This is a genomic window from Streptomyces sp. NPDC031474, assembly GCF_055581185.1.
This window is the reverse complement of sequence record NZ_JBVIJX010000002.1, coordinates 254,145-310,026: the sequence shown is the minus strand read 5'-3', so window position 1 is coordinate 310,026 and position 55,882 is coordinate 254,145. Positions and strand designations below refer to the sequence as shown.

General features: G+C 72.7%; 48 protein-coding genes and 1 pseudogene (2 of these 49 only partly in view). 30 read left to right on the top strand and 19 right to left on the bottom strand.

The window, feature by feature from the left end; all coding sequences use genetic code 11:
- The 6 genes in view from ACZ5SK_RS04390 to ACZ5SK_RS04365 are tightly spaced (at most 15 nt apart) and all read left to right on the top strand, a layout consistent with a single transcriptional unit that may run on beyond the window.
- Nucleotides 1–447, top strand: the 3' portion of a protein-coding gene (locus ACZ5SK_RS04390; RefSeq protein ID WP_334583798.1) for a DUF4910 domain-containing protein. The gene continues 807 nt to the left of window position 1, outside the view; only the last 447 of its 1,254 coding nucleotides appear in the window; its start codon lies off the left edge, out of view; it ends in the stop codon at nt 445–447.
- Nucleotides 444–1,751: an MATE family efflux transporter gene (locus ACZ5SK_RS04385; protein WP_334582752.1), complete on the top strand. Its 1,308-nt coding sequence runs from the start codon at nt 444–446 to the stop codon at nt 1,749–1,751. The genes ACZ5SK_RS04390 and ACZ5SK_RS04385 overlap by 4 nt, the downstream gene beginning before the upstream one ends.
- Nucleotides 1,748–2,695, top strand: coding sequence for a glycosyltransferase family 2 protein (locus tag ACZ5SK_RS04380; protein ID WP_334582753.1), 948 nt, complete (start codon nt 1,748–1,750; stop codon nt 2,693–2,695). The genes ACZ5SK_RS04385 and ACZ5SK_RS04380 overlap by 4 nt, the downstream gene beginning before the upstream one ends.
- Complete coding sequence (locus ACZ5SK_RS04375) at nt 2,692–3,930, top strand: polysaccharide pyruvyl transferase family protein (RefSeq protein ID WP_334582754.1); 1,239 nt, start codon at nt 2,692–2,694, stop codon at nt 3,928–3,930. Before ACZ5SK_RS04380 ends, ACZ5SK_RS04375 begins: the two co-directional genes overlap by 4 nt.
- Nucleotides 3,927–4,472, top strand: coding sequence for a dTDP-4-dehydrorhamnose 3,5-epimerase (gene rfbC / locus ACZ5SK_RS04370; RefSeq protein ID WP_334582755.1), 546 nt, complete (start codon nt 3,927–3,929; stop codon nt 4,470–4,472). Before ACZ5SK_RS04375 ends, rfbC begins: the two co-directional genes overlap by 4 nt.
- A 15-nt stretch (nt 4,473–4,487) precedes the next feature.
- Nucleotides 4,488–5,822: a glutamate-1-semialdehyde 2,1-aminomutase gene (locus tag ACZ5SK_RS04365; RefSeq protein WP_334582756.1), complete on the top strand. Its 1,335-nt coding sequence runs from the start codon at nt 4,488–4,490 to the stop codon at nt 5,820–5,822.
- 37 nt (nt 5,823–5,859) lie between these two features.
- Here ACZ5SK_RS04365 and ACZ5SK_RS04360 read toward each other — a convergent pair whose 3' ends face one another.
- Nucleotides 5,860–6,588 carry a phosphatase PAP2 family protein gene (locus ACZ5SK_RS04360; RefSeq protein WP_334582757.1) on the bottom strand — a complete coding sequence of 243 codons (729 nt, stop codon included), beginning with the start codon at nt 6,586–6,588 and terminating at the stop codon, nt 5,860–5,862.
- Nucleotides 6,589–6,844: 256 nt separating this feature from the next.
- Here ACZ5SK_RS04360 and ACZ5SK_RS04355 point away from each other — a divergent pair, with 256 nt between their 5' ends.
- On the top strand, nt 6,845–7,636 hold the full coding sequence (locus ACZ5SK_RS04355) for a COG4705 family protein (RefSeq protein ID WP_457493768.1): 792 nt from the start codon (nt 6,845–6,847) through the stop codon (nt 7,634–7,636).
- Nucleotides 7,637–7,656: 20 nt separating this feature from the next.
- On the opposite strand, the gene ACZ5SK_RS04350 is transcribed toward ACZ5SK_RS04355, so the two are convergent.
- The 5 genes and pseudogenes from ACZ5SK_RS04350 to ACZ5SK_RS04330 all read right to left on the bottom strand — a co-directional run bounded on the left by ACZ5SK_RS04350 (nt 7,657) and on the right by ACZ5SK_RS04330 (nt 11,657).
- Nucleotides 7,657–9,036: a HAMP domain-containing sensor histidine kinase gene (locus tag ACZ5SK_RS04350; RefSeq protein WP_361704067.1), complete on the bottom strand. Its 1,380-nt coding sequence runs from the start codon at nt 9,034–9,036 to the stop codon at nt 7,657–7,659.
- Nucleotides 9,033–9,696, bottom strand: a pseudogene (locus ACZ5SK_RS04345) (response regulator transcription factor). Before ACZ5SK_RS04345 ends, ACZ5SK_RS04350 begins: the two are co-directional and overlap by 4 nt.
- Entirely contained in the window at nt 9,650–10,381 is a 732-nt protein-coding gene (locus ACZ5SK_RS04340; protein WP_334582761.1) for a phosphatase PAP2 family protein, read from the bottom strand. Before ACZ5SK_RS04340 ends, ACZ5SK_RS04345 begins: the two are co-directional and overlap by 47 nt.
- Complete coding sequence (locus tag ACZ5SK_RS04335) at nt 10,378–10,986, bottom strand: phosphatase PAP2 family protein (RefSeq protein WP_334582762.1); 609 nt, start codon at nt 10,984–10,986, stop codon at nt 10,378–10,380. The genes ACZ5SK_RS04340 and ACZ5SK_RS04335 overlap by 4 nt, the downstream gene beginning before the upstream one ends.
- Complete coding sequence (locus tag ACZ5SK_RS04330) at nt 10,983–11,657, bottom strand: DedA family protein (protein WP_334582763.1); 675 nt, start codon at nt 11,655–11,657, stop codon at nt 10,983–10,985. The genes ACZ5SK_RS04335 and ACZ5SK_RS04330 overlap by 4 nt, the downstream gene beginning before the upstream one ends.
- A 169-nt stretch (nt 11,658–11,826) precedes the next feature.
- Between ACZ5SK_RS04330 and ACZ5SK_RS04325 the strand changes: the two genes are divergently transcribed.
- From ACZ5SK_RS04325 to ACZ5SK_RS04300, 6 genes are all read left to right on the top strand, one after another.
- A complete protein-coding gene (locus ACZ5SK_RS04325; protein ID WP_079663999.1) occupies nt 11,827–12,198 on the top strand; it encodes a BlaI/MecI/CopY family transcriptional regulator in 372 nt (123 codons plus the stop codon).
- Nucleotides 12,195–13,124: a M48 family metalloprotease gene (locus ACZ5SK_RS04320; protein WP_468156175.1), complete on the top strand. Its 930-nt coding sequence runs from the start codon at nt 12,195–12,197 to the stop codon at nt 13,122–13,124. The genes ACZ5SK_RS04325 and ACZ5SK_RS04320 overlap by 4 nt, the downstream gene beginning before the upstream one ends.
- 183 nt (nt 13,125–13,307) lie before the next feature.
- Nucleotides 13,308–14,246 (top strand): ABC transporter ATP-binding protein, encoded by a 939-nt coding sequence (locus tag ACZ5SK_RS04315; RefSeq protein WP_334582765.1) that lies wholly within the window; start codon nt 13,308–13,310, stop codon nt 14,244–14,246.
- Nucleotides 14,243–15,082: an ABC transporter permease gene (locus tag ACZ5SK_RS04310; RefSeq protein WP_361704076.1), complete on the top strand. Its 840-nt coding sequence runs from the start codon at nt 14,243–14,245 to the stop codon at nt 15,080–15,082. The genes ACZ5SK_RS04315 and ACZ5SK_RS04310 overlap by 4 nt, the downstream gene beginning before the upstream one ends.
- A 58-nt stretch (nt 15,083–15,140) precedes the next feature.
- A complete protein-coding gene (locus ACZ5SK_RS04305) occupies nt 15,141–16,397 on the top strand; it encodes a sensor histidine kinase (protein ID WP_334583799.1) in 1,257 nt (418 codons plus the stop codon).
- The gene (locus ACZ5SK_RS04300; protein ID WP_334582767.1) at nt 16,394–17,062 is read left to right on the top strand and encodes a response regulator transcription factor; all 669 of its coding nucleotides are present in this window, start codon (nt 16,394–16,396) and stop codon (nt 17,060–17,062) included. The genes ACZ5SK_RS04305 and ACZ5SK_RS04300 overlap by 4 nt, the downstream gene beginning before the upstream one ends.
- Before the next feature lie 190 nt (nt 17,063–17,252).
- On the opposite strand, the gene ACZ5SK_RS04295 is transcribed toward ACZ5SK_RS04300, so the two are convergent.
- A complete protein-coding gene (locus ACZ5SK_RS04295; RefSeq protein WP_334583800.1) occupies nt 17,253–18,365 on the bottom strand; it encodes a sensor histidine kinase in 1,113 nt (370 codons plus the stop codon).
- A 73-nt stretch (nt 18,366–18,438) separates the two neighbouring features.
- Nucleotides 18,439–19,125, bottom strand: a complete 687-nt coding sequence (locus tag ACZ5SK_RS04290; protein ID WP_334582768.1) for a response regulator transcription factor — start codon at nt 19,123–19,125, stop codon at nt 18,439–18,441.
- A 272-nt stretch (nt 19,126–19,397) separates the two neighbouring features.
- Between ACZ5SK_RS04290 and ACZ5SK_RS04285 the strand changes: the two genes are divergently transcribed.
- Nucleotides 19,398–20,501: an endonuclease/exonuclease/phosphatase family protein gene (locus tag ACZ5SK_RS04285; protein WP_361704079.1), complete on the top strand. Its 1,104-nt coding sequence runs from the start codon at nt 19,398–19,400 to the stop codon at nt 20,499–20,501.
- 117 nt (nt 20,502–20,618) lie between these two features.
- Nucleotides 20,619–21,701: a YihY/virulence factor BrkB family protein gene (locus ACZ5SK_RS04280; RefSeq protein ID WP_468575304.1), complete on the top strand. Its 1,083-nt coding sequence runs from the start codon at nt 20,619–20,621 to the stop codon at nt 21,699–21,701.
- A 268-nt stretch (nt 21,702–21,969) separates the two neighbouring features.
- Here the strand turns inward: ACZ5SK_RS04280 and ACZ5SK_RS04275 are convergent, their stop codons facing one another.
- A complete protein-coding gene (locus ACZ5SK_RS04275; protein ID WP_468575303.1) occupies nt 21,970–23,625 on the bottom strand; it encodes an NAD-dependent malic enzyme in 1,656 nt (551 codons plus the stop codon).
- Nucleotides 23,626–23,940: 315 nt separating this feature from the next.
- On the opposite strand from ACZ5SK_RS04275, the gene paaK reads away from it, so the two are divergent.
- From paaK to ACZ5SK_RS04250, 5 genes are all read left to right on the top strand, one after another.
- A complete protein-coding gene (paaK, locus tag ACZ5SK_RS04270; RefSeq protein WP_334582772.1) occupies nt 23,941–25,311 on the top strand; it encodes a phenylacetate--CoA ligase PaaK in 1,371 nt (456 codons plus the stop codon).
- A 102-nt stretch (nt 25,312–25,413) separates the two neighbouring features.
- On the top strand, nt 25,414–25,899 hold the full coding sequence (locus tag ACZ5SK_RS04265) for a MarR family winged helix-turn-helix transcriptional regulator (protein ID WP_334582773.1): 486 nt from the start codon (nt 25,414–25,416) through the stop codon (nt 25,897–25,899).
- Entirely contained in the window at nt 25,899–26,342 is a 444-nt protein-coding gene (locus tag ACZ5SK_RS04260) for a MarR family winged helix-turn-helix transcriptional regulator (protein ID WP_334582774.1), read from the top strand. The genes ACZ5SK_RS04265 and ACZ5SK_RS04260 overlap by 1 nt, the downstream gene beginning before the upstream one ends.
- A 105-nt stretch (nt 26,343–26,447) precedes the next feature.
- Nucleotides 26,448–26,813 carry a tetratricopeptide repeat protein gene (locus ACZ5SK_RS04255; RefSeq protein ID WP_334582775.1) on the top strand — a complete coding sequence of 122 codons (366 nt, stop codon included), beginning with the start codon at nt 26,448–26,450 and terminating at the stop codon, nt 26,811–26,813.
- A gap of 117 nt (nt 26,814–26,930) precedes the next feature.
- Nucleotides 26,931–27,266 (top strand): hypothetical protein, encoded by a 336-nt coding sequence (locus ACZ5SK_RS04250; protein WP_334582776.1) that lies wholly within the window; start codon nt 26,931–26,933, stop codon nt 27,264–27,266.
- 19 nt (nt 27,267–27,285) lie between these two features.
- Here ACZ5SK_RS04250 and ACZ5SK_RS04245 read toward each other — a convergent pair whose 3' ends face one another.
- Entirely contained in the window at nt 27,286–28,683 is a 1,398-nt protein-coding gene (locus ACZ5SK_RS04245; protein ID WP_334582777.1) for a PepSY-associated TM helix domain-containing protein, read from the bottom strand.
- Between the two features lie 161 nt (nt 28,684–28,844).
- Between ACZ5SK_RS04245 and ACZ5SK_RS04240 the strand changes: the two genes are divergently transcribed.
- The gene (locus ACZ5SK_RS04240) at nt 28,845–29,489 is read left to right on the top strand and encodes a peptide deformylase (protein WP_457493763.1); all 645 of its coding nucleotides are present in this window, start codon (nt 28,845–28,847) and stop codon (nt 29,487–29,489) included.
- A gap of 1 nt (nt 29,490) precedes the next feature.
- On the opposite strand, the gene ACZ5SK_RS04235 is transcribed toward ACZ5SK_RS04240, so the two are convergent.
- A complete protein-coding gene (locus ACZ5SK_RS04235) occupies nt 29,491–30,912 on the bottom strand; it encodes a dihydrolipoyl dehydrogenase family protein (RefSeq protein WP_457493762.1) in 1,422 nt (473 codons plus the stop codon).
- A gap of 119 nt (nt 30,913–31,031) precedes the next feature.
- Here ACZ5SK_RS04235 and trxA point away from each other — a divergent pair, with 119 nt between their 5' ends.
- On the top strand, nt 31,032–31,412 hold the full coding sequence (gene trxA, locus ACZ5SK_RS04230; RefSeq protein ID WP_079663981.1) for a thioredoxin: 381 nt from the start codon (nt 31,032–31,034) through the stop codon (nt 31,410–31,412).
- 38 nt (nt 31,413–31,450) lie between these two features.
- On the opposite strand, the gene ACZ5SK_RS04225 is transcribed toward trxA, so the two are convergent.
- From ACZ5SK_RS04225 to ACZ5SK_RS04215, 3 genes are all read right to left on the bottom strand, one after another.
- Nucleotides 31,451–32,887 (bottom strand): aldehyde dehydrogenase family protein, encoded by a 1,437-nt coding sequence (locus tag ACZ5SK_RS04225; protein WP_334582781.1) that lies wholly within the window; start codon nt 32,885–32,887, stop codon nt 31,451–31,453.
- 189 nt (nt 32,888–33,076) lie between these two features.
- Nucleotides 33,077–34,126, bottom strand: coding sequence for a LacI family DNA-binding transcriptional regulator (locus ACZ5SK_RS04220; RefSeq protein WP_457493761.1), 1,050 nt, complete (start codon nt 34,124–34,126; stop codon nt 33,077–33,079).
- A 93-nt stretch (nt 34,127–34,219) separates the two neighbouring features.
- Nucleotides 34,220–34,876: a TetR/AcrR family transcriptional regulator gene (locus ACZ5SK_RS04215; RefSeq protein WP_334582783.1), complete on the bottom strand. Its 657-nt coding sequence runs from the start codon at nt 34,874–34,876 to the stop codon at nt 34,220–34,222.
- A gap of 118 nt (nt 34,877–34,994) precedes the next feature.
- Here ACZ5SK_RS04215 and ACZ5SK_RS04210 point away from each other — a divergent pair, with 118 nt between their 5' ends.
- Nucleotides 34,995–35,558, top strand: coding sequence for an NADPH-dependent FMN reductase (locus ACZ5SK_RS04210; protein ID WP_334582784.1), 564 nt, complete (start codon nt 34,995–34,997; stop codon nt 35,556–35,558).
- Between the two features lie 187 nt (nt 35,559–35,745).
- A complete protein-coding gene (locus tag ACZ5SK_RS04205; protein ID WP_334582785.1) occupies nt 35,746–36,693 on the top strand; it encodes an FkbM family methyltransferase in 948 nt (315 codons plus the stop codon).
- Here the strand turns inward: ACZ5SK_RS04205 and ACZ5SK_RS04200 are convergent.
- Entirely contained in the window at nt 36,683–37,687 is a 1,005-nt protein-coding gene (locus ACZ5SK_RS04200; protein ID WP_334582786.1) for a TerC family protein, read from the bottom strand. The two genes, ACZ5SK_RS04205 and ACZ5SK_RS04200, sit on opposite strands and share 11 nt — an antisense overlap.
- Nucleotides 37,688–37,927: 240 nt before the next feature.
- Between ACZ5SK_RS04200 and ACZ5SK_RS04195 the strand changes: the two genes are divergently transcribed.
- From ACZ5SK_RS04195 to ACZ5SK_RS04175, 5 genes are all read left to right on the top strand, one after another.
- Nucleotides 37,928–38,902, top strand: coding sequence for an alpha/beta hydrolase (locus tag ACZ5SK_RS04195; RefSeq protein ID WP_334582787.1), 975 nt, complete (start codon nt 37,928–37,930; stop codon nt 38,900–38,902).
- Between the two features lie 88 nt (nt 38,903–38,990).
- Nucleotides 38,991–39,980, top strand: coding sequence for a helix-turn-helix domain-containing protein (locus ACZ5SK_RS04190; protein WP_334582788.1), 990 nt, complete (start codon nt 38,991–38,993; stop codon nt 39,978–39,980).
- 155 nt (nt 39,981–40,135) lie between these two features.
- Entirely contained in the window at nt 40,136–41,287 is a 1,152-nt protein-coding gene (locus ACZ5SK_RS04185; RefSeq protein ID WP_334582789.1) for an ABC transporter substrate-binding protein, read from the top strand.
- A gap of 164 nt (nt 41,288–41,451) precedes the next feature.
- A complete protein-coding gene (locus tag ACZ5SK_RS04180) occupies nt 41,452–42,654 on the top strand; it encodes a sensor histidine kinase (protein ID WP_361704102.1) in 1,203 nt (400 codons plus the stop codon).
- The gene (locus tag ACZ5SK_RS04175; RefSeq protein ID WP_457494908.1) at nt 42,651–43,301 is read left to right on the top strand and encodes a response regulator transcription factor; all 651 of its coding nucleotides are present in this window, start codon (nt 42,651–42,653) and stop codon (nt 43,299–43,301) included. Before ACZ5SK_RS04180 ends, ACZ5SK_RS04175 begins: the two co-directional genes overlap by 4 nt.
- 57 nt (nt 43,302–43,358) lie before the next feature.
- Here the strand turns inward: ACZ5SK_RS04175 and ACZ5SK_RS04170 are convergent, their stop codons facing one another.
- On the bottom strand, nt 43,359–44,819 hold the full coding sequence (locus ACZ5SK_RS04170) for an MFS transporter (RefSeq protein ID WP_334582792.1): 1,461 nt from the start codon (nt 44,817–44,819) through the stop codon (nt 43,359–43,361).
- A gap of 114 nt (nt 44,820–44,933) precedes the next feature.
- Between ACZ5SK_RS04170 and ACZ5SK_RS04165 the strand changes: the two genes are divergently transcribed.
- Complete coding sequence (locus ACZ5SK_RS04165; protein ID WP_334582793.1) at nt 44,934–45,389, top strand: MarR family winged helix-turn-helix transcriptional regulator; 456 nt, start codon at nt 44,934–44,936, stop codon at nt 45,387–45,389.
- Between the two features lie 43 nt (nt 45,390–45,432).
- Here the strand turns inward: ACZ5SK_RS04165 and ACZ5SK_RS04160 are convergent, their stop codons facing one another.
- The 3 genes from ACZ5SK_RS04160 to ACZ5SK_RS04150 form a co-directional block, all read right to left on the bottom strand.
- Nucleotides 45,433–45,876 (bottom strand): hypothetical protein, encoded by a 444-nt coding sequence (locus tag ACZ5SK_RS04160; RefSeq protein ID WP_334582794.1) that lies wholly within the window; start codon nt 45,874–45,876, stop codon nt 45,433–45,435.
- Nucleotides 45,877–45,960: 84 nt separating this feature from the next.
- Nucleotides 45,961–55,485, bottom strand: a complete 9,525-nt coding sequence (locus ACZ5SK_RS04155) for a hypothetical protein (RefSeq protein WP_457494909.1) — start codon at nt 55,483–55,485, stop codon at nt 45,961–45,963.
- Between the two features lie 139 nt (nt 55,486–55,624).
- Nucleotides 55,625–55,882, bottom strand: the 3' portion of a protein-coding gene (locus ACZ5SK_RS04150; protein ID WP_361704111.1) for a CHAT domain-containing protein. Its footprint extends 2,391 nt past the window's final position; 258 of the gene's 2,649 nt are visible here — the last part of the coding sequence; its start codon lies beyond the right edge, outside the window; its stop codon occupies nt 55,625–55,627.

Genomic DNA, 55,882 nt, shown 5'->3' with positions numbered 1-55,882 from the left:
CAGATCAACGAGTTCACCCCGTACGGCTACGACGAGCGGCAGTACTGCTCGCCCGGGTTCGACCTCGGCGTCGGCTCGCTCACCCGGACCCCGTACGCGGGCTACCCCGAGTACCACACCTCGGCGGACAACCTGGACTTCGTCTCCCCGGAGGCGATGGCCGACACCCTCGCGGTCTGCCGCGAGGCGTTCGCCGTCCTCGACCGCAACCGGCGCTACGTCAACCTCAGTCCCTACGGCGAACCACAGCTGGGACGGCGCGGGTTGTACGACGCGCTCGGTGGGCGCAGCGACACCAAGCAGGCCCAGATGGCCATGCTCTGGGTGCTCAGCCTCTCCGACGGCGAGCACGGTCTGCTGGACGTCGCCGAGCGGTCCGGGCTGCCGTTCGACGCCGTGGCCGCAGCGGCCGACGCCCTGCACGAGGCAGGGCTGATCAAGACATGACGTCCATGCCCGTCGAGGGGGAGAGTTCCCGGACAACGGCGCCGCCGGCCCGATCCGCCAAGCGGGCCCTGGTCGGCCGGCTGTCCTGGGGACTGGCCGACCAGGCGGCCTCCAGCATCAGCAACTTCGCGGTGGGCATCTACGTGGCCCGCTCGCTGGGGGTCACCGCGTTCGGTGTGTTCAGCCTGGCCTGGGTGACCTACGGCGTGGTGCTGAACGTCTCCCGGGGCCTGGCGACCGACCCGCTCGTGGTGCGCTTCAGCGGCGTGCCGGAGGCGTCCTGGCGCGGGGCGGTGGTCCGGTCGTCGGGTACCGCGTTCGGCGTGGGTACCGCCATCGGTGTGGTGTCTGTGGCGGCCGGGCTGGGTCTCGGCGGCCGGCTGGGGCCCGCGTTCGTCTGCCTGGGCGTCATGCTGCCGGGGCTGCTGCTGCAGGACGCCTGGCGGTTCTCGTTCTTCGCCGCGGGCAACGGGCGCAAGGCTTTCGTCAACGACGTCGTGTGGTGTGTGGCGCTCGTCCCGGCCATGGTGCTGGCGGCCCGCGTGGGCACCGTTGCCGCCTTCGTCCTCGCCTGGGGCGCGTCCGCCGCGGTGGCCGCCGCGTACGGCTGCCTCCAGTCCGGCATCCGGCCCCGGATGACCGAGGCGCGCGGGTGGCTGCGCGAGCAGCGCGATCTCGGCTACCGGTATCTCGTCGAGAACGTCAGCCTCAGCGGTGCGAGCCAACTGCGGGCCTACGGGCTCGGCGCGATCGTCGGGCTCGGCGCGGTGGGCGCGGTGCGGGGTGCCGAGCTCCTGATGGGCCCCTTCCTCGCCGTGCTGATGGGACTGTCCCTGGTCACCGTCCCGGAGGCGGCACGGGTGCTGCGGCAGGCCCCACACCGCCTCGGCAGGTTCTGTCTCCTGCTGGGCGGCGGGCAGGCCACCGCCGCGCTGCTCTGGGGCGGTTCGCTGCTGCTGCTGCCGAACCGGCTCGGTGAGCTGGCGCTCGGCAGCGTCTGGCACTCGGCCTCGCAGCTCCTGCTGCCGATCACCTTCAGCGTCGCGGGCGCCGGCCTCGGCACCGGCGCGGCGGCCGGGCTGCGCGCCCTCGGTGCCGCCAAGCGCAGCCTGCGCTCCCAGCTGTTCGCCTCCGTCTGCTACGTCGGCGGCGGCCTCGGCGGAGCGGCCCTCGCCGGCACGGTCGGCTCGGCCTGGGGCGTAGCCGCGGCCACCGTCGGCGGCTCGGCCGTGTGGTGGCTGCAACTGCGCTTCGCCCTGCGCGAGCGCCACCCCAACTCCGTTCCCGAAGTGAGGACTTCATGACCTCCCAACCCAGGCTGACGATCGGCCTGCCCGTCTACAACGGCGAGGAGTACCTGGCCGAGTCGCTCGACGCCCTGCTCGGCCAGACCTACGAGGACTTCGAGCTGGTCATCTCCGACAACGCCTCCGCCGACGGGACCGAGGACATCTGCCGCAAGTACGCCGCGCAGGACTCCCGCATCCGCTACCTCCGGCTGCCCCGGAACATCGGCGCCACGCCGAACCACAACCGGGTGTTCGCCGAGTGCCGCGGCGAGCTCTTCAAGTGGGCTTCGCACGACGACCTCTACGCCCGCGACCTGCTGCGCCGCTGCATCGAGGCGCTGGACGAGCGGCCGGACGTCATCCTCGCCCACGCCGACCAGGCGGTCATCGACGAGAACGGCCAGGTGAAGGTCCCCTACGAGTACACCCTCGCCACCGGCTCACCGCACGCGCCGGAGCGCTTCCGCAGCATGCTGTTCGAGCCCGGCGGCGACGACTTCTACGGCGTGATCCGGGCCGACGCACTGCGCCGGGTCACGCCGATGGACAGCTACCACCACGCGGACCGCACCTTCGTCGCCGAGATCGCCCTGCACGGGCCCTTCCACCAGGTGCCGGAGCTGCTGTACTTCCGCCGCGACCACCCCACCCGCGCCGAGCGGGCGAACCCGTCCAAGCGCTCCCGGTGCGTCAACCTGGACCCGCGCCGGGCAGGCCCGCTGCACCCGACGCCCCGGCTGCTCGCCGAGTACGTCTGGGGCTTCGTCGCGGCGATCCGGCGGGCGCCGTTGTCCCCGGCCGACCGGCGCGCCTGCTACCGCCACCTGGCCGCATGGATGACCAGCCGGGTCCGGCCGGGCGCCGGCGAGCGGGTCGAGGACCGCGCCCCGGTCGACCCGGCCCTGCTCACCGTCTCCGTCGACGCACTCGTCGCCGGCCGTGAAGGGAGGCAGGCATGACGTCCACGGAGCAGACCCCGGTGCGCGTCGGGGTGTTCGGTCTGCTCGGCTCCGGCAACCTCGGCAACGACGGGTCGCTGGAAGCCGTACTCGGCTACCTCCGCACCGAGCATCCGGACGCGAGCGTGGACGCGCTGTGCGGCGGACCCGAGGCGGTGACCGCCAAGTTCGGGATCCCCGCGACGCGGCTGCACTGGAACCGCGCGGAGTACCGGACCGCGTCCCGTGCGGGCGCGGTCGCGTCGAAGGGACTCGGCAAACTCGTCGACGCTTTCCGCACCGCCGCCTGGGTCCGCCGGCACGACGTGGTCATCGTGCCGGGCATGGGCGTCCTGGAGGCCACCCTGCCGCTGCGGCCGTGGGGCTTCCCCTACTCGCTCTTCCTGCTCAGCGCGAGCGGACGGCTGCTGGGCACCCGGGTCGCCCTGGTCAGCGTCGGCGCCGCCGAGATCCAGAGCCGCCCGACCCGGGCCCTGGTGCGCTGGTCGGCACGGCTCGCCGCGTACCGGTCGTACCGGGACACCCAGTCCCGCGACGCGATGCGCGCGATGGGCGTGGACACCGCCCGCGACGAGGTCTACCCCGACCTCGCGTTCTCCCTGCCGACGCCACCGGCGAGCGCGCCCACCGCCGCGCCGGGTCCCGTCTGCCTCGGCGTCATGGACTTCCACGGCGGCAACGACGACCGCGCCCGTGCCGACGAGATATTCCGGCGCTACCTCGACGGGACGATCACGTTCGTCCGCGCGCTCGTCGAGGAGGGCAGACCGGTCCGGCTCCTCACCGGCGACCAGTGCGATCTGTCGGTGGTCGCCGCGATCCTCGACGCCGTCGACTCACCGCTGGTCACCGCGGCCGAACCGGCCTCACTGGCCGACCTGATGAACGAGATGGCGGCCGCCGACACCGTGGTGGCCGTGCGCTACCACAACCTGATCTGCGCGCTGAAGACCGGAACGCCCGTGCTCGCCCTGTGCTACGCGGCGAAGAGCAACGCGCTCATGGACCGGATGGGCCTCGGCGCGTACTGCCACCCGGCACGCGAGGTCGACGCCGACCGGCTGCTCGAGCAGTTCCGGGACCTGGAGAAACACGCGGCGGAGGTACGGCAGACCCTCACCGAGCGAAACCGGGTCGCCGCACAGCAACTCGCCCAGCAGTTCACCGCCTTGACCACGACCCTGTTCCCGACGACCGACCACGAGCAGGCCCACGCCCGGCAGGAGGCTCCATGAAAGCGATCGAAGTCCCGGAGATCGCCGGCGCGTACCTGTTCGAGCCGACGCCGTACGCCGACGAACGCGGCTTCTTCTGCCGCACCTTCGACGCCGATGTCGTCCGCTCGGTGGGCCTCGACCCGCACGCCTTCGTCCAGGACAGCGTGTCCCGCTCGGTCCGGGGTGTGCTGCGCGGCCTGCACCTGCGCTCCGGCGCCGGCGAGGCCAAGCTGGTGCGGTGCTCGTACGGGCAGATCTTCGACGTCGTCGTGGACCTGCGGCCGCACTCGCCGACGTACCTGGGCCGGGCCTTCTTCGAGCTGTCCGGCGAGACGCAGCAGACCGTGTACATCCCGGCGGGATGCGCGCACGGCTTCCAGGCTCTTACCGAAATCGCGGACACCTCTTACCGTATCGACCGTCAGCACGATCCGTCCGAGGACGTGACGATCGCCTTCGACGACCCGGAGCTCGCCATTCCCTGGCCGCTGCCGGTCACATCGATGTCCCAGCGGGACCGCGAGGCGCCGAGCCTCGCCGAGGTCCTGAAGCAACAGTAGAAAGTTGAGGTCGGTGTGGACACCGTAGACACCGCGGAACTCCTCCTGCCCCGGTCGCGGAGCGCGAACGAGCGGCTGCACGCCATGATCCCCGGGGGCGCGCACACCTACGCCAAGGGCGACGACCAGTACCCCGAGCACGTGGCCCCGGTCATCAGCCACGGCCACGGAGCCCACGTGTGGGACGTCGACGGCAACAGCTACATCGAGTACGGCTCCGGTCTGCGGTCGGTCAGCCTCGGCCACGCCCACCCACGCGTGATCGAGGCGGTGCGCAGGCAACTCGACCGCGGCAGCAACTTCGTCCGGCCGTCCATCGTGGAGGTCGAAGCCGCGGAACTGTTCCTGGCGACGGTGCCCACCGCCGAGATGGTGAAGTTCGCGAAGAACGGCTCCGACGCCACCACCGCCGCGGTGCGCCTCGCCCGCGCCGCCACCGGGCGCCCGCGGGTGGCTCTCTGCGCCGACCATCCCTTCTTCTCCGTCGACGACTGGTTCATCGGCACCACCCCGATGTCCGCCGGCATTCCGGCGGCGACCAACGAGCTCACCGTGTCCTTCCCCTACGGTGACCTGGCCGCCACGGAGGCACTGCTCACCCGGTACCAGGGCGAGGTCGCCTGCCTGATCCTCGAACCCGCCACCCACACCGAGCCGCCGCCCGGGTACCTCGCCGGCCTGCGCGAACTCGCCGACCGGCACGGCTGCGTACTGATCTTCGATGAGATGATCACCGGTCTGCGCTGGTCCGAGGCGGGCGCCCAGGGCCTGTACGGCGTCGTCCCCGACCTCTCCACCTTCGGCAAGGCGCTGGGCAACGGGTTCGCCGTCTCCGCGCTGGCCGGGCGCCGCGAGCTGATGGAGCGGGGCGGGCTGCGTCACTCCGGCGAGCGGGTGTTCCTGCTGTCCACCACGCACGGGGCGGAGACGCACTCCCTGGCAGCCGCGATGGCCGTGCTCACCACCTACGTCGAAGAGGGCGTCACCGCGCGGCTGCACGCCCTCGGCGAGCGGTTGGCGGCCGGTGTCCGCGACGCCGCGGCCGCCATGGGCGTCGGCGACCACCTCGTCGTCCGGGGCCGGGCCAGCAACCTGGTCTTCGCCACCCTCGACGAGAACCTCCAGCCGTCACAGCGGTACCGCACGCTGTTCCTGCGCCGGCTTCTCGCGGGCGGGGTGCTGGCCCCGTCGTTCGTGGTGAGCAGCGCGCTCGACGACGCCGACATCGATCACACCGTCGACGTGGTGGCCCAGGCGTGTGCGGTGTACCGGAAGGCACTTGACTCGGCCGACCCCACCCCCTGGCTGGCCGGGCGGCCTGTGCAACCCGTGTTCCGGCGCTTGGCGTGACATGACGTGCCGTGCCGTGCCGTGACATGACGTGACGTCAGCGGCGTTCTGGCTGACGGGCGTCGGCGGTCCGGTCGATCAGCCACGCGGTCGCCGGGATCACCGCCAGCGCGGTGCACCAGCCGGCGAGGACGTCGGTCGGGTAGTGCGCGCCCAGGGCGACCTGCGCCCAGCCCATGGCGGCGCCGGCGACCAGCGCCGCGGCGAGAACGAGTGACGTGCCGGCCGTCCTGGCGAGGCCGAGCCGGCCGGTCGCGGGCAGGGCCACCACGAGGGCGAGCGAGGTGAGGAAGGCGGTGTGCCCGCTCGGATAGGACAGGTTGTCGTCGCCGTGGATGGTGCGTCCCACCACGTGCTTGAGCAGCGTCGTCGTCCCCACGGTCAGGGCGGGGCCGGCGACGACGAGCACCGCCGCGCGATGACGCCGAAGCAGCAGGCAGCCCGCCACGACGGCCGTGACAAGCATCGCCGATCCGGCGGGCTCCCCCAGGAAGTCCAGGACCAGGGCGACGCGCCTCCAGGGCGGCCGCACACTGTCCGCCGTCGGCTGGACGATCCACCGGTCCACTCTGCCGGGCTCGCCGTGGCCGGCGTACACGATCCCGAGCACGACGACCACCAGCGCGGCGAGCGCCGCGATCGGTCCGAGCCATGCGCGCAGCGACCGGGGCAGCACCGGGGGCGCCGACCGGCCGGTCCCCCGCCCACCGCGTCCGGTCCCCACGGTGCTTCGGTCGCCGGCTGCCGCTGCAACCCTGCGATGCATCTCCCCCTCCTGCACCAACTGAGCCGGACCGGCCGTCACCCTGGCCAAGAACGTCGGAATCAGTCTCTGTTCGCCACCCTAACCAACTGAACTGGGCCCAGTACACCCGTCGCGCGCCCGTGACCAGCTCTTCGGCCATCGTGTTCAGGTTGCTTTCAGGCCTGGACGGGCCTCGGGCAACGAAGGCACCAGAGGCGCCAAAACTCTGGCAAAGGGGTCTGGGGCAAGCGGCGGGCACCGTGCCATCGTGCCTGCCATGACGACTGATCACCTCACTCACGACCGGCATGCGCGCCACGCCCGACACACAGCGAGCAAGGTGCCGGAGGTGACCGTCTACTTCTGGATCATCAAGGTGCTGACGACGGGCATGGGCGAGACGGCCTCCGACTTTCTCGCCCATCTGCTCGGCCCTGTCCCCGCTGTCGGCGTCGGCGGCGTCGCCCTGGCGGCCGCTCTGGTGGTGCAGTTCGCCGTCCGCCGGTACGTGGCCTGGATCTACTGGACGGCGATCGTCATGGTCAGCGTGTTCGGCACGATGGCCGCCGACGTCCTGCACGTCGGCCTCGGTGTGCCGTACACGCTGTCGACGCCGTTCTTCATGGTGGCGCTGGCCGCCGTCTTCGCCCTCTGGTACCGCAGCGAACGCACCCTGTCCATCCACAGCATCCACACCCGGCGCCGCGAGACCTTCTACTGGGCCGCGGTGCTGGCCACCTTCGCGTTGGGCACTGCCGCGGGCGACCTCACCGCCACGATCGGCCTCGGCTACCTGGGTTCCGCGGTGCTGTACGCCGTCGCGATCGCCGTACCGGCCGTCGCTCACCGAGGGGGGAGCCTGAACGCGGTGACCGCCTTCTGGACCGCGTACGTCATCACCCGCCCGCTGGGGGCCTCCGTCGCCGACTGGATGGCCGTCGGCCACGACCGAGGCGGACTCGACCTGGGTCTGGGGCCGGTCACGCTGTCCTGGACGGTGGCCATCCTCGGCTTCGTCGGCTATCTGGCGGCCTCTCACAAGGACGTCCGGCATGACGTCATGCCGTGAGGGGCCGAGCGCGGCCGACGTCACCCGGCGGGCAGGCTGACCACGAACCGCGCCCCGGGTGTATGCCCGGGGTCGTACGCCACCTCGCCGCCGACGGAGCGGGCCAGGCGTCGCGCCAGCGGCAGCCCCAGGCCCGCTCCCCCGTGGCCGTCGCCGGGATCCGCACGTCGACCGGGCTCGAAGAGCTGTCCGACGAACGAGGGCGGTACGCCGGGACCGTCGTCGACGACGTCGACACGCACGCCGTCGGGTGTGCGGCAGGCGCCAACGGTGACGCCGGCGCGGGCGTAGCGGCAGGCGTTGGCGAGGAGCGGGCTGACGATGCGTTCGAGGAGGGCGGGTGGGACCCCGGCCGTCAGAGGTGCGCTGTCGGTGGTGACCGTCAAGTGGGGCGGCACGTCCAGGAGTTCGGCGAGGCGGTGCAGCGTGGGCAGGATGTCGGCGGTGCCCGGAGCGGTGACTGTGCCGCCCCGGGCGTCGTCCAGGAGGGTGTCGCAGATGGTCCGCATGGACTCGGCGGCATCCGCGATGACCTTGTGGGCGGCGCGGGTCTCGTCCGCCGTGCGCGGGCGGGTCTGCCACCAGTCGAGTTCGGCGATGATCCGGCTCAGCGGGGTACGCAGCTCGTGCGAGAGCTCGCCGGTGAGCTGCCGCTCGTAGCGCAGAAGGGTGCGGATGCGGTCCAGCATGGAGTCCAGCGACGTACCGAGGCGGGCGAGTTCGGCCGGGTGGCGCATCTGGCCGAAGCGTTCTTCGGAGGCGACGGCGCTCCACTGGATGGCCTGGTCGGTCATAGTGCGGACGGGCCGCAGCGCGCGGCCGACCGCCAGCCGGGTCAGGGCGTAGGTGCAGGCGAGCATCACGGCGTCCAGGGCGAGCGAGCCCAGGAGCAGCGTGTCGGCCGAACTCCGGTAGGGGGAGAGGTCGAGTGCCGTGACCACCGTGGCCTCGCTCTTCTCCCCGGACACCGGCTGCGAGCACAGCCGGAGGGGGCCGTGGACGTCGGCGGTGACGCAGTGCCGCCCGCCGCGCCCGGCGAGCGCGTCGGCGACGCGGGTCAGGGGGCCGGCGTTCGGCGGCTCTTCCAGCAGGCGTCGGCCGGTGTAGATCCAGACGTTGGTGTCGAGGAGTTCGTCGTGGGACGTTTCCAGGACGCGTACCGTCGTGCCGCTGGTGTCGACGGTCGTCGCGACGGCGGCGGCGCGGGTGCGCAGTTCGTCGTCCGCCTGGTGCTGGAGGCGGTGGCCGGCCACGGCGTTGAAGGCGACGGTGAGGACCAGCATCAGCAGCGTGGCCGTGGTGAGGGCCACCAGGGAGAGCCGGCCGCGCAGTGTGCGGGGCGCCGGCCGGTGGCGCAGGGCGGTCGTGGCGGGCCGCGGCTGGTGGCGGATACCGCTCATGACAGACGGTGGCCGATCCCGCGGGCCGTGCCGATCGTGCGGTCGCTGCCCGCCTCGCGCAGCTTGTGGCGCAGTCGGGTCAGGTACTGGTCGAGGGTGTTGTCGTGGACCTGGGCGCCCTCGGGCCAGCCTGCCCTGACCAGCTCGCGGCGGCGCACGGTGCCGCCGGAGGCCGCCATGAGCACGGCCAGGAGACGGAACTCGGTCGGGGTCAGATCGACCCGGTTTCCTCGGACGCTGACCATGTGCCGGACGGCGTCCAGTACCAGGTCTCCGGTCGTGGCGGCAGGTGGCGGCGCGGCCCGTTTCAGGGCTGCCCGCAGGCGGGCCGCGAGTTCGGTGAGGTGGAACGGCTTGGTGAGGTAGTCGTCGCCGCCGGCCGAGAACCCGGCGAGCCGGTCGGGCAGCCGGTGATGGGCGGTCAGGAAGATGACCGGGGAGAGGAATCCGTTCGCGCGCATCGCCTGGCACACGTCCCGCCCGTCGGCGTCGGGCAGCCCGATGTCGAGCACGGCGGCACAGATGTCGGCGGTGGCCAGCCGCAGGGGCGGTGGCGCCGTCCGGCGCGGGCACGGTGTCGAAGTCCTCCTCGCGCAGCCCGCGCATCAGCACGTCACGCAGGTCGTGATCGTCCTCGACCACCAGGATCGTCCGGCGCATGGCCCTCCTTCTGTGCTCGTGCCGTGTCCGTCGTAGGAGGGGTCGAGCGCTCGGGCAGGCGGCGGGCCACGGCGCACAGGCACACTCCCAGCCAGCCGAGCGCGAACAGCCAGCCGCCGGCGACGTCGGTGAACCAGTGCACCCCGAGGTAGACGCGGGTCAGTCCGACCAGCGCGCCCCAGCCGCCGATGACCAGCGCGAGCAGGGTCGCGCCCCGTGGGGCGCGCACTCGGACGGCGATGATCAGCAGCCCCGCGGTGAGGGCCGCCGTGGTGGTGTGACCGGACGGGAACGCCCATCCCGAGGCATGCGTCTCCCAGTCCGTCAGGGGTGGCCGCGGCCGCGCGACGAGCGTCATCACCGCGTACCGCAGCGCCTGGCCCCCTGCGAGGCAGGCCAGACAGAGCGCGACGGCGAGCGCGCGCTGCCGGAGGGTGCGTCCCGCGATGATTCCGGCCAGCGCGGCCAGCGCGAACGGGATGAGGCCCGTCCCGGTGGCGGTCAGCCCGCGGGCGAACGCCACCGCCACGTCGGGGCGGTGGCCGACGGACCACGACAGCAGGTCGGCGTCCGCGAACAGCGGCCCGCCGTCGTGGCCCGCCACGACCACGGTCAGTACGCCGAACGCCGCCCATGCGCCGAGGCCGCAGCTGCCGGCCAGTTCGGCGACGTCGCCGCGCTTCATGACGCCGCCACCAGCAGCGGACGCAGGCGGGTGGCCGTGAGCCGCAGGGCCGCGGCCTCAGCACGCCTGCGCAGTGCCGACATGACGAGCAGGGCGGTCAGCGCGCCCACCACGACCCCTGCCAGCACGTCGTGGGGGTAGTGTGCGCCGACCCAGACCCGTGAGGCCGCCATCGCGCAGGCGGCCACCGCGGCGAGGGCGCCGAGCCGACGGGAGACGAAGAGCAGGCCGACGGCAGCGGCCGCGGCGATGGCCGCGTGGTTGCTGGGGAAGGACCAGTCGCCCGGCGCGGGACACGCCTCCAGCGTCGCCGCCCGTAGGCTCTGACATGGCCGGTCCTCTCGCACCAGAAGCTTCAGCACCGCATCCGCCGCGTAGGCGACGACCACGGCGAACGGCACGGCGAGCGCCGTCACGGACGCGGTGGCTCCCGCCCGCCGGGCGCGCCACCAGCCGATCGTCATGAGCGCCGCGAACAGGGCGAGTCCGTACGTCGACCACGCCGACGCCGTGTCGTCCAGCCACGCGGGAGCGTGCCGGGCGAGGTTCACCACATCGGTGTAGGCCGAGCCGTCGACCGACGAGCCGTCGAGGGCGAGGATCATCCGCGTGCCTCCTCGGCCTTCGCCCGCGCGTCACGGCGTGAGCGGTACGCCTCGGCGGCGAGCGGAATCAGCGACAGGGCCACGATCACCGCGACGATCGGCAGCAGATACCGGTCCACGTTCGGCACGGAGGAGCCCAGCGCGTATCCCGCCAGCGTGAGACCGAGGCTCCACACCAGCCCGCCCGCCACCTGCCACCCGGTGAACGTCCGCACCGGCACCCGCAGGGCGCCCGCCATCGGGTTCAGGACGGTGCGCACCACCGGGACGAAGCGGGCCAGCACGATCGCCTTCGCGTATCCGTAGCGCTCCAGAAGCTCCTCCGCGCGCTGCGCCCCCTCGTGCAGACGGGCCGAGCGGCTGCGGGCGAGCAGGGCGCCGCCCGCTCTTCGGCCCAGGAGATATCCGCACTGGGCGCCCGCCAGCGCCCCCACCGCCGCGGCGACCAGCAGCGGGGCGAGGGAGAGTCTCAGGCCGCGGTCGGCGGAGCCGGTGCACAGCAGACCGGCCGTGAACAGCAGCGAGTCGCCCGGCAGGAAGAAGCCGATCAACAGGCCGGTCTCGGCGAACAGCACCACACCCACGCCCAGCACGCCGAAGGCGGACAGCAACGACCGGGCGTCCAGCACATTGACGGCGAGCTGCGACGATAGGTGCATGGCTGTGGTCATCGTCGAGAGCCCTTTCGTCGTTCGACCTTCGTCGTTCGTCCTTCGGCGTTCGACCTTCGTCCCGGCCGTCGGACGCTGGGAACGCCCGGCATGGCGGCGCCGACAACTGACTACAATCCTGTAGACGGTCTACTGCACTGTAGACGATGGCGGAGTGAGGAACGTTCCCATGACCGACGCGAGGGACGAGAGACGGCCGGCCGGCGAGCTCGAAGCCGCCGTCATGGCCGCGCTGTGGGCCGCCGGGGTCCCCCTCACGCCCGGGCGGCTGCAGACCGAACTCGGCTTCGGCCTGGCCCGCACGACGGTGGCGACGATACTGACCCGGCTGCACGAGAAGGGCGCCGTCAGCCGCGAGCGGCAGGGGCGCGGCTACGCCTACTCCCCCGTGCAGGACGCTCCCGGCCTGACCGCCCGGCGCATGCACACCGAACTCGACCGCGACACCGACCGGGAGACGGTCCTGGCCCGCTTCGTCGCCCAGCTCAGCCCCGGCGACGAACAGCATCTGCGCCGGCTCCTGGAGAGTGACGAGCGATGACCGCCCTGCTGCTCGTCCCGCTGGTCCTGCCCTTCCTCGCACCCGTGCTGGCCCGCCGGACCCTCGACCGCCTCGCCCCCGCCACCGCGCTGTGGGTGCTCACCGCCTCGGCCCTGGCACTGGCGGGAACCTGCGTCGCCGCCCTCGGCGCCCTGGTGCTCACCGGACTGCTCAAGCTCCCTGCCTTCGCCGCCCTCGGCGAGCTCGTCCACCCCCTGCGGACCCCCTCGGACCATTTCGTCCTCCCCGCGGCCGTGGCGGCCACCGGAGTGCTCACCCTCAGCGTCTGGACCCTGGTGCGCTCCGCGTTCCGGCAGACCCGCGCCTGGCGTACCGCCCGGACTCAGGCCGACCGCCGCCCCACCGCCGGCGACCTGTGCGTCGTCGACTCGCCCCACCCGGACGCGTACGCCCTGCCCGGGCGGCCCCACCGCATCGTCGTCACCACGGCGATGCTGCGCAGCCTCGGCTCCGCCGAGCGCGAGGCCCTCTTCGCCCATGAACGCGCCCACAACCGGGCCTGCCACCACTACTTCCTGGCCGCGGCCGAACTCGCGGCGCACTGCCACCCCGCCCTGCGCACTGCCCGCGAGACCATCCGGCTCGCCGCGGAGCGGGCCGCCGACGAGGCCGCCGCCACCGCCGTCGGCGACCGGCGCCTGATCGCCACGGCCATCGCCCGCGCCGCCCTCGCCGGCCACGCCTCCCCCTCCGACCGCCCGGACTTCGCACCCGCGGCGACGACCGGCCCCGTGCCGCAGCGCGTCGCCGCCCTCCTGCGGCCCGTCGAGGGGCGTTCGCGCGCCCGGCGTTTCACCGCGTTCCTCCTCGTGGCCTGCACGGTCCTGTCCGTCGCCGCCGGAACGGCCGGCGTGGCCGACTTCCACCACGAGGTCGAGATCGCCCAGGGCGAGGACGGCCCGTGACCGGCCCGGCCCGCGGGCGGCTCCGCCGAGAGGGCGCGTAGCGAGAGAGCACGTAGTACCGGGGTACTACGCGCCCGGCGCGGTTCAGCCTCCCGGTACCACCGGATCGGGGTGATTCGCCTCTTAGCGTTGCGGGTGAGGCGTCGGAGGTGAGGACGCCCGAGCCCGACAGGGAGAACGCGAATGATCGACGCACAGCGGTTGACCAAGAGGTACGGGGAGAAGACGGCCGTGGACGGGCTGGACTTCGTCGTGAAGCCCGGCACCGTGACCGGCTTCCTGGGGCCCAACGGCGCGGGCAAGTCCACGACCATGCGCATGATCGTCGGCCTCGACGCTCCCACCAGCGGCTCCGTCACCGTCAACGGCCAGCCCTACGCCCACCACCGGGCGCCGTTGCAGGAGGTCGGCGCGCTGTTGGAGGCGAAGTCGATCCACCCGGGCCGCTCGGCGTACAACCACCTCAGGGCCCTCGCGCTGACCCACGGCATTCCGGGTCGCCGGGTCGACGAGGTCATCGACCTCGCGGGCCTCGGCAGCGTGGCGAAGAAGCGGGCCGGCGCGTTCTCCCTCGGTATGGGGCAGCGGCTGGGCATCGCCGCGGCGCTGCTGGGCGATCCGCAGACGGTGATGCTGGACGAGCCGGTCAACGGGCTGGACCCGGAGGGTGTGCTCTGGATCCGCAACCTGCTCAAGGGGCTCGCCGACGAGGGCCGGACGGTGTTCGTGTCCTCGCACCTGATGAGCGAGATGGCGCTGGTCGCGGACCATTTGATCGTCGTGGGGCGCGGGCGGCTGCTGGCCGACACCACCGTGGCGGACCTGATCCGCGAGGCGGGCGGGGACTCGGTGAGCGTCGTGACACAGGACCCGGCGCGGCTGCGGGACGTACTGGCGGGGCCGGGCGTCGACGTCACCGGCCGGATCGGCTCCGAGGAACTCCAGGTGACCGGGCTGACCGCCCGCGAGATCGGGCTGAAGGCCGCCGAGCACGGGATCGCGCTGTTCGGGCTGAGCGCGCGGACCGTGTCACTGGAGGAGGCGTTCATGGACCTGACCAGGGACGCCGTGGAGTACCACGGCTCCACGACCACGATCGAGACCCTTGAGAGGCCCGCATGAGCACCCTCACCGCAACAGCCGAGGAACCCCGCACCACCCCTGCCCGCCCCGTCTACCGGGTGACCGGACGGCGCGTGCTGACCTCGGAGTGGGCCAAGCTGTGGTCGCTGCGTTCGACGTGGATCACCCTGGGCCTCGGGCTGCTCTTCCTCGTCGCCTTCGGGCTGATCGCGTCGAGCCGCTACAAGTCGGGGATCGACTCGGGCAACATCGACAAGGACTTCGCCGACTCGACGGCCGTCAGCCTGTCCCTGTTCGGTACGAACTTCGCCCAGCTGGCCCTGGGCGTGCTCGGCGTCCTGGTCACGGCGGGCGAGTACTCGACCGGCATGATCCGCTCGACGCTCGCGGCGGTACCCCGGCGGCTGCCCGTGCTGTGGTCCAAGGCAGCGGTGTTCGGACTGGTCGCGCTGGCCGTGGGGACCCTCGGCGCGTTCGTCGCCTTCCTGATCGGGAGCGGAATCGTCTCGGGCACGCCCGCTGCCATGAGCCTCTCGCACGCCGGTGTCCTGCGGAGCCTGCTGGGCGCAGGGCTCTACCTCGGCCTGGTCGGCGTGATCGGCGCCGCCCTGGGCGCGCTGCTGCGGTCGGTGGCCGGGGGGATCTCGGTGCTGGTCGCCGCCCTGATGCTGATCCCGGGGCTCATCTCCCTGCTGCCGAGCTCCTGGCAGGACGACATCAGCCCCTACCTGCCGTCCAACGCGGGTGAGTCGATGTTCGCGCTGACCCACGACTCGACGGCCCTGTCGCCGGGCGCCGGACTGCTGGTCTTCCTGTGCTGGACGGCGCTCGCGCTGGGCGGCGCGGCGTACCGGCTCGTGCGCAGCGACGTCTGATCGCCCTCACCATGGGCAGGTGACCACCTTGACGACCGCCACCGACGACATCGGCGGGATGGGACCGCTGGTCGCCCGGCTCGGCCGGGCCGGCCAGCGGCTGCGGCACGCGGACCGAGCGCATCCGTGGGTGCTGGACACCACGGTGGTGGTGCTGGTCTTCCTGCTGTTCTGCCTGCCGGATCTGCTGCACGGGGGCGCCGGGGACGGCGACGCCCCACGCCGGTTCAGACTCGCCTTCACCCGGCTTTCCCCGCCTGCCATGCTGGCCCTGCAGGCCGGTCTCGTGCTGCCGCTGCTGTGGCGGCGGCGCAGGCCCATGGCGGCCTTCGCCACCGTCGCGGCCGTGTTCGTCCTGCAGTGGTCGCTCGGCGCCGCGCTGCGCGCGGACATCTCCCTGTTCATCGCCCTGTACAGCCTGGCCCTGCACGGGCGGCTGCGGCAGCTGCCGTGGGCCTGCGGGGCCATGGCGGCCGGCATGGTGCTGGTCGCGGTGCGCGCCTCGGCGGCGGTGTCCGTCGGGGACGCGCTGTTCTTCCTGCTGAGCACGGCGACCGCGGCCCTGGCGCTCGGGCTGATGGTGCGGATCCGCCGGGCCCAGCTCGCGGGGCTGCGGGACCGGGCGGCCCGCCTGGAGATCGAACGCGACCAGCGCAGCAGACTCGCGGCCGCCACCGAACGCACCCGTGTCGCACGCGAGATGCACGACATCGTCGGCCACAACCTGGCTGTGATGATCACTCTCGCCGACGCAGGCGCGTACGCCACCGACACCGCGCCCGAACGCGGCAAGGAGGCCCTGCAACTGATCGGCGACACCGGCCGGACGGCCCTCGGTGAACTGCGGCGCGTGCTGGGCGTCCTGCGGGAGACGTCGGACGTCCCGGACAAGGTCCCGGACCTCAGTCCGCAGCCCGGCGTCGGGGACGTCGAGGCGCTGTGCGAGGGTGTGCGCACCGTCGGCCTGGAGGTCGTCTACCGGACCGTCGGCGACGTCGAGGCCCTGGACAGCGGGGTACAGCTGACGGTCTACCGCATCGTCCAGGAAGCCCTCACCAACACCCTGAAGCACGCCGCCGGCGACACCCGGGTGCATCTGGCGATCCTCGTCGAGGACCGTCGGCTGAACATCTGGGTCCACGACACCGGCCCGGCCACCCGGCCCGGGCCTGCGAACGAGGAAGGACACGGCCTGGTGGGCATGCGGGAACGAGCGGCGCTGTACGGAGGCACCGTCAGCGCGGGGCCGACGAGCGGTGGAGGATGGAGCGTCGAGGCCGTCCTCGACCTCACGCCCCAGGGCGGTGACCGATGACCAGCGTGCTCATCGTGGACGACCAGCCGCTGCAACGCTACGGCTTCCACCTGCTCCTGGACTCCGTCGCCGAGACCGACGTCGTTGGGGAGGCCGCGCACGGCGCCGAGGCCGTCCGCAAGGCCGCCGAACTGCGCCCGGACGTCGTCCTGATGGACGTCCGGATGCCGGGCATGGACGGCATCGAGGCCACCCGGCGCATCGTCGCCGCCGGTGGCCGCTCGCGGGTGCTCGTGCTCACCACCTTCGACCTCGACGAATACGTCCACGCCGCTCTCCGCGCCGGCGCCAGCGGCTTCCTCCTCAAGGACGCGCGCCCCGAGGAGCTCCTCGCCGGAATCCGCGCGGTCGCCTCCGGCGACGCCGTCATCGCCCCCGCCCTCACCCGCCGCCTCCTGGAGGAGTACGCCCGCTACGTGCCCACGCACCGCGCGGACTCCGTCGAGAACCCGGGACTCGCCTCACTCACCGACCGCGAGCGCGAGATCCTCGTCGCCGTCGGCAAGGGCTGGACCAACGGTGAGATCGCCGCCCGGTTCGTCCTGTCCGAGTCGACCGTCAAGACCCACGTCGGCCGCGTCCTGGCCAAGATCGGAGCCCGTGACCGCATCCAGGCCGTGATCTTCGCCTACGACCAGGGGCTCGCCCGGCCCAGCGTGGACTGAACCACGCTCTGCGGCGCCGGGTGACGACCCGGCTCGCGGCCGTCCTGTTCGCCGTGGCCACCGCCGCCGTGGCGGTCACGCACGTCGCGCTGGGCCAACGGTGACGCGCAAGGACGTCGCGGACCCGGATGCGCGGAGCAGCTGACCCGCGACGGAGCGTTCGGGCAGCCGCGGTGCCGGGTGCGTTTCTTCATCTGTCGGTGTGCGGGGCTGTCGTGGGCAGTTCCACGGTGATGCGGAGCCCGCCGGCCGGGCGCGGGGTGAGGGTGAGCGTTCCGTCGTGGGCGTGGGTGATGGTCCTGACGATGGCCAGGCCGAGGCCGACGCCTGCGTGGTCGGTGTGTACGCGCTCGGTGCCGCGCCGGAAGGGTTCGGTGAAGGTCGAGGCCAGCTCCGGGGTGACCTTCTCGCCGGTGTTCTCGACAGTGAGCACCACCGTGTCGGGGTGCACGCTCGTGTCGACCCACACGGTGCCCTCTTCGGGCCGGTTGTGGACGATCGCGTTGTGCACGAGGTTCGTGGTCAGCTGCAGCAGGAGCGCCGGCGATCCGATCGTGGGGGCGATGTCGCCGCGGTTGTCGATGGTGACGCCCTGCTTTTCCGCGAGGGGGAGGAGTGTTTCGGTGGCTTCTTCCGCCATGAGGGACAGGTCGACGCGTTCCCGCGTGAAGGACCGCTGATCGGCTCGGCTGAGCAGAAGCAGTGCCTCGGTGAGGTCGATCGCCCGGGTGTTGACGGCGTGGAGGCGGTCGATGACTTCGCGGGTGTCGCACGTCGGGTCGGTGCGGGCCACGTCGATGAGGGTCTTCGAGACGGCCAGCGGGGTGCGCAGCTCGTGCGAGGCGTTGGCTGCGAATCTCCGCTGTTCGGCGACGTGTGCTTCGAGCCGCGCGAGCATCGTGTCGAAGGCGTCGGCGAGTTCGCGGAACTCGTCGTTGCGGCCCGGCAGCCGGATCCGGTGAGAGAGTGATCCGCTCGTCGCCGTGCGTGTGGCGTCGGTGATGCGGGTCAGTGGGGCCAGCATGCGGCCGGCGAGGATCCACCCTCCCACGAGGCCGAACACCAGCAGGAACGCCAACACCGCGGCTGCCCTCGGAGCGAAAACGGCCAGGAGGGCGGACCGGACGGGAAAAACATCGCTCGTGGGTCTGTCAGCGGCGTTGATGAGCATCGCCCGGTTGGGGACGTAACGCAGGAGGAACACCCATACGGCGGCCAGCAGCAGGGCGCCGGCCAGCATGAGGAACCCGGCATAGCTGAGGGTGAGTTTGACGCGAACGCTCACCCCGGACGCCCTGTCCATGCCCGCCTTCCTCGTCTCCTCCGCCTCCTTCGCCTCCTTCGCCTTCCTCTCCTCCCTCGCCTCCTTCATCTCCCTAATCTCCCTCATCTCCGGCCGTCGGCTGGGTGTCGATGCGGTAGCCGACGCCCGGCACGGTGGCGATGATCCAGGGTTCGCCGAGGCGCTTGCGCAGTGCCGAGACGGTGATGCGCACGGCGTTGGTGAACGGGTCGGCGTTCTCGTCCCACGCGCGCTCCAGGAGCTCCTCGGCGCTGATCACCCCTCCCTCGGCGGCGACGAGGACGTCGAGCACGGCGAACTGCTTCCTGGTCAGGGCGACGTAGCGGCCGTCCCGGTAGACCTCTCTGCGGAACGGGTCCAGGCGCAGGCCCGCGATCTCCCGTACGGGCGGTCTGTTGTGGGCACGCCTGCGGTCGAGTGCTCTGAGCCGCAGCACGAGTTCGCGCAGTTCGAAGGGTTTCGTGAGGTAGTCGTCGGCGCCGAGTTCGAACCCGGTGGTCTTGTCGTCGAGACGGTCGGCGGCGGTGAGCATGAGGATCGGCATGCCGCTGCCGGAGGCGACGATGCGTTTGGCGATCTCGTCGCCGGACGGTCCGGGGATGTCGCGGTCGAGGACGGCGATGTCGTAGGCGTTGATGCTCAGCAACCCCAGGGCGGTGCCGCCGTCACCTGCGATGTCGGCCGCGATCGCTTCCAGGCGCAGACCGTCGCGGATGGCTTCTGCCAGATAGGGCTCGTCCTCGACGATCAGCACACGCATGCCGTTCAGGCTACGAGGCTGCGCATATCGTCCGCGTATCGAAATCCGCATACGGGCCGGCAACACGGCGCCGCCTTGACTGGCGGCATGAATCGAACACCACTGTCGGCACGACCAGGGAACCGCCGGATGCGGCGGCCCGTGGCGGTCGGCCCGACAGCCGTCACATCAGTGATCACCGCCGCCGTCAGCCATCAGGCACGGCCCTCGGTCGATCGTGGGGGCCGGTGCGGGCATGCCGACCCCACCCAGGACCCGAGGACGCGGCAGTGATGGGCGGTGAGCGAGCGCAGACGGTGGCGCCGGTGGACACGGCGCAGACGGAGCAGGCCGGCGCCGGCCTCCTGGCCACCGGCGCCGGCGGCCGGCGCGCGGGCATCCGCCGCCTGATCCGTGCCGCCTCCCGGCCGGGGCCCTGGAAGCGCGGCCCGGTCCTCGCGGCGCTGGCGCTGCTGCTCGGGCTGCTCATGCTGCTGCACGCGAAGATCCCGAACCGGATCGGGAACCTCGGCAGCCTGGTGGAGACCTTCCTGCCGTGGTTCGGTCTGTTCGTCCCGGTGCTGCTGGCCGGGGCGCTGTGGCGCCGCTCCGCCTCCGCGGTGACCGCGCTGCTGCTGCCGGTCGTGGTGTGGCTGAACCTCTTCGGCGGACTGCTCGGCGACAAGTCCCACCCGGGCAGCGACCTCACCGTTGTCAGCCACAACGTCGGCGCCGACAATCCCGACCCGGCCGGCACCGCTCGCGACCTGGCCGCCTCCGGCGCCGACGTGCTGGCCCTGGTGGAGCTGACCGAGCAGGCCAGGGGGACGTACGAGAAGGAGCTGGCGACGGCGTACCCGTACCACGCCGTGCAGGGCACGGTCGGGCTGTGGAGCAAGCTGCCGCTGTCGGACACCCGGCCGGTCGACATCGCGCAGGACGTCGGACCGCTGGCGGACACCAAGCCGATCGAGGTCAAGTTGGCCTCCAGCCGGGCGCTGCGCACCACGGTGGTCACGGATCAGGGGCCGCTGGCGGTGTATGTGGCCCACCTGGGGTCGGTACGGGTGAATCCCAGGGTGGGCTTCTGGACGGACTCGCGGGACAGAAACGCGAAGGCGCTCGGCAAGGCCATCGCCGCCGAGCGGAACGAGCGGGTGGTGCTGCTCGGCGACCTCAACGGCACGATGGACGACCGCGCGTTCGACGGCATCACCTCGCGGCTGCGCTCGGCCCAGGACGTGGCCGGGGACGGCTTCGGCTTCAGTTGGCCGGCGAAGTTCCCGGTGGCGCGGATCGACCAGATCCTTGTCAGGGGCGTGGAGCCGGACAGCTCGTGGGTGCTGCCGGCCACCGGCAGCGACCACCTGCCGGTGGCGGCCGGAATCAGCTGGTGAGGCACCGCGAGGCCACCACGGTGACACCTCGGTGACCGCTCCACGAACGCCCGATATAGCACGTATTCATGCCATGTGTTCACGCATGGGAGGAGCAGCGGCGGATACCCGGGCGGAATGGTACGGACACTGAAGCCGCACAGACGGCACGGCGAGCGCGTCGCGGCCGACGGCGGGGGCGGCACCGGGCAGGCCGCACGGTCCGCGGCCGGGCCGGACGAGCAGGTCGAGCGGCGGGCCCCGGAGAAGCCGACGGACCTGCCCAAACGCTCCTGGAGAGCGGTGCTGAAAGGCACCCTCAAGGAGTTCAGGAAGGACGAGTTGGCCGACCGGGCCGCGGCGTTGACCTACTACTCGATCCTGGCGCTGTTCCCCGCCCTGCTCACGCTGGTGTCGCTGCTGGGGATCGTCGGACAGTCGGCCACGCAGGCGGTCCTGGACAACATCCGCAAGCTCGCCCCGGGTGCGGCCCAGGACATCCTGCGCAATGCCGTGCACCAGATGCAGGGCAAGGGCGGACTCGGCTCGGTCATGGCGATCGTGGGTCTGGTCCTGGCGGTGTGGTCGGCGTCCGGTTATGTCGCCGCGTTCATCCGCAGCGCCAACGCGGTCTACGACATCCCCGAGGGCCGCCCGGTCTGGAAAGTGCTGCCGGTGCGGGTCGGCGTGACCGTGCTGCTGATGGTGATGGCTGTGATCAGTGCGCTGATCGTCGTGTTCACCGGCGGCCTGGCCCGGCAGCTCGGCGCCGCGCTCGGGGTCGGTGACACGGCGCTGACCGTGTGGTCCATCGCGAAGTGGCCGGTGCTGGTGGTTCTGGTGACGGTGATGATCGCCGTCCTGTACTGGGCCACCCCCAACGCACGGGTCCGCGGCTTTCGCTGGATCACGCCGGGCAGCTGCCTGGCACTGCTGATCTGGATGATCGCCTCGGCCGGGTTCGCGCTGTACGTGGCGAACTTCGGCTCGTACAACAAGACCTACGGCGCTCTCGCCGGTGTGATCATCTTCCTGGTGTGGCTGTGGATCACCAACCTGGCGATCCTGCTCGGCCTGGAGTTCGACGCGGAGCTGGTGCGTCAGCGGGCCGTCGCCGGGGGCCTTCCGGCCGACGAGGAGCCGTACGTCCAGCCGCGCGACACCCGGGCATGGGACGAGGAGGACCGCCGTCGCCTCGGGCCCGACACCCGCTCCCGGTGACCGAGCGGGGACCGGTCGCCTCCGGGTAGCGGTTGCGCGGACTGGTCAGCGACCGTGAACTGGCGGGCCCGCGCGATGGCCGAGGGCGGCGATCCCGCGTCCGGGGCGCGGTCAGAGATGCCTGGCTTGGAACCGGTGCCCCGGGGTAATCGGGCCATGTCGGCGGGGAAGCGGCGGAACGCCTGGGGAGGTCTACGCCGCTCCCCCGCCCCCTTGCCGTCAGCGCCCCCTTGCGATCAGCCCCCCTTGCCGTCAGCCACCCTTGCGGTCAGTGGTACTCGGGCTGCCACATGGTGTCCTGGATCTGCTGGATGACGTCGTCGAGGCGGGCCGTCGCGACGTCCTCCTCGGCGGCGCGGCGGGCAACGGCCGCGGCGACCACGGCCGAGGAGGTGCGCAGGTTCCGCACCTCCGGCAGCAGGGCGGCGCCAGGCTGCGACAGGTCGGCGAGGCCGGCGACGGCTTCCGCCGCGGCCTGGAGCATGCCGTCGGTGATCCGCTCGGCGCGGGCCACCACGGCCCCCAGCCCCAGCCCCGGGTAGACGAGCGCGTTGTTGGCCTGGCCGATGACATGGGTCGTGCCGTCCAGGTCCACCGGAGGTACCGGGATGCCGGTGGCGACCAGTGCTTTGCCGTCGGTCCACCGCAGCACGTCCTGCGGCATGGCCTCGATCCTCTCCGTGGGGTTGGACAACGGCAGGACGACCGGCCGCTCCACGTGGCGGGCCATGGAACGCACCACGTCCTCGGTGAAGGCCCCGTGCCGGGTGGAGGTTCCCACCAGCACGGTGGGCCGCACCCGGTCGACCACGCCGGGCAGGTCGTCCGGCCTGCCGTCGGGCCACTCGTCGTCGGGCCGCGCATACGGCTGCTGGTAGTCGCGGAGCCCCTCGGTGGACTGCCGCAACAGGCCCTGGCGGTCCACGCACCAGATGCGGCTGGTGGCTTCCTCGTGGTCCAGTCCGTCGCGGACCATGGCGTCGCGCAGCTGGTCGGCGATGCCCACACCGGCCGTCCCCGCGCCGAAGACCACGATCCGCTGGTCCCGCAGGGGCGTGCCGGAGACCCGTGCCGCGTTCAGGACGCAGGCCAGCGTGATCGCGCCGGTGCCCTGGAGGTCGTCGTTGAAGGTGCAGAGCTTCTCGCCGTACCGCTCAAGGAGCCGGCGGCCGTTGCCGGGGCCGAAGTCCTCCCAGTGCAGCAGCGCGTGCGGGAACAGCTCGCCGACCGCCTCCACGAAAGCGGCGACGAACCCGTCGTACGCCTCCCCGCGCACCCTGTTGTGCCGGTTGCCGACGTACAGCGGGTCGTTGAGCAGCGCCTGGTTCCCGGTGCCGACGTCGAGCATCACCGCCACGGCCCGCCCCGGGTGGATACCCGCGGCGGCGGTGTAGACCGCCAGCTTGCCGACGGAGAGCTGCATGCCGCCGACACCCCAGTCACCGATGCCGAGGAGCTGCTCCCCGTCGGTCGCCACCACCAGGTCGACGTCGTCGGGTCCCAGCCCGAGCGCCTGGAAGGCGGGACGGACGTCCTGCGGGCGGTCGACGGACAGGTAGACACCGCGCGGCCGGCGGTATTCGTGGCTGTACCGCTTGACCGCCTCGCCCACGGTCGGGTCGTACACGATCGGCAGCAGCTCGGGGAGGTGGTCGCAGAGCAGCCGGAAGTAGAGGACCTCATTGCGGTCGTGGAGCTGCTCCAGATACACGTTCCTGGCCACGTCGTCCGGCTGGGCCCGCAGTTGCTCCCACGCCCGTCGCGCCTGGAGTTCCAGGGGCAGCACCCCGGGCGGCAGCATCCCGACCAGGCCGTGCCGTTCCCGCTCCTGCTCCTGCTCCTGCTGGGTGAAGGCGACACCCTTGTTGCTCAACGGGTCCGCGAGCAGCGCCCGGCCACTCGGTCCCCCGCGCCTGTGGACCATGGGATCTCCTCACGTCGGCCGCGGCGCCTGCCGTCAGGACTCGTTCGTCACCTCGCCCCCAGGTACCCCTCCCACCCGGACACACGCTACGGGCGGCGAAGAGAAGCCTGAGACGACGATGCCGTCGGACAGGGGCGGACTCCTCGACGGCGGTGGGCCGGCGATCCACCTCTTGACATGCGGTGGTACGGCTGGATTACTTGACCATGTCGCTGACCGAATGTTCGGTCGGTTCCCGGGGCGGTGGAAGGTGACGCGGCCCTCTGGCGAATCGGCCGCGGTCGCAGGGTCGCAGCATGGAGGCGAGGAGTCGCGATGAGCACTGAACCGACAGCCCCGGCCGTCGCCCGACCCCGCCGGGGAGAGCCGCTCCCCCAGGAACTGCTGGACGACGGTGAGCGGCTGACACGCGAGCAGCTGACGGAGCTCCAACTCGACCGCCTGCGGGCGACGTTGCGGCATGCCTACGACAACGTCGAGCAGTACCGGAAGAAGTTCGACGAGGCCGGGGTCGGGCCCGACGACTGCCGCTCGCTGAAGGACCTGTCCCGGTTCCCCTTCACCACCAAGGCCGATCTGCGGGACACCTACCCCTTCGGCATGTTCGCCGTCCCCCCGTCCGAGATCCGCCGCATCCACGCCTCGAGCGGGACCACCGGCCGCCCCACCGTGGTCGGCTACACGGAGAACGACCTGTCGATGTGGGCCGACGTGGTGGCCCGCTCGATCCGCGCCGCAGGCGGCCGCCCCGGACACAAGGTGCACATCTCGTACGGCTACGGGCTGTTCACCGGCGGCCTCGGCGCCCACTACGGGGCCGAGCGGGCCGGGTGCACGGTCATCCCCGCGTCGGGCGGCATGACGGCACGGCAGGTGCAGCTCATCCAGGACTTCCGGCCCGACATCATCATGGTCACCCCCTCCTATCTGCTCACGCTCCTCGACGAGTTCGAGCGTCAGGGCGTCGATCCGCGCTCCACCTCACTGAAGGTCGGCATCTTCGGCGCCGAACCGTGGACGGAGGAGATGCGCCGCGAGATCGAGGAGCGCATGGACCTCCACGCCGTCGACATCTACGGCCTGTCCGAGGTGATCGGTCCGGGTGTGGCGCAGGAGTGCGTGGAGACCAAGGACGGGCTGCACGTGTGGGAGGACCACTTCTACCCGGAGGTCGTCGACCCGATCACGGGCGAGGCGCTGCCCGACGGCGAGGAGGGCGAGCTGGTCTTCACCTCCCTCACCAAGGAGGCGCTGCCGGTCATCCGCTACCGCACCCGCGATCTGACCCGGCTGCTGCCCGGCACCGCCCGGCCCGCCTTCCGCCGTATCGAGAAGATCACCGGCCGCTGCGACGACATGATCATCCTGCGCGGGGTGAACGTCTTCCCCAGCCAGATCGAGGAGATCGTGCTGCGCACGCCCGGTGTCGCCCCGCACTTCCAGATCCAGCTGAGCCGGCGCGAACGGATGGACCACATGACCGTCCTCGTCGAAGCCCGCCCCGGTACGGGCACGGACACGGGCACGGACACGGGCACGGAGCCGCGCGACGCCGCAGCCCGGGCGATCGCCCAGGGGATCAAGGACGGCGTCGGCGTGAGCGTCGAGGTGAAGATCGTCGACCCGGAGACCCTGGAGCGCTCGCTCGGCAAGCTGCGTCGGGTCAGGGACCTGCGCAAGGTGTGATCCGCTCGGCACGCGACGCCCCGACGACGGGCGGGCGCGCGGATTTAGCAGCCATGGACGATTTAGTAGCCATGGATATAGTAGCCATGTAATGTATTGCCCATGAGCGAGAGCAGCGGTTCCGAACGGGCCACGCCCGGTTACCTGGTGTGGCGGTTGTCGACGAAGTGGCGCGTGGCCGTCGACCGGGCGGTGGCGCCGCTCGGTCTCACGCACGCGCAGTACTCGCTGGTCGCCTCGCTCCACGGCATGCAGCGGGCCGGCGAGCGTCCCAGCCAGCGCCGCCTCGCCGACCACACCGGGCTCGAGCCGCTCTACGTCTCGAAGCTCGCGCGCGCCCTGGAGTCCGCGGAGCTGATCGAGCGCACCCGCGACCCCCGCGATCCGCGCGCCGTCCAACTGGCGCTCACCGAACAGGGCCAGGACGTCACCCGACGGGCCGTCCAGGTGGTCCAGGGACTGCTGGAGCAGCTGCTGCAACCGCTCGGCGGCCTGGACAGCGCACGGACGCGCACCTTCAAGAGCGAGCTGGCCCTCCTGCTCGACACGCCGCTCGACCCCACCGACGAGACTCCTCGGGAGCAGTGATGACCTCAACCCCACAGCCCGCCAACGGCCGCACCATAGGCCTGGCGCACTATGCGGGCCGCGCCGTCCTGGAGCACGTCCTGGCCCGGCACGGCGTCACCTTCCAGCAGCAGATCACCCTCCGCAGGGCCGTCGTCGCCGACGGACCGCTGGACGTCGGCACACTTCTCGAGCGGGTCACCGCGGACCTCAAGGTGGACGCGGCGGACGTGCGCGCCACCGTCGGCACACTGCTCACCGAGGGGCTGCTGGCCGCCGACGGCCCGCTGATCAGCCCCACGGACGCCGGGCGCGAACTGTTCGCCGCGATCGGCGCCGAGACGGGTGAGGTCTCGGCCCGGATCTACGCCGGAATCCCGGCGGAGGACCTGGCGGCCGCCGGACGCGTCCTCGCGCGCATCACCGAACGGGCCGACGCGGAGCTGGCGACCCTGACCTCCTAGACCGTCCCCGCCGCCCCCGCCAGACCGCTCCCGCCACCCCCCGCCGATGGTGGAATATTCAACCACCGCTCCCGGTTGTCCGCGTCGAAGGAGGCACGAGTGGACATGACATACGAGACGACGCGCGACTCCGCGTACTACGGTCACGGCACGCCGGCCGAGCGGTGGGAGCGGGCTCAGCTGTTCTTCGACGCGAAGGAGTACGCCGCCGCCGCGCGGGTGCTGGTCGGGCTGGTCGAGGAGGTCCCCGAGCAGACCGGGCCCCGGCTGCTGCTGGCCCGCGCCTACTACCACTCGGCCCAACTCCTGCGTGCCGAGAGCGAGTTGCGTGTGATCGTCGAGCGCGACCCGGTCGAGCACTACGCGCGGCTGATGCTGGGCCGCACCCTGGAGCGCCAGGGCCGGCACGAGGAGGCGGGCCCGCATCTGCGCCTCGCCTCGGCGCTGGCGGGAGACTTCCCGCAGGCCTGACGCATCCCGCCCGCACAGAGCCGCAGCCGAAGCCGGAGCCGTGAACCCGCGTGAACCCACGCGATCACGGCTCCGACGCTGTGGACCGCCGAACACCCTGGTCCCCATACTGCGTTGGTGCTCTTCTACGTGCTCGCCGGCGTGCTGTCGGTCTTCCTCCTGATCGACTGGCGCATCACACGCTCCAGTCGACGCCGCAACGAATGGGCCTTCTGGGAGGACTGGAACTTCTACGTCTACGGTCCGGTGTTCGTGCTGCTGTGTCTGACGATGGCCGCCGATCTGCTGTGGTTCGAGACGGACTGGACGCCCAGCTCCCGTTACCCCGTCATCTACGGCATGCCGGTGGTCGCCGCCTTCATGGCCCACCGCTGGTACCGCTACTTCGGCGCCCGCCTGCGCGGGCGGCCCGGCGCGGGCGGGACCGGTGGCGAGAGGCCGCCGGGCCGTTGACGCGCCGGGCCGGACGGGCTCAGACGGCCGTCCGGCGCCCTCTTCGGTGCGCGATCTCCCCGAGGACGACGTCCACGACGACGAACCCTGCGAGCGGGATGCCGAGCAGCGGGACGAAGTAGCCGACCACGGCGACCGCCGCCATCAGCGGGACGAGGACGTACGGCGGGACCTGCGCCCAGGCGCCGCGCGGGATCGGCCGGCCGAAGGCGGAGCCGCGGCCGCGCTGCCACCACATGCGGTAGCCCCACACGATCAGCAGGATCAGACAGAGCGCGAGGAGCATCAGCGCGATCTGGTTGACCAGGCCGAACAGGACGCCGGTGTGCAGGTCGATACCCCACCGGGTCAGCTTGGCGAGCAGCGGGTAGTCGTCGAAGCGCAGCACGTCGACGACCTTGCCGGTGGCCGGGTCGATCGCGACCGAGTCCTGCTTCTCGGGCCAGCTGCGCTGCACCTGCTTGACCACGTACGCGGAGGAGGCGTCCGCGGGCGGGACGATCTCGACCGGGTCGCCCAGCCCCTCGGCGCGCGCGGCGCCGAGGATCGTGTCGAGGCCGACGCCGTGCTCGGCGTCCCCGCCGCTGCCGGAGGCCGCGTCATGACCGGCGTGCTCGCCGCCGCCGACGGCCGCCGAGACCGACGGGGTGGACTGGCCGACGGAGGTGCGCAACTCGTCGATGTTGGCGCCCGCGTAGGTCGACCAGGTCAGGCCGGTCGCGGACAGGAAGATGAAGCCGGCCGCGGCCCACGCGCCGACCGCGCCGTGCAGGCCGAGCGTGCGGCGCCGGCCGCTCGTGCCGCGCACCTTGCGCAGGGCGCGGCGACGGCTGAACCACAGCACGAGGCCGCCGCCGGCGATCACCCACAGCCAGCTCGCGGCGAGTTCGCTGTAGAGGCGGCCGTTCTCGCCGAGATGCAGATCACGGTGGAACTCGTCGATCCAGGTGCGCAGCGGCAGGGCGCCGGTCGCGCCGTACTGCTCCAGCGCGCCGCGCACCTTGGCGGTGTACGGGTCGACGAAGACGGCGAGGGTGTGGCCGGAGTCGACTCCCTTGACGCCGGACAGCATCACCCGGGTGGTGGCGTCGTCCTGCGGGGAGGGACGGACGGCAGAGACCGTGCCCTCGGGGTGGGCCTTGCGGGCGGCGTCCACCTGCTCGGAGATCGGCAGCTTGGCGTCGCCGACGGGCACGGTCATCTCGTGGGAGTACAGGAGCTTCTCGGCCTGGAACGCGCCGGCGTACAGGAACCCGGTGGTGGCGGCGACCAGCAGGAAGGGCGCCACGAACAGGCCGGCGTAGAAGTGCAGGCGCAGGACCAGCGGGCGCAACGGGGCCCACGGGCCGCGGGACTTCGGCGCGGGGGCTGCCGGTTGCGGGGCCTCGTCCGTGGTCGTCGAGGGAGCGGTGGACATCGGCGGGCTTCTCCGGGGTCAGGGGGATCGGGACGGGGAGCCGAGGGCTGGGGGACGTTCTTCAGCCGGGGCGCACCAGTAGTCGCAGGAGAGCACCCCCGCGTTCCCGCCACTTCGAGTGACCTGCGTCACACGGCGGCTGTCCGTGGCATTCTGGCTCAATGGCATCTCCCAGTCCCCGCACGCCCCTTGCCGACCGGATCGAGGAACTCCTCGCCCCCGGCGGCCCGTTGCCGATCGTCACGGCCGGCGACCCGGTCCTGCGCGCGGGCGCCGTGCGCTACGACGGCCAGCTCGACCCCGCGTTGCTGGCCCGGTTCGTCGAGGCCCTGCGGATCACCATGCACGCGGCGCCGGGTGTCGGGCTGGCCGCCCCGCAGGTCGGCGTGGGCTTGCGGATCGCGGTCATCGAGGACCCGGCGCCGGTGCCGGAGGAGGTGCGGGCGGCGCGCGGACGGGTGCCCCAGCCGTTCCGGGTCCTGGTCAACCCGGCCTACGAGCCGGTCGGTTCCGCCCCCGCCGCCTTCTTCGAGGGCTGTCTGAGCATGCCGGGCTACCAGGCGGTGGTGACCCGGCATGCCGAGGTCCGGCTGACCGGCGAGGACGAGCACGGCCGGCCGCTGGACGAGGTGTTCGGCGGCTGGCCCGCCCGTATCGTCCAGCACGAGACGGACCACCTCGACGGCGTGCTCTACCTCGACCGGGCCGAACTGCGGTCGCTCTGCGCCAATCAGGCGGTGCTGGAGCGGTGGGCGCAGCCGACTCCGGCAGCGGCGGCGCAGGCGTTGGGCTTCGAGCTGCCGTAGGTCAGTTGTCCCGGAAGGCCTCCAGCAGCCGCAGCCACACCTCGCTGATCGTGGGGTAGGACGGGACGGCGTGCCACAGGCGGGCGATCGGGACCTTGCCGACGACCGCGACCGTCGCGGAGTGGATCAGCTCGCCGACGCCCGGCCCGACGAAGGTGACGCCCCGAAGGATCTCCTCGTCCAGGTCGACGACCATGCGGGCGCGGCCCTTGTAGCCGTCGGCGTACAGGCCCGCGCCCGCCACCGAGGTCATGTCGACGTCGACGGCCCGCACCCGGTACCCGGCCTGTTCGGCCTCCGCGAGGGAGAGGCCCACCGCGGCGGCCTCGGGGTCGGTGAAGACGACCTGGGGGACGCACTCGTGGTCGGCCGTGGCGGCATGGGCGCTCCACGGTTCGGCCGCCTGGAGAGGGGCGTCGGCCGCACGGGCGACGATGGCGGCTCCCGCGATGCGCGCCTGGTACTTGCCCTGGTGGGTGAGGAGGGCGCGGTGGTTGACGTCGCCGACCGCGTAGAGCCAGTCGGTGCCGGTGACGAGCAGGCTGTCGTCGACCGTGAGCCAGGATCCGGGTTCCAGGCCCACCGTCTCCAGACCGAGGTCGTCGGTGTGCGGGGCGCGGCCGGTGGCGAAGAGGATCTCGTCGGCCTCGATACGGTCGCCGGTGCCGGTGACGACCACGACGGCGCCGTCCGCCGTGCGGGTCACCGACTCGACCGACGCTCCGGTGCGCACGTCGGCGCCTGCCTCGATGAGCGCCTCGGCGACGAGTTCGCCGGCGAACGGCTCCATGCGGTTCAGCAGGCCCTTGCCGCGCACGAGCACGGTGACCTGTGCGCCGAGGGCCTGATAGAGGGTGGCCATCTCGGTGGCGACGACTCCGCCGCCGACCACGACGAGCCGGCCGGGCACGGCCTGCGCGCTGGTCGCCTCCCGACTGGTCCACGGCTTGACCTCGGCGAGTCCGGGCAGGTCGGGCAGGACGGCACGGGTGCCGGTGGCGACGGCGACGGCGTGCCGCGCGGTGAGCACCTTGTCCCCCACGGTCACCGTGCGCGGGCCCGTGAGGCGGCCGTGGCCGCGGTAGAGGTCGGCGCCGATGCTGTCGATCCACTGGGCGGCGCCGTCGTCCGTCCAGTCGGAGGTGTAGTAGTTGCGGTGGGCGAGGACCGCGGCAGCGTCGAGGGGGCCCTGGACCGCCTGGCGCAGGCCCGGCACGCGGCGGGCGTCGGCGCGGGCGATGACCGGGCGCAGCAGGGCCTTGCTGGGCATACAGGCCCAGTAGGAGCATTCGCCGCCGACGAGTTCGCTCTCCACGATCGCGGTGGTGAGACCGGCCGCGCGGGTGCGGTCGGCGACGTTCTCTCCCACGGGCCCGGCCCCGAGCACCACGACGTCGTACACGTTGGTTTCCGTTTCCGTCATGGGCTCAGTCTGGTGGGTGGTGTGGCCGGTGACCACACGGGTAGGGGCGCGGAATAGGTTTCCGGGTCGCCGTGTTGTGCGGACGGTTTCGCCCCCCACAGGGAAGAAGGATTCAGGTCATGAGCAGCACCGTGGAGCTCACCAAGGAGAACTTCGACCAGACGGTCACGGACAACGACTTCGTCCTGATCGACTTCTGGGCGTCGTGGTGCGGGCCGTGCCGTCAGTTCGCGCCGGTGTACGAGCAGGCGGCGCAGGACAACCCCGACCTGGTGTTCGGCAAGGTGGACACCGAGGCGCAGCCGGAGCTGGCCGCGGCCTTTGGTATCCAGTCGATCCCCACGCTGATGATCGTCCGGGACCGGGTCGCCGTGTTCGCCCAGCCGGGCGCGCTGCCCGAGGCCGCCCTGACGGACGTGATCGGACAGGCGCGCAAGCTGGACATGGACGAGGTCCGCAAGGCGGTCGAGGCGCAGCAGGACGCCGCCGAGAGCCAGTGACCCCCGGGGCCGGTCCGGCCCCGGGGCGGGTCCGGATCCTAGAACGGGTACGGCGCCACGTCCCCGCGCACCGTCGTCCAGCGCACGTCGGTGAAGGCCTCCAGGTTGGCCTCGCCGCCGAAGCGGGCGCCGGTGCCGGAGGCGGCGACCCCGCCGAAGGGCGCCACGGCCTCGTCGTTCACCGTCTGGTCGTTGATGTGCACGATGCCGGTGGGGATGCGTTCGGCGAGGTCGAGGCCGCGGGCGGCGTCCCGGGTGACGATGCCGAGCGCGAGGCCGTAGGAGCTGTGCGCGGCCAGGGCCGCCGCCTCGTCCGCCGTGTGGAAGGGGCGCACCGGGGCCACCGGGCCGAAGACCTCCTCCGCGTAGGCGGGGGTGGTGTCGTCGACGCCCGCGAGGACCGTCGGCCGGTAGAAGAGGTTCTCGTGCGTGCCGCCCGCGGCGAGCTTCGCGCCGGCGGCCGTGCTGGCCTCCACCAGGCCGTGCACCTTGGCGAGTTGGCCGCCGTCGATGAGCGGTCCGAGGTGCACCTGAGCGCGGTGCGGGTCACCGACGGCGAGGGCGTCGGCCTTCGCCGCGAGCCGCTCGACGTACTCCTCGTAGAGGGAGGCGTGCACCAGGTGGCGGCCGGTGGTCATGCAGACCTGGCCCTGGTGGAAGAAGGAGCCCCAGGCTGCGGTGGAGATCACCGCGTCGAGGTCGGCGTCCGCGAGCACGATCATGGCGGAGTTGCCGCCGAGTTCGAGGTGGGCGCGCTTGAGGTGGCGTCCGGCGGCCTCGCCGACGGCGCGGCCGGCCGCGGTGGAGCCGGTGAAGGAGATCACCGGGACGTGCGGGTCGGCGACCAGGGCCGCGCCGGTCTCGGCGCCGCCCGGGAGGACGTGCAGCAGGCCCTCGGGCAGGCCCGCCTCCGCGAAGACCGCGGCCAGCGACAGGCCGCCGCACACCGCGGTGCGCGGGTCCGGCTTGAGGACGACCGCGTTGCCGAGCGCGAGGGCGGGCGCGACGGAGCGGATCGACAGGATCAGCGGGGCGTTGAAGGGGGAGATCACGCCCACCACGCCGACGGGGACCCGCCGGGTGTACGACAGCCGGGGCGCCTCGCTGGGCAGGACCTGGCCGGCCGGGCGGGAGGCTAGGGCGGCGGCCTCGTAGCACTCCTGGGCGGCGACGTGCAGTTCGAAGTCGGCCTTGCCGGGGATGGAGCCGGACTCGCGGACGATCCACTCGCGCAGTTCGTCTGCGTGCGCGGCGAACAGGTCGCCGGCCTTGCGCAGCACTCCGGCGCGCACGAAGTGGGGAAGGCGCGCCCACTCGGCCTGTGCGGCGCGGCCGGCCTCGGCGGCCGGACCGACGTCCGCGCCGCTCGCCAGGACGACCGTGCCCAGCGCGTCGCCGGTGGCGGGCTCGGTCACGGTGTGCTGGGGGCCCGAGAGGGGGCGGGACTGCCAGGTCTGGGGGTCGAGCAACGGCATGACGGCTCTCCGATCAGTGGACCCACGGGACTGACGGCTCGCACGGGAAGCGGAAGTCCCGTGCGGTCGCCGCCAGTTGGGCGGCGGCGTGCGGGATGCGGTGAACCGCGCATCCCATCTGGTTGAGCATGCAACATCCTAGTCGTGTGTCCTGTCGGGGACCTGAGGACACAGCCGACGGATCATGGGTCAACTGGAGTCGCGGTGCACGACCGTGGCTACGCACTGTTGGTGGGACGCGGGGGCGGCCATGGGGTCGCGGACCGCCTCGTCGAGCAGCCAGGCGAGGTCGCGGCCCGAGGGCAGCTCGATGCGGACGGTGCTGAGCCTGGGGCGCAGCAGCCGGCCGAGCACGAGGTCGTCGGCGCCGATGACGGCCACGTCCTGCGGTACGCGTAAGCCCTCGTCCTGCAGGGCGCGCATCAGCAGCATGGCGTACTCGTCGTTGTAGGCGAACACGGCGTCCAGGCCGAGGTCCCGCCACCGGGCGGCGAGGGCGGCCGCGGACTCCTCCGCGTAGACGAGCGGCAGCTCGGTGACGGTGGCGTCGGTGCCGTGCAGGGCCGCGCGGACGCCGGCGAGTCGGGGCGTCGAGAACACCTCCATGCCGGGCTCCTCGGGGACGACCACACCGATCCGGCGGCGGCCGCGGGCGTACAGGTGCGCGGCGGCGCTGTGGCCGACGTCGGCGTGGTCGAGGCGCACCGAGCGGGCGCCCTCCACCGCCACGGGGCTGAGGGTCACCACGGCCCGGGCGCCGGACCGCTTGAGGATCGCGACCCCCTCCGGGCCGATGCCGGGGGTGGGCACCAGCACGGCGACGGGCCGCAGTTCGGCCCAGGCGCGGGCGGCGTCGTCGCCGCGCAGACCGGTGGCGCCGTACTGGACGACGGTGTAGTCGAGGCGGCTGAGCGCCCCCTGGAAGTCGTGCACGAACTGGCTGTAGAGGGGGCCGGCCGGGACGGGCAGGGTGGGCATCAGGACCATCCTGCTGTGCCCGGCGCGCAGGGTGCGGGCGGCCGCGTGCGGCACGTACCCGAGTTCCTTGGCGGCTTCCTGGACACGGCGGCGGGTGGGCTCGCTGATGCGTACGGCGCTGGTGTTGTTCAGGACGTAGGAGACGGTCGCGCGCGAGACGCCGGCCAGGCGGGCCACGTCGGCGCTGGTGGGCACGGGGCGGGGCGCCGGCGACTTCGTCGGCGCGGGCGTGTTCGGTATCTGCACCATGACGTACGGCATCTTGGCAGAAGCTGTGGGCGGGGTTCCGGGCGGGGACGTCGAAATCCGAGGGGCCGCCGTCGACCGGAGTCGACCGGTCGTGTCCTCTTCGGCTCACGCCGGGATCGACGTCACCCGGTCGACCAGGTCGATCCAGCCGGCCTCGAGCCGCGCCGGCGGCAGCCCGCACTGCCGGGTCAGGTGGTGGATGAGAACGGGGTTGAGGTACCCCATCAGCGTGTGGGCGAGCAGTTCGGCGTCCGCGTCGGGCACCGCCTGCCGCAGCAGCATCATCAGGTGACTGTGGTGGACGCGGCGCACGGGCACGGAGTAGCGGCGCTCCGGGCCGGGCTCGGCGGCGAGCTGCAGATCCAGCTCGTCGACGGCCCGCCGCAGCAGGGCGACACCGAACGCCCTCAGGCGCTCCACGGGCGGCGCGCCCGGCCCCAGCGGCGCGGGGCCGCTCAGGAACGCGGCCTGGAACATCTTCTCGGAGTGGTCCAGCAGCGCGGTGAGCAGTCCGGTGCGGTCGCCGAAGCGGCGGAACACGGTGCCCTTGCCCACGTTCGCGGCCGTCGCCACCGCTTCCATCGTGACTCCGGCGGCCCCGTGCTCGGCGATCAGCCGGGCGGCGGCGCACAACAGCCTGGCCCGGTTGCGGGCCGCGTCGGCGCGCAGGCACGGCTCGTCGTCCGGCGAACCGAGTTGCAGCAGCTCGGGCTCGCCAGTGGTCTCCTCGGGATCCGGACAGGGCGGCAGAAGGGCGGACATGAACTCAGCGTAAAGCACCGGGAATGAAACTGGACCGCGGTCCGGTTAGGGTGCTAGAACATTAAACGGACCTCGGTCCGGATTCGTAACAGCAATGTTTCAGCCTCTGGGAGTACCCATGTCTGTCCGCATCCTCGCGCTCGTCGGCAGCCTCCGCGCCGGTTCGACCAACCGCCAGCTCGCCGAGGCGGCCGTCAAGGTCGCTCCCGAGGGCGCCGAGGTCGACCTCTTCGAGGGCCTGGCCGAGATCCCCTTCTACAACGAGGACCTCGACGTCGAAGGCAGCGTCCCGGCCAGCGCCGCCAAGCTGCGTGAGGCCGCCCAGGCCGCCGACGCCTTCCTGCTCTTCTCCCCCGAGTACAACGGCACCATCCCGGCCGTCCTGAAGAACGCCATCGACTGGCTGTCCCGCCCCTACGGCGCCGGCGCCTTCGGCGGCAAGCCCGTCGCCGTGGTCGGCACCGCGTTCGGCCAGTTCGGCGGCGTATGGGCGCAGGACGAGGCCCGCAAGGCCGTGGGCATCGCCGGCGGCAAGGTCATCGAGGACCTGAAGCTCTCCATCCCGGGCTCCCTGACCCGCTTCGCCGAGACCCACCCGGTCGACGACGCCGAGGTCGCCGCCCAGCTGACCGAGGTCGTGGCCCGGCTGCACGGCCACGCGGGCGAGGCCGCGGCCGCCTGAGTGCGCTGACGCCACGCAGCGCGCAGGCACGATCGGGGTCCGGAGCGGTTTTCCGGGCCCCGTTCGCGTTGCGCAGCCCTCGACCGGCCCGGCACCACCGGCAGCCGCCGGTCGCCTCACTGCCGTCGGCTGCCAATATCGGTCAATCTGCAGACGTTTTCCGGTCATGTCTGATAGGGGTGGGGAGATGCGCACCCTTTATCGACGACTGCTCGACCTGATGCCCCGTGCCGGCGTCCGGGTGACCGATCTCGGCCCCGGGACGGCGGTGGTCTCACGGGGCGGCGGTCCGTACGAGGCGACCCGTGCGGACAAGAACACCTGGGTGCTGCGGCGGACGGGAGACGGCGCTCGGCCCGGGGTCGCCCGGGGCGCCGCCGTGCGGCTGGGCGACACCGCCACCCTGCTCCTCATGGACGCCCCGGAGCGGATCGACGAGCGCAGACTGCAGCTGGCGGCCGCCGAATACCTCTGCACCCAGCACGTCGCCGCGATGCTGGAGCTCTACGGCGTGAACTGCGTCTTCGACGTCGGCGCCAACACCGGCCAGTACGCCAAGCGGCTGCGCGGGCTCGGCTACACCGGCCGGATCGTGTCCTTCGAGCCGACGTCCGAGACGTTCGCCCGGCTGGAGAAGGCCGCCGCGCACGACCCCGACTGGCACGTGTACCAGTGCGGGCTGGGCCGCGAGGAGACGACGGCGCAGATCCACGTCGGCTGGCAGACGATGAACTCCCTGCTGTCGGCGAGCGACTACGGCAAGGGCCGCTACAGCCGGTTCACGAAGGCCGACACCGAGGAGATCCGCGTCCGCCGGCTGGCGGAGGTCATGGACGAGGCGCTGGAGGGCCTCGCCGAACCGCGCCCCTACCTGAAGATGGACACCCAGGGCTATGACCTGGAGGTGTTCGCCGGGGCCGGGGAGCGGATCGCGGAGTTCGCGGGGATGCAGTCCGAGGTCGCCGTGCTGAAGCTGTACGAGGGCAGCCCCGGCATGGGCGAGGCCGTCGCGGTGTACGAGGCCGCCGGGTTCGGCATCACCGGCATGTACCCCGTGACCCGCGAGGCGAGCACCGGCCGGGTGATCGAGTTCGACTGCGTGCTGATGCGCGCGGACGCGGCGCCTACGCCGTAGAACCGTCCCGCAGGGCCCCGGTCTCGGGCTCCGCCGCAGCCTCTCCTGCCGCCTCCTGGCGCTTGGAGGCCCGCAGGCTGGTGAAGGTCGTGACCGCGAGGACCAGCACGATGAAGCCCAGGGAGAACGGGATGCCGATCTCCGGCACATGCACCCCGGACTCGTGCAGCGCGTGCAGCAGCAGCTTGACGCCGATGAAGCCCAGGATGATCGACAGGCCGTAGCTGAGGTGGACCAGCTTCTTCAGCAGGCCGCCGATGAGGAAGTACAGCTGCCTCAGGCCCATCAGCGCGAACGCGTTGGCGGTGAACACGATGTACGGGTCTTCGGTCAGCCCGTAGATGGCGGGGATCGAGTCGAGGGCGAACAGCACGTCGGTGGAGCCGATGGCGAGCATCACGACCAGCATCGGGGTCATGACCCGCTTGCCGTTCTGCTCGACCCACAGCTTCGTGCCGTGGTAGCGGTCGGCCACGCCGAAACGCTTCTCCACCGACTTCAGCAGCTTGTTCTCCTCGTACTCGTCCTCGTGCCCGCCCTTCTTGGCGTCCTGGATCAGCTTCCAGGCCGTCCAGATCAGGAAGGCGCCGAAGAGGTAGAACACCCAGGAGAACGTCGAGATGATCGCCGCGCCGGCGGCGATGAACACCGCGCGCAGCACCAGGGCCACGAGCACGCCCACCATCAGCACCCGCTGCTGGTACTGCGAGGGCACCGCGAACTTGCCCATGATCAGGACGAACACGAAGAGGTTGTCCACGCTCAGCGATTTCTCCGTGATGTACCCGGCGAAGAACTCCCCCGTCGGCCCGCCGCCCCCGAAGAGGAACACGCCGAGGCCGAACAGACAGGCCAGGACGACCCAGACGACCGTCCAGACGCCGGCCTCCTTGATCGAGACGTCGTGCGGTTTGCGGCCGATGAGGAAGTCGACGGCGACGAGCGCGCACAGGGCGGCGACGGTCAGCAGCCAGACGGACAGCGAGATGTTCACGGGTGGTACTCCTGGAGCCGGTGTGGGGGGTGAAAATCGTTGTCGCGGCGGCTTGTTCCTTTCCACCTCGCACAGGTGAACAAAAGGTCATGTCCTGGCAAGCTGCGCGGGTGGGGCGGGCGTCACCCGCCGTACGGCGGGCAGGTTCCGCCGAACGGCGGCGCCCACCAGGGCGGCGGATGCGCCGACCATGGGCCGCACGAGCCGCCGCGCATCCGCGTTTCGCGTGAGGAGAAGCCCATGACGTACGTGCCGCCGCCCTTCGACCCCGAACTCGCCGCCGCCCTGGAACTGATCAAGGAGATGATCCAGCCGGGGATGACCCCCGAGGACATCGAGGTCATCCGGCAGGGACCGGGGATCGAACTGCTCGCCAACCTCGACCTGACCGCGGACGGCGCCTTCGAGGTCGAGGACCGCCCGGTGCCCGGCCCCGAGGGCGCCGCCGAGATCTCGCTGCTGATCTGCCGGCCCACCTCGCCGGCCCCCGACCGGCCGCGTCCGGTCGTCTACCACGTACACGGCGGCGGCATGGTCCTGGGCAACAACCGGGTCGGGGTGGACGTCGCCCTCGACTGGGCGCGGGAACTGGACATGGTGGTGGTGTCCGTGGAGTACCGGCTGGCACCCGAGCACCCGCATCCGGCGCCCGTCGAGGACGTGTACGCCGGTCTGCTGTGGACGGCGGAGCACGCCAAGGAGCTGGGCGGGGACCCGGAGCGGATCGTGATCGCCGGAGCGAGTGCGGGCGGCGGCCTCAGCGCGGCACTCGCCCTGCTGCTGCGCGACCGGGGCGGTCCGCGGCCGCTCGGCCAGATGCTGATGTGCCCGATGCTGGACGACCGCAACGACACCCCCTCCAGCCACCAGATGGCGGGCCTCGGCGTCTGGGACCGCACGGCCAACGAGACGGGGTGGGGCGCCCTGCTCGGCGAGCGGCGCGGCGGACCGGACGTCTCCCCGTACGCGGCGCCTGCCCGCGCCGAGGACCTGTCCGGGCTGCCCCCGGCCTTCCTCGACGTGGGCTCCGCCGAGACCTTCCGGGACGAGGTCGTCGCCTACGCCACCCGGATCTGGCAGGCGGGCGGGATCGCGGAACTCCACGTCTGGCCGGGCGGTTTCCACGGCTTCGACGGCTTCGCGCCGCAGGCCGCGCTGTCCCGGTCGGCCCGCGCGGCCCACCTGGACTGGCTGCGCAGGCTGCTCGCCGAGTGACTCCCGCGGGCGGCCCGGCCGCCCGGTACCGGGTGCGGATCCGAGGCGGTCCGTTCCTCGGTGGGCCCGCGTGGCGCATCATGGCCGTATGAAAGAGCTGGCCGGGCGCCTGACCGCGCTGGACCCGGACGCCGGAGCCGCCGTGCAGGTCATCGCCTACTTCGACCGGCTCGCCGAGTCGCGGGCCGGAGTGGAGGCGCTGGTGCGCGGGGCCGCGGTGCTGGCCGGGGTACCCGCGCGGCTCGTCGACGCCGACCGGCGGGTGCGGATCCGGGTGGAGGCCGACGGCGCCCGCCGGGACACGGACCTGCCGCCGGACCCGGCCTGGCCGTCCACCGGTCTGACGCCCGACGGCGCTCCCGCGCTGTGGCTGGAACGCACCGGCGCGGTGCCCAGCGTCGTGGACGCGGTGATCCTGGAACGGGCGGCCGGCGCGGCACGTCTGGTCCTCGACCGCACGCGCGGACGGGCCCCGCTCGAGGATCCCGCGCTCGTCGAGACCCTCCTCGACGCCACGGCAGCCGAGCCGGCCCGGCTGCACGCGGCCCGCCGGCTCGGCCTCGACCCCGCCGCCCGGGCCCGCGCGCTGGCCACGCCCGGCGGCCGGCCCCGGGTGCTGCCCGCGGACGGCCGGGACGCGGTGCCCGCCGGCCGGGCCGGTGTCGGGCCCGCCGTGCCGGTGCCGGACCTGCCCCGGTCCTGGGCCGCGGCCCACACCGCGCTCCGCTTCACCGCGGACGGCACCGCGCAGGACCCCGGGCCCCTGGTCGTGTACGCCGACGAGCTCGGCGGCGTCGCCCTGCTGGCCGACCTCGTCGTGCCGGGCGCCGAGCCGCCGCCGGACGTCCACGCGGTCGAGGCGGCCGCCGCGGACGCCCCCTGGCTGCTCGCCACCCTGTACGCCGTCACCGCCACGGCGAGTCTGCGGGCGGCAGCCGCCGAGGCGAACGTCCACCACTCCACCCTCCAGGACCGGCTGGTGCACGCCGAGCATCTGCTGGGGTGGCCGGTGCGCACCCCCCAGGGCCGGCTGCGGCTGCACCTCGCGCTGACGATGCGGCGGCTGGCGCGACCGTAGGGGCGTTCAACCGATCGGTTGAACGGGGATTCGGCCGTACGCCCGTCGTCCGCGCCGTCCGGACGACGCGGAGCGGTCGTCGGGCCCGGCAGACTCGGCCTCGACCGTGGCGCCCGGTCCTCACCCCCCTCCGAGTCCTGAGAGGTCTCCCCACCATGTCCGGATTCCCCAGCAGAAGGCGTCTCCTCGCGACCGGGGCGGGTGCCGCCCTCGGCCTCGGCGCCCTCGGCACCGCCCCCGCATCCGCATCCGCGTCCACGTCCACCGCGACCACGTCCTCCGGCCGGACCGGCTCCGGCGCGGAGGAGAGCAGGTCGCTCGACGAGCTGTACCAGGCCGCGCTCGCGGAAGGCGGCAAGCTCGTCGTCTACGCCGGCGGGGACACCCCGACCCAGCAGGACGGCACCAAGGCGGCCTTCCTGAAAGCCTTCCCGGGCATCGACCTGAAGCTGATCGTCGACTACAGCAAGTACCACGACGTACGCGTCGACAACCAGTTCGCCACCGACACCCTCGTCCCGGACGTAGTCCAGTTCCAGACCCTTCAGGACTTCGACCGCTGGAAGCGGCAGGGCCGACTGCTGCACTACAAGCCCGCCGGTTTCTCCAAGGTCCACGACGGATTCAAGGATCCGCAGGGCGCATGGGTGGCCACCGGCGCGATCGCCTTCAGCTTCCTGTACGACACGGCGACGGCCGGCTCGAGGGCGCTCACCCCGCGCGACCTCGTCGACCCGAAGTGGAAGGGCAGGATCGCCTCGTCCTACCCGCACGACGACGACGCCGTCCTCTACCTCTACACGCTCTACGCCCGCACGTACGGCTGGGACTGGGTGGCCAAGTTCGCTGCTCAGGACGTGCAGTTCGCGCGCGGCAGCAACTCCCCGGGCGACGCCGTCTTCGGCGGGCGGAAGCCGATCGGTGTCGGCACCGCGGGCTCCGCGGTCGGCTCGTCCCCCGTGACGTTCGCCATCGGCGCCGGACACCCGTTCATGGCGTGGGGCCAGCGCACCGCCGTCCTCAAGCAGGCCAAGAACTCCACCGCCGCCAAGCTCTTCCTCAACTGGCAGCTGTCCTTGGAGCACCAGCAGGGGTCCTTCAACGGCTGGTCGGTGCGCACCGATGTCACTCCCCCAGCCGGACTGAAGCAGATCTGGGACTACCCCAACGCCCATGTGGACGGCTTCCCCCGCTTCATGTCCGACCGCGCCGAGGTCGAGCGCTGGAAGCAGACGTTCGCGTTGTACTTCGGCGAGGTCAAGGGCGAGCCGACGCCGGGCGTGCTCGGGCTGCACCCGGGGGCGTGACCGACGGCACCCGCCGTCCTCACACCGGCCCTACAGCCGGCGGATAGACTCGGCACCCCTGTTCGAACGGATCATCGTCCAAGGGCGTCCAAGGGGTTTCTGCCGTGTCCGACCGCGCTCCCGTCCCTTCCTCAGTGTGGACCGCCCGCGGGAGCCGGGGAGCGTTGGCCCGTCTCTCGCATCTGACGTTCTTCCTCGTCGTCGGCGCCGGTCTCGTGCGGCTGGAGCAGCTGAGGATCGGTCTGTGCTGGGACATCGTGTCCGTCAGCGGGCTGCTGGCGCTGGTGTACGCGGGCGGGCTCGCGGCCTGGGACCGGCTGGGGCGGTTCGGCCGGCCGGTGTGGGTCGCGGCGCTGCTGGCGCTGTGGACGGTGCTCGTCCTCCTCGCTCCCGCGTCGCTCACCGCGGCCTACGTGTGGTGCGCGGTGCCGCTGGCCTGTGTGGCGCTGCGCGCTCTCGGCCGCCGGGCGGCCGGGGTGGCGGTGGCCGCGCTCACCGTCGTGCTGGCCGGTCAACTCACCCGCAGCGCCGGTCAGTTCGACCCGGAGATCGTGCTGATCCCGGTGGCCGCGGTGTGGGGCACGGTGTCCCTCTACCGCACCCAGCAGCGCGACGCCGCCGAACGGCTGCGGCTCGTGGAGGAGTTGCGGGGCACCCGGGACGTGCTCGCCCGGCAGCAGCGTGAGGCCGGGGTGCTGGCGGAACGGACCCGGATCGCCCGGGACCTGCACGACACACTGGCCCAGGAACTCGCCGGCGGCGTCATGCTGCTGCAGGCGGCGGAGCGTGACTGGGACACCCGTCCGGACGTGGCGCGGACCCGGGTCCGGGCCGTCGCCGACGGTCTGCACGCCGACCTCGCGGAGACCCGCAGGATCATCCGCGACCTGACGCCGTCCGCCGTCGACGAGGCCGGTCTGGAGGGCGCGCTGCGGCTGCTGTGCGCTCGCGCGCAGGCGGAAGGAGCGGCGGCCCGGGTGCGGTTCCGGTCGCTGGGCACACCCCGCCCCGCCGTGGACGGCCGGACGGCCGCGACCCTGTTCCGGGTCGCCCAGAGCACCCTGGCCAACGTCCGTGAACACGCCCGCGCCCGGAACGTCCTGGTCACCCTGCACGGGCACGCCGACCGGGTGGAGCTCGAAGTACGGGACGACGGAGCGGGGTTCGACGCGGCCCGGGGCGCCGTCGCTTCGGGTCCGGGCCGTGGGCTCGGACTTCCGGCGGCCCGGACCCGGCTGCGCGAGTGCGGCGGCGATCTGGAGGTCGGCAGCGCGCCCAGGCGGGGTACCTGGGTGCGGGCCACGGTGCCCGCGTCGTCACCGGCCCGGCCGCCGGTGGGCGCGCCGAGTGCGGTGGCCGCCCGGTGACCGGCACTGCGTTGCGTCTGCTGCTGGCGGACGACCATGCCGTCGTCCGGGCCGGGCTGCGCGCCCTGCTGGAGGGTGAGCCGGACCTGGAGGTGGTCGCCGAGGCGGGCGCCGGGGAGGAGGCCGTGCGGCTGGCGGCTGCGCTGGTCCCGGACGTGGTGCTGATGGACCTGCGGTTCGCGGGCGGCGGCGGGGCCGGGATCGATGGGATCGAGGCGGTGCGCAGACTGCGGGTCGCGGCGCCGGACGTCCCTGTGGTGATGCTGACGAGTTACTCGGGGCGGGTCGATGTCGTGCGGGCGCTGGAGGCAGGGGCGCGGGGCTATGTCCTGAAGGCCGGTCCGCCCGAGGAGCTGTTCCGGGCCGTGCGCGGCGCGGCCGCCGGAGCGCTCGGCCTCGCCGCGGACGTGGTGGGCGAGCTGGTCGCCCAGGTGCCCTCTCCGGAGCGGGAGTTGAGTGGGCGGGAGGTGGAGGTGGTGCGGCTGCTGGCGGACGGGCTGAGCAACCGTTCCATCGCCGAGGCCCTGTTCCTGAGCGAGGCCACCGTCAAGACGCACCTCGTGCGGGTCTACCGCAAGCTGGGCGCGGACAACCGCGCGGCCGCGGTGTCGGAGGCGGTGCGCCGGGGGCTGCTGGACCTCGCGTGAGACGTACGACGAGGGGGCGCCCGGCAACGGGGGCGCCCCCTCGTCGTCTCTCGCGGCTCAGACCTTGGCCTGCTCCGGCGCGAGGGCGGGGTCGCCCGGGTCGGCCGGGTTCTCGTCGGCCACCGTGGTACGGGCGGCTGGGATGACGGCGGCGATGGCCGCGGAGACCAGGGCGAGTCCGCCGCCGACGAGGAGCGCGGTGCGGAAGCCGTCCTCGGAGGCGAAGGTGTGGCCGCCCATGGTCGTGGTCATCTGGGCGAGGATCACACCGATGACGGCGGAGCCGATCGAGGTGCCCAGGGAGCGCATGAGGGCGTTGAAGCCGTTGGCGGCGGCGGTCTCCGTGATCGGGACCGAGCTCATGATCAGGGCGGGCATGGCGCCGTAGGCGAGGCCCACACCGCTGCTGGTGATGATCGTGACCAGCATGACGCCCCAGGCGGAGCCGATCAGGGCCATGGAGGCGAAGTAGCCCGCGGCCAGGACCAGGGTGCCGCAGACCAGGGTGAGCTTCGGGCCGCGGGCATTGGTGAGCTTTCCGCCGAGCGGGGAGACCAGCATCATCATCAGACCGCCGGGCGCGATCCACAGGCCGGCCGCGAGCATCGACTGGCCGAGGCCGTAGCCGGTGGCCTCGGGGAACTGCAGCAGCTGCGGCATCACCAGCATGCTCGCGTACATGCCGAAGCCGACGAAGACCGAGGCGACGTTGGTCAGGAGCACCCGGGGGCGGGCCGTGGTGCGCAGGTCGACCAGCGGGTCGGTGGTGCGGACCTCCCACAGGCCCCAGGCGAGCAGCGCCACGACGGCGACGGCGAAGAGGCCGAGCGTGGTGGCCGAGCCCCAGCCCCAGTCGGCGCCCTTGGAGACCGCCAGCAGCAGGGCGACCAGGCCGACGCCGAGGCCGATCGCGCCGGGCAGGTCGAACCGCTGCCCCTTGGCGCCGGCCGGGACGTCGGGGACGAGCAGGTAGATCAGCACGGCGACGACGGCGGCCAGGGCGGCGGAGCCCCAGAACAGCGCGCGCCAGTTCGCGTACTGGGCGACCGCGGCGGCCAGCGGCAGCCCGATGGCGCCGCCGATGCCCATGGAGGCGCTGACCAGCGCGATGGAACCGCTGAGCTTCTCGGCCGGCACGACGTCGCGCAGCAGGGCGATGCCGAGGGGCACCATGCCCATGCCTATGCCCTGCAGACCGCGGCCCACGATCATCGTCACGACGTCGGAGGCGAACGCGCACACCACCGAGCCGACGATCAGCGGCACGGAGCAGGCGAGCAGCATCCGGCGCTTGCCCAGCAGGTCGCCGAGACGGCCGACGACCGGCACGCACACGGCCGCCACCAGCAGGGTGACCGTGATCACCCAGGCCGCGTTCGAGGACGTGGTGTCCAGGATCTGCGGCAGTTCGGCGATGAGGGGCGTGACCAGGGTCTGCATGATCGCCGCGGTGGTGCCGGCGAAGGCGAGCGTGGCGATCACGGCTCCTGGGCGGGCCGTGGTCTGGGGGGCGTCCATGGGTGGACTCCTCGGTGGTGTCTGGGGATCGGCGGTGAAGGATGTGCATCGTACATGTCGTATGCATCAAGCACATGATGTGGGAGGTGCACAGGGGTGTGCCACGATGGCCCCATGGAGTCGCCGACACACGAGGTCGAGTACGAGCAGATGCTGCTCAGCCGCCACACGTTCCTGAACCAGCGGGGCGGCCGGCGCAAGAACAGCCTCATGGAGCGCAGCGCCTACATCATGCTGAGCCGGATCCGGGTCCAGGGACCCATGTCGATCGGCGAGCTCAGCGACGCCTTCGGCCTGGACGCCTCGACCCTCAACCGGCAGACCGCGGCGGCGATGCGGGCAGGCCTGATCGAGCGCATCCCGGACCCGGAGGGCGGGATGGCCCGCAAATTCCGGCTCACCGACGAGGGCGCCCGGCTGCTGGACGCCGAGCGCGAGGGAATCGTCGAGGTCCTGGACGAGGTGATGCACGACTGGCCGGACGAGGACAGAGCCGCCTTCGCCGCCTATCTGCGGCGCTTCAACAACGGCATCGAGGCCGTCGGCGGCCGCCCCTGGCCGCGCCCCTGACGGCCCGCGCCGACGACGTCTTCGGGTTCAAGAGCTGACGGGCTCAGCCCAACTGCTGGATGGTGCCGCCGAGTTTGGGCCGGAACTGCTCCAGCAGCTTCGGCTTGGCGCTGACGACCCAGCGGGAGCCCACGAGGTACTTGCCGCCGTAGATGCTGGCGGACTCCAGCCAGGTCTCCTTGTACTGCTCCTCGGGGAAGGTGGTGATGAGGTAGTCGGCCTCCGCCGTGTGGCAGACGCCCTGGCGCAGCTCGTCCGCCTCGATGCGGATCTTGGCGGTGCAGCCGGTCAGGCCCGCGATCACCTCGACCTTCGCCGGCGCCACGACCCCGGCCGCCGGAGCGGCGGTCACCGCCGTGGGCGCCGGCGTGCTCTTCGCGGACGCGTCGTCCTCGCCGCCGCTGCACGCGGTGGCGAGGGGAAGCAGGGCCAGGCTGCCGGCCAGTGCGGCACCGCGCACGAGGCGGGCCGTGGACTGCTGAAGCACGTACAACTCCGTTTTCGGCGCGCTTCCCGGCCACGCCTGTGGCCGGGCGTTCGCGAAGAGATACGGGTCAGCGGCCGTGGCCGTTCATTCGATGTCCTCCTCCAGAACGAGTCGGGCGAGGTCCCGCTGGGCGGCGGGGACGACGCCGGTATGCGCCAGCAGCGGGATCGGGACGTTCATGGCGTTGCTCAGCGAGGTGTGCAGCTGGTCGCGCTGGCCGGGGTCCAGCTCGGACTGGGCGGTGGCCTCGCCCTTCGGCGGGTGCAGGGCCCGGCCCAGGGCCGCCAGCGGCGACAGCCAGTCGGCGCCCTTCGACAGGTCCTCGCCCGGCGGCAGGTCGCCCACCGCCGCGAGAGCGGCACGGGCCACGGGCGCATCGGTGTGCTCGTCTCCCGCGCCGTCGGTCTGGCTCAGCAGCCCGTTGCCGTAGGAGCGAACGGTGTGCAGCTGGGTGTCGTCCAGCTCGGCCGGGAACCGCAGCCGCGCCAGGCGGGGGTCGGCGGCCAGCCGTTCGAGCGCGGCCCAGGACCGGACCAGCGGCTCCACATGCAGCGAGCGGGTCGCCCGCAGCCCCAGGTGATGGGCGAGCAGGACCGCGCCCCTGGCATGCGACGGGCTGCTTCGGCCGTGCCGCTCCAGCAGCAGGGTCGCCGCCAGGACGTCCGTCAACTCCAGATCCAGATCGGCCGCCTCGGGATCGGCGATCAGGTGGTACGCGGCCGCTCCGTGCTCGGTGAGCCAGCGCCGCAGGGCCAGGCGGGCGTCGGGCGAGAGCGGGGCCCCGGGTGCGCGCGGCAACCGATAGGCCTCGGCGACGACGTCCCGGGCGGCGCACGTCGCGAGCACTGCCGCCTGTTGTGCGGCCGCGGTCGTCGCGAAGTCCACGGCGAGGCGTTTCGGCAGGTCCACCCGGTGCCGGCGGCTGCCGACCGGCACCACGCCGACGGCGCCCCGGCCGTGCCCGGTGTCCAGCCGTTCCACCTCGCACCACAGCTGTTCGCCCGACCGTACGCCTTCCTCCTGGGCGGGCCGCAGTTGCACGAGGACTCCGGTGGGCAGGGCGCGCGCCACCCTCGGCTGCGGTCCGTCCGCCGTCCGCTCCCGGTCCTTGCCGGGGGCGACCCGGAGCCGGGTGCCCGGGCGCAGCGCGAGCCGCGCGCGCTCCACGTCGCGCACGTGCAGCACCGACACCGTGTCGTCGGCGAGTCGGCGGACGCGCACGGGCCGTGCGCCGTCGACGAGTGCGGCGCGCAGCTCCCCGGCCGTGGGGTCGGGCAGCCACGAGGCCCGCTCGGCCGGCATCCAGTGCCAGCGCCGGTCGCGGTCCGCCTCCAGCAGCAGACCGTGCGGCGGGCGGTCGGGCCCGTCCGACGGGACCAGCACCCCGCGCGGCGTGGCGTGCAGTTCGTCCGCGTGGGGTGACAGCGGGGCGAGCGGCAGACGGACGTGGAGCACCGGGCCGGCGCCGGTCTGACCGCCGCGGTCGCCGGGCAGCGTCGACTGGCACCACAGCCGCTGGCCTCGTCGGTTCTCCTGCGCCTCGTGCGGCGAACGGCCGCTGAGGAAGCGGGCGGCCTCGACGGCGAGCTGCTCCGGGAGCCCGGGCACGACCTCCCGCATGGGCAGCAGATGCAGCGCTCCCCCGCAGCGCACCACGAGGTCGCCGCCGGCCTCGGCCAGCGCGGTGCAGAGCATCGTCGCTCTCTCCGGCAGCGTCCCGGCCGGCTGGAGCCGTCGGGACACGATGACGCACTCCTCGCCCCACTCCTCGACGGTCACCGGCAGAGCCTCCAGCTGCTCCAGCAGCGCCGCCGGCCCGCCGGCGAGCAGGTCGCGCAGCCAGCCTCCGCCGGGCCATCCGGCCGCGTCCTCGCTCAGCGCGACCCGGCGGTGCGGCAGGCCGAGGAGGGTCGGCTCGCCCTGCGGGTCGAGGCCGAGCAGGGCGCAGTCGCCGGGCGCCGGACCCGCTTCGGGGGCGCCGGAGAGGGTGTTGGCAGCGCTGTTCAGGACGACCGCCGTCGCCCCGGGCAGCGCGGAGTGCAGGGAGCCGCCCGGGGCGAGCGCGGTGGCGGGGTCGATCACGGGGTAGCGGCAACGGAAGTGCCGCACGCCCAGCTCGACGCCGTTCCTGCCGGGCAGCGGTCGGACGGGCAGCCACACCCGGTCCCGCAGGCCGGCCGACCAGGCGGCGCGTGCGCCCGGGCGCCAGTCCGACAGCCGCAGCTCGCGCGGTGCGGCGAGCGCGCCCCGGACGACCTCCAGGCGCACCTGGTCGCCCGGTCCGAAACGGTCCCAGGAGAGATCGTCCAGCGGGTGACCGGCGGGGCCCGTGACCAGCCGGCCGTGGACCTCGATGACGGCACCGGGACTCAGTTCGAGCCACAGACCGTAGGCGGCGCCCCTGTTGTCCCGTGCCGGTCCGGCCACGGTGTACCAGGCGGAGCCGGCCGGCCGCGGCACTTCGGTCAGCGTGGTCGCGGGCAGGGCGAAGTTCCTCAGCAGCCGGTCCGACCGGTAGCGCAGGGTCCAGCCGCCGTTGCCGTCGTCGTCGAAGAAGACGGGCGCGCGCCAGCGCTCGGCGGCGCGGGTCCCGGCGGCGCCGTCCGGCCGGGGCTTGGCCCAGTGGGCGCGCAGGTCCTCCACGGAGCCGTCGGCGAAGCTGAGCCGGGACCAGGGGACGGGGCCCTCCGGGGCCTTGCTGCCGCCGAGCCGGAGGGGCCTGAGAACGGCCTCCGCGCTGTTCTTGTTCCCCGTGTCGACCCGCGCGGCCCGCACCTGGGCGCGGGGTCCTGGAGGCACGGCCGTCACCTTGTCGCCGGAGCGGAGCAGCATCGCGGTCTGGGGCAGCCCGGCGTCGTGGAGGCGGTGCGCGAGTGCCTCGGCCACTCCGACGGACAGGGCAGGCAGCCCTCGCACCCGGAACGCGGCGCGGCTGTCGCCGCGGTTCGAGGACGCCTCGACGAGCGCGACACGGCCCCGCCCGTCCCGGTGCAGATAGGCGTGGTCCGGTCGCTGGGCCAGGCCGACGAACAGTCCTTCGCCGCGCGGGTAGAGCCGGACGAGCGCACCCTTGCCCACCTCGTCGGCGAACTTCCAGGAATTCTGGGGCAGTTCGAAGACGACACCGGGCAGGACCTCCACCGTCCGCCCCCGCTCGTCGGCGACCACCGCGAGCAGCGATCCTCCGGCCTGCCGTACGGCGCTGACGAGCGTACGCGCGTCCCTGGCGGGCGCGGAGGTGAGTCTGCCCCGCCAGGTGCCGGGCGTCGTGCCCTGACTCACCTCGACCAGGAAGACGACTCCCCGGTACCGAAGGGCCGGGTCGGGCTCGTCGGCTGCGCCGTTGCCGTCGCCGCCGACCTCGTCGTGGATGCGGGGCAGCAGGTTGGGCCGTACGGAGAAGTCACGGGGGTACACCCGCACCTTCAGCTCGGTGCCCTCGGGCTGGCGCACCGACTCGGGCAGCTTCAGGGTGAGGTACGTGCTGTCGGCGGTGCGTGTGATGCCGTCCGCGACCATGAAGAGGCGGTTCCTGGCGGGGCCTCTTCCGTCGTGCGCCCCGATGAACCGGGGTTCCACGTAGCGGAAGGTCCGCACCACGCCGTTGGTCTTGAGGTACTGGTCGCGGTCGAATCGGGCCAGCACGCACAGTTCCGTCGCCTGGGCGCTGTCCCCCAGCAGCCGCAGCACCTTCTCCCGGTCGGGCCTGGTGAGGTGGGCTGCGATGTTCACGTCCTGGAACCGCTCGTCGGCCCTCGGCAGGAAACGGGGCGTCAGCCTGACCCGGCGAATCCGCACCTCGCCGGTGCTCGGGTCGGCGAAGACGGTGACCTGGTGGAGGAAGCCGTCGTCCTGTGCCTCCTGTGCGACCCGGGTACCGGCCTGGACCCGGATGTCGCCCGACCGGAAGTCCACCGTGACCCGGCCGGACGCCTGCTCGCGGTACCTCAGGCGCACCAGCTGGTCGCCGTGGAACAGCGGGAACGCCTCGCCGCAGGGCTTGCCGTCGCAGGTGAGTTCACCGGGGCGCAGCGCGACCGTGTAGCCCCGCCCCCACTCGAAGTGCCACAGGGTCTCCCCGCCCTGCCGGAAGGTTCCCACGTAGTGCAGCCTGCGGCGCAGTTCGCACACGCGGCCCTTCTTCGCGGACAGCGTCGTGGCCAGGTAGCGGGCGAACTGCGCCGCGTCGAGCGGCGGCACCTGGCGGGACGAGGCGACGAGTTCGCCGTTCTCCACGACGACCTGCGCCCTGACGTCTTTCTGGGAGTACCGGACCGCGCGTACGAAGGGAACGTCGTCGCGGCGTACCGGGAGCCGGTACACGCCCACGATCAGCGTTCTGCCGCTGAGGTCGCCCTTTACCGTCTGGGGTTCCCCGTCGTCGTAGGCCTGGCGCCAGAGGTCGTTCTGGGTGCGCGGCCGGTCCGGGGCGGCCTTCGACGCGGCGCGGGGGCGGGGGCCCACGTCGAAGCCGCGGCGCAGCGCGATCAGGCTCGGACTCCCGTCGGCCGGCTCGTCCTCGTGGGGGCCGTCCGAGGCGATCTCGAAGTGGATCCCGGTGATCGGGACCTTGCCGGCCACGATCGTGCGGGCCAGGGCGGAGGGCACGGTGCCCACCACCGCGGACGTGCCGATCCGTGCGAGCACCAGCTTCATCTCGCCGGAGCGGACCTGGCAGGTGCCGACGGTGCCGCGCACGTTGGCCCGTGGGCGGGGGCGTTCGGCCGGGGGCGGGGCCAGGACGATCTCGCCGGTGCGCCGCTGGGTGTACAGCGCGGACTCCGGGTCCCCGGGGCGGCTGACGAGCCCCTGGAACTCCCACGACTGCCCGGGCAGCTCCGAAACCCTCCGCACCTGGTGCAGCGGGGTACCGCGTACCTGTCGCGGGGTGAACAGCCAGCCGTCCTGGGTGCGTGTGCCGCGGAACGTGGTGCCGGCGTCACGGACGGGTGCGCGGAAGGAGGCGGCGGGCAGCACGCACAGCCGCGGCTCCTCGCCCGGCGCGCGCAGCCAGACGTCGTAGGAGTCGACCGAGCCGTCGAGCAGCGGAATCAGCTGGACGACGACCCCTTCCAACCCGGTGTCGGGAGGTGTGCTCGTCCCGAGGCGCGCGCACAGGTCCCGGTCCTGGAGGGGGACGGCTTGCGCGTCGGACCGCGCGGCGACGGGGGTGACCCGCGTGACGCTCAGTGTGAGGCCGTCGGGGATCCTGTCCTCGAAGAGCAGTCCGGAGCGCTCCAGCAGGACCGGGAAGCCCTCTCCGGCCGTGGCCCCGACCGTCGGCGTCGTGGCGCCGGGCCGGCCCAGGGACCGCACCGGGAACGTGTCGCCCGGTTCGACCCGCCAGAACGCGTCGAACCGCACCCCGCTCGGGGGCTGTTCGGCGTCCTTCAGGCGCTGGACGGGCAGCAGGTCGCCGATCACCCTGACGTCTCGGGCGGCCTGCTCGTCCCAGGGCCGCGGCTGGAACAGCCGCACCTCGTCGTGGCCGGACTCCACTCCCTCGACGGTCACCCGGGCCGGAAAGCCCACGCCCGTCGGATAGCCGGCGAGGTCGTCGACCTGCACCTGCCAGACCAGGATCTTGTCCGCCCTGGTGTCGTCCCGCTGGGCGGTGGCCCGCCACGGCCGTGCCTCGGGTTCGTTGAAGAGAGCCAGCCAGTCGACGTTGCGGGTGTCGCGGCCCTCGCCCGAGGCGAGGGCGGGCCAGCGCTCCTCCGCTCCGGCGGGCGGGTCCGGGAGCAGGTCCAGCCGTGGATCGGGCCCCTCGCCCAGCGCCACATAGACGAGCATGCCGGGGGCGGGCACGGCGCCGTTCTCCTGAAGTTCGTCCTGTTCGCCGGCGAGCGGTTCGCGCGCCGTGGGGGTGAGGACGGCGGTGAGCGCCTCGGGGTCCGCCCAGTCCTGGGGCCGCAGCAGATAGCTGCGGCCGGCGACGGTCGAGAAGCGCCGCGCCTCGGACTCCTCGGGGCTGTCGGTCTCCGCGTGCCCCGCGTACACCAGGACCGTCGCGCGCCGGCCGTCCGGATCCCGGTACGGCAGGTCGGCGGCGACGAGTTCGGTCAGCGAGCGGTCGACGGGCAGCCAGCTGCCCGTCGTCGCGTCCCAGCGTGCGAGGGTGGCGAGGGCGGCCGGGGCGGCGTTGTGGCCCGGCCGGGCGACCACCTGCGAGAGGTCCGGCTCCCAGGGCACGGCGGCGGCCCCGCCGTCGACCGCGTCACCCGGCACGCCGTCCACGGTGACGCGCACCTTGCCGTCGTCGTTGCGGACGCGCGCGGTGCGCACCTCGCCGTCGCGCGGATCGGCGCGTCCCGCCCGGCGCGCCGTGTCGCCGACCGCCTGTTGCCAGGCCTCACTCGCCTGGTCCCACACCACCTGCACCACGCAGGGTTCGCCGACGTCCAGTTTCCCACCGTCCTCGGCGAACAGCGGCGACCCGGCGCCCCAGTTGATCCGTACGCCGGCCGGTGCGGCATCGCGCGCGCAGACCATGCCCAGGACGGTCCGGGACCGCGGGACGTTGCGCCATGCCGCGAGGCGCGCCTGTCGTTCGTCCGGGGAGAGGGCCCCGAGATCGGTGGCCCCGGAGCCGTCCCACCCGCTCTCCTCGGGCTCCAGCTTGCTGGGGCCGAGACCGGACCACGACTCCCCGGTCCGGTGGCGCACGCCCCGGGCGACGACCAGCCGGGGGTCCGCCCGCTCGTCACCGGGACGGCCCGGCAGGCTCAGCGCATACTGCTCCCACGAACTGACGAACGCGTCCCCCAGCGTCTTCCCGGGGTCGGACGTCAGTGGTTCGGTGGCCGCCGCGGCGACGAACGCGCGGACCTGCGCGTCGACATCGGCGCGGGACCGTCGCCCCTCGATCACCTCCCACGGACCGGTCGTGGGCTCAAGGGCCCGCTGCGCGTGCCAGTTACGGCGGCGGATCGCCTTGAGGGCCTGTTTCCGCAGCCGGTTCATCCCTTCGGGCGGCAGCGGCTGCGCGGCGTCGGGGCCGGGCCTCAACGCCTCCTCCGACAGCAGGATCTGGTAGTAGCGCGGGGCTTCGGCGCTGAAGGCCACGACGCCGGCGACGACCCGTTCCAGGACCTGCCGGACACGGTCCTGGGCGTCCACGCCCCGGTCCGGTGTCCGGAACATCTCCAGGGCCGCCCTGCGGATGAAACGGCCCAGGTGGTTTCTGTGGGTGACGCTGTCCATCAACCGCAGCCAGGATGTGAGCCACTGCTCGCCGTGGCTGATGGTGTCCGGCTGCTCCGCCTGCAGCAGGGCCGCCACCCGGAGCGTCCGCAGGGTCAGCGGGACGGCGCCGATGTTGGTGAGGAACCGCTCGAACGGCTCCCGGTAGTGCTGCCACTCCTGCGGATCGAACGGGTCGGGGACGAGCAGTTCGATGTTCTCGTGGTTGTGCTGCCACATCTGGGCCGGGTAGCGCTCGGCGACCAGCAGATCGTCCAGGCGCAGGCCCGGCGGTATCGCCTCACCGCGCCGGCGAGCGGCCACCCGCGGCCCGTGGTGCCTTGCGACGAGCTGGTCCAGCCGGTCCGGCGCCATCCAGTCCCGGTCGATCTCGGCGAGGGCCGCCGTGACGAGATCCGGCGTGAAGTCCTCGCCGAGCGACCTCAGGAACGGCTTGGTGGACGTGTACTTCTGCCGGCGGGCGCTCTTGCCCTCCTTCTGCGCCTGCTCCGCGGTGGCCCCGTCCTCCGCCCGGTCGATGGGCAGGAGCCGGTCTACGGCCGTCGTCAGCACCCGGCGGGCATGGGGCACAGTGCCGTCGAACCAGCGCGGCCCGTGGGCCTCGTCCGTGCTGGTGAGCCGGGCGCCGGCCGCGGAGTCCGTGATCCAGTCCCGTGCCCCGTTGAACGCGGGGCGCGAGAACAGCTGGTACCACTGGGTCTTCTCCTGGACCTCGCTGACGTCGCCGGGGCCGTCGATCAGGAAGTCCGCGAACAGCGACACGGGCACCTCGGAGTACAGGCCCCGCCCGGCGCGTCCCACGGTGAGATGGCTGTGCATCACCAGCGCGGCCAGGCGGACGTCCACGGTCAGCTCGTCCGGACGGGACTGGGTGCGCAGGGCGGTGAGGAAGAACCGGCAACTGGGGTCGGTGAGGACGTCCTTGACGTGGAACAGGAAGGCGACGGCCGGGTCGGTCGGCCGCCGCCCGTCGAAGTCCAGGGGCGGGACCGGGTCGTGGGCCTCGCGCAGGAGTCGCACCGCGACCGGGGCCAGCGCCGTGACCCGCAGCAGGTCGAGGTGGTCCCAGCTCCGGTACCAGGTGGTCGGGGACTCCCTCTTGGGCTTGACGGAGAAGCGGTTGTCGGCCCGCCACATCCAGGGCGAGCACACCACGTGCGGCGGGAGGCCGTCCGGGTCGTCGCGCCAGGTGACCGCGGGCGCTGCTGCGGGCCGGTAGGGCTTGCGCGCCATCGTGCCGATCCAGTCGACGGCCGTCTGCCGCTCGGAGTCGGTCGCCTCGGCGGACGGCAGAACGGCCAGCGCGCCTGCGAACAGGGTCCGGTTCTCGTACCAGGCGGGCGCGCCCCACCAGCGCGCGGCCGAGGCCAGCGCCTGGGCGGGCGCGTCCTCGGCGAACAGCTCCCACAGGACCAGCTGCCACAGGGTGGTACGCACCCGTGCGTCCGAGAGGCCGACCGACCCACAGCCCAGCCGGGCCAGCACCTCCTTTCCGCGCGCCCCGACACCGCGTCTGTCCCCCGCCCAGCCACGCAGCAGCAGGCCGGTGCCCAGCTCGGTCTCGAAGCGCGTCGCGAGGTCCTCCAGGACCTCCACGTCCTGCGAGTCCTCGGCGGATGCGTGGTCCCCGTCGTGGGGGCGGGCGGGGAACCAGGACCGGGCGGCGGCCGTCAGCAGATCGGGTTCGAGGTCCGCCGAGCCCTGCCCCGCGTGCCACACGGCCGTGCGGACGGCGTCGTCCGCCTCCTCGGGGGAGGCGGCCAGCACGGCGTCGACGGCGACGAGCAGCGGCAGCCGTCCCAGCCGGTTCGCCAGCGCGTCGGTGACGACCTCGGGGCGGTCGTCCCCCACGCACAGCCTGGCGGCGTCGTCCGGGTCCTGCGCGACGGCGGCCACGAGCAGGGTGAGGGCGAGCGTCTCGAGCACGGTGCCGTCGACGTCCTGGTAGGGGGTCGCCTCGGTGGGCACGGACCTGGTCCGCTGGTCGCATTCGCTCAGCAGTTTGGCGACCCGCTCGACGTACCCCGGGTGGTGGGAGCCGTCGAGGGCCTCTTTCAGCAGGTCGCTCAGTTGCTGCCGGGTGCCGGCCTCAGCGGGGGCCGCCCACTCGACGAGGCCCTCGCAGAGGCGGGTGGCCATGGCCAGCGCGGCCGCACCGAGCGCGCCTCCGCCGGCCTCGGCGTCACCCTGCCCGCCGCCGTGCTCCGGCCGTCGCGCCGCCGCGAGGACGTGGGCGAGTCCGTGCAGCCGCAGCGACGGCTCGCACTCCACCAGTTTCTCCACGGCGGCGGCCAGTTGGTGCTCGTCGCTCTTCTTCGAGCGCAGGATCTCCAGGATGTCCAGGTAGTCGGCGCTCTGCCGGATGGTGAGACCGAGACAGGAACAGAGGTACCAGGCAGCGAGCACGGACTCTCCTCGTGTGTCGATGAGGGATGGTGACGAAGGTGGTCGAACGGCGGTGATGAGACGTCGGCGATCAGACGGAGACGGTCAGGCGGAGGCGGTCGGACGGTGGCGGTCAGGCGGAGGCGGCGAACGGCGGCGGTCAGGCGGAGGCGGCGAACGGCGGGTGGGGGGTGAAGAGCGCGCGGCGCAGCCCTTCGGCGAAACGGAGGTTGTCGCCGTCGGGTTCGGCGGGTTCCTCGTGGAAGCCGACGGCTCGCCGCATCCAGTCGGCGGGTTCGCCCCTCAGCAGCCGCACGGAGGCCGCCTCCAGCGGGCGGGACGCGAGCGCCGCCCAGCCCGCGGGTGACAGTCGTCCGTCGGGGAACTTCGGCTCGGCGGGGGCCAGTTCACGGATCGA

Excerpts from the sequence above, each read along its gene's own strand:
- ACZ5SK_RS04305 (WP_334583799.1), top strand. The coding sequence starts at position 15,141 with ATGGGACCGCTGGTCGCCCGGCTCGGCCGGGCCGGCCAGCGGCTGCGG.
- ACZ5SK_RS04330 (WP_334582763.1), bottom strand. The coding sequence starts at position 11,657 with ATGACCACAGCCATGCACCTATCGTCGCAGCTCGCCGTCAATGTGCTG.
- ACZ5SK_RS04210 (WP_334582784.1), top strand. The coding sequence starts at position 34,995 with ATGTCTGTCCGCATCCTCGCGCTCGTCGGCAGCCTCCGCGCCGGTTCG.
- ACZ5SK_RS04240 (WP_457493763.1), top strand. The coding sequence starts at position 28,845 with ATGGCATCTCCCAGTCCCCGCACGCCCCTTGCCGACCGGATCGAGGAA.
- ACZ5SK_RS04255 (WP_334582775.1), top strand. The coding sequence starts at position 26,448 with ATGACATACGAGACGACGCGCGACTCCGCGTACTACGGTCACGGCACG.
- ACZ5SK_RS04225 (WP_334582781.1), bottom strand. The coding sequence starts at position 32,887 with ATGCCGTTGCTCGACCCCCAGACCTGGCAGTCCCGCCCCCTCTCGGGC.
- ACZ5SK_RS04335 (WP_334582762.1), bottom strand. The coding sequence starts at position 10,986 with ATGATCCTCGCCCTCGACGGCTCGTCGGTCGACGGCTCGGCCTACACC.
- ACZ5SK_RS04195 (WP_334582787.1), top strand. The coding sequence starts at position 37,928 with ATGACGTACGTGCCGCCGCCCTTCGACCCCGAACTCGCCGCCGCCCTG.
- ACZ5SK_RS04300 (WP_334582767.1), top strand. The coding sequence starts at position 16,394 with ATGACCAGCGTGCTCATCGTGGACGACCAGCCGCTGCAACGCTACGGC.
- ACZ5SK_RS04245 (WP_334582777.1), bottom strand. The coding sequence starts at position 28,683 with ATGTCCACCGCTCCCTCGACGACCACGGACGAGGCCCCGCAACCGGCA.
- ACZ5SK_RS04340 (WP_334582761.1), bottom strand. The coding sequence starts at position 10,381 with ATGAAGCGCGGCGACGTCGCCGAACTGGCCGGCAGCTGCGGCCTCGGC.
- ACZ5SK_RS04235 (WP_457493762.1), bottom strand. The coding sequence starts at position 30,912 with ATGACGGAAACGGAAACCAACGTGTACGACGTCGTGGTGCTCGGGGCC.
- ACZ5SK_RS04275 (WP_468575303.1), bottom strand. The coding sequence starts at position 23,625 with ATGGTCCACAGGCGCGGGGGACCGAGTGGCCGGGCGCTGCTCGCGGAC.
- ACZ5SK_RS04290 (WP_334582768.1), bottom strand. The coding sequence starts at position 19,125 with ATGCGTGTGCTGATCGTCGAGGACGAGCCCTATCTGGCAGAAGCCATC.
- ACZ5SK_RS04325 (WP_079663999.1), top strand. The coding sequence starts at position 11,827 with ATGACCGACGCGAGGGACGAGAGACGGCCGGCCGGCGAGCTCGAAGCC.
- ACZ5SK_RS04170 (WP_334582792.1), bottom strand. The coding sequence starts at position 44,819 with ATGGACGCCCCCCAGACCACGGCCCGCCCAGGAGCCGTGATCGCCACG.
- ACZ5SK_RS04215 (WP_334582783.1), bottom strand. The coding sequence starts at position 34,876 with ATGTCCGCCCTTCTGCCGCCCTGTCCGGATCCCGAGGAGACCACTGGC.
- ACZ5SK_RS04165 (WP_334582793.1), top strand. The coding sequence starts at position 44,934 with ATGGAGTCGCCGACACACGAGGTCGAGTACGAGCAGATGCTGCTCAGC.
- ACZ5SK_RS04385 (WP_334582752.1), top strand. The coding sequence starts at position 444 with ATGACGTCCATGCCCGTCGAGGGGGAGAGTTCCCGGACAACGGCGCCG.
- ACZ5SK_RS04295 (WP_334583800.1), bottom strand. The coding sequence starts at position 18,365 with ATGGACAGGGCGTCCGGGGTGAGCGTTCGCGTCAAACTCACCCTCAGC.
- ACZ5SK_RS04380 (WP_334582753.1), top strand. The coding sequence starts at position 1,748 with ATGACCTCCCAACCCAGGCTGACGATCGGCCTGCCCGTCTACAACGGC.
- trxA (WP_079663981.1), top strand. The coding sequence starts at position 31,032 with ATGAGCAGCACCGTGGAGCTCACCAAGGAGAACTTCGACCAGACGGTC.
- rfbC (WP_334582755.1), top strand. The coding sequence starts at position 3,927 with ATGAAAGCGATCGAAGTCCCGGAGATCGCCGGCGCGTACCTGTTCGAG.
- ACZ5SK_RS04350 (WP_361704067.1), bottom strand. The coding sequence starts at position 9,036 with ATGAGCGGTATCCGCCACCAGCCGCGGCCCGCCACGACCGCCCTGCGC.
- ACZ5SK_RS04355 (WP_457493768.1), top strand. The coding sequence starts at position 6,845 with ATGACGACTGATCACCTCACTCACGACCGGCATGCGCGCCACGCCCGA.
- ACZ5SK_RS04315 (WP_334582765.1), top strand. The coding sequence starts at position 13,308 with ATGATCGACGCACAGCGGTTGACCAAGAGGTACGGGGAGAAGACGGCC.
- ACZ5SK_RS04285 (WP_361704079.1), top strand. The coding sequence starts at position 19,398 with ATGGGCGGTGAGCGAGCGCAGACGGTGGCGCCGGTGGACACGGCGCAG.
- paaK (WP_334582772.1), top strand. The coding sequence starts at position 23,941 with ATGAGCACTGAACCGACAGCCCCGGCCGTCGCCCGACCCCGCCGGGGA.
- ACZ5SK_RS04360 (WP_334582757.1), bottom strand. The coding sequence starts at position 6,588 with ATGCATCGCAGGGTTGCAGCGGCAGCCGGCGACCGAAGCACCGTGGGG.
- ACZ5SK_RS04185 (WP_334582789.1), top strand. The coding sequence starts at position 40,136 with ATGTCCGGATTCCCCAGCAGAAGGCGTCTCCTCGCGACCGGGGCGGGT.
- ACZ5SK_RS04205 (WP_334582785.1), top strand. The coding sequence starts at position 35,746 with ATGCGCACCCTTTATCGACGACTGCTCGACCTGATGCCCCGTGCCGGC.
- ACZ5SK_RS04375 (WP_334582754.1), top strand. The coding sequence starts at position 2,692 with ATGACGTCCACGGAGCAGACCCCGGTGCGCGTCGGGGTGTTCGGTCTG.
- ACZ5SK_RS04320 (WP_468156175.1), top strand. The coding sequence starts at position 12,195 with ATGACCGCCCTGCTGCTCGTCCCGCTGGTCCTGCCCTTCCTCGCACCC.
- ACZ5SK_RS04260 (WP_334582774.1), top strand. The coding sequence starts at position 25,899 with ATGACCTCAACCCCACAGCCCGCCAACGGCCGCACCATAGGCCTGGCG.
- ACZ5SK_RS04265 (WP_334582773.1), top strand. The coding sequence starts at position 25,414 with ATGAGCGAGAGCAGCGGTTCCGAACGGGCCACGCCCGGTTACCTGGTG.
- ACZ5SK_RS04220 (WP_457493761.1), bottom strand. The coding sequence starts at position 34,126 with ATGCCGTACGTCATGGTGCAGATACCGAACACGCCCGCGCCGACGAAG.
- ACZ5SK_RS04310 (WP_361704076.1), top strand. The coding sequence starts at position 14,243 with ATGAGCACCCTCACCGCAACAGCCGAGGAACCCCGCACCACCCCTGCC.
- ACZ5SK_RS04190 (WP_334582788.1), top strand. The coding sequence starts at position 38,991 with ATGAAAGAGCTGGCCGGGCGCCTGACCGCGCTGGACCCGGACGCCGGA.
- ACZ5SK_RS04280 (WP_468575304.1), top strand. The coding sequence starts at position 20,619 with ATGGTACGGACACTGAAGCCGCACAGACGGCACGGCGAGCGCGTCGCG.